The organism is Amycolatopsis sp. NPDC051373 (assembly GCF_040689465.1).
In the GTDB taxonomy this organism is placed as follows: Bacteria; Actinomycetota; Actinomycetes; order Mycobacteriales; family Pseudonocardiaceae; genus Amycolatopsis.
In genome coordinates this window covers 133575-188531 of sequence record NZ_JBFBAE010000021.1, presented here as the reverse complement: position 1 = coordinate 188531, position 54957 = coordinate 133575, and the positions used below count along the sequence as shown (strand labels likewise).

Below are 54957 nucleotides of genomic sequence, written 5' to 3'. Positions count from 1 at the left end.
GCCGCCCCCCCCCGCGGTGTTTGCAAAGGGGGGGGTTTTTTGGGCGCTTTGGGCCGGGTACGGCCCCCCCTTTATCCCCCGGGCGCCCCTTCCCGGCTTCAGGACTCCGAAACCAGCGCCAGGTAGACGTCGACCTGCGCGACGAAGTCCGTGAGGTCCACGCCGAGCAGCTCGGCGGCGCGGCCGATGCGGTAGCGCAGGGTGTTCACGTGGATGTGCAGGGTTTTCGCCGCGCGCGTGGGGGAGCCGGAGCACTCGAGGAACACGCGCACGGTGCGCACGAGGTCGGAGTGCTGCTCGGCGTCGTAGTCGAGCAGTGGCCCGAGCAGGCGCCGGCGCAACGCGGCGCGCAGGTCGGTGGACGTGCCGGCGAGCAGGAGCTGGTGCACGCCGAGCGCGGCGGCGGGCACGACCACCACGTCGCCTTCCCGGTCCGCCGCAAGGGAAAGCGCGTGGCGCGCCACCTCGAACGCGCCGCGTGATTCCGCCGCGGGCACGGCATCGCTGACACCGGCGAGGATCCGCGTCGCGCGCAGCAGGGGTTCCACTGTGGACAGAGCGGTCACCGCGTCGTCGGCCCAGCCGGCAGGCCACGAGCCGTCGTCGGCGACGAGGGCGAGCGCCTCGGTGTGGTCGCGGCTGCCGGTCGGTGTGACGGCTTTCCCGGTGGTGGCCAGGAGTTCGGCGAGGACGTCGTCGGCCTCGGCGCTGTCCTCGGTCCGCAGGGCGACCGCGCGGACGTTCCCGCCGAGCGGCGCCGGCGACGGACGCGACCGCGCGCGAGCCAACCCGACGAGCCCGGCCAATTCCTCGGCGAGTTCGGTCTGCGCGGTGCTCAGCGGTCCGTCCACGGCGAGCAGCCACGGCACCGCGTGGCGGCTCTCCACCGGCAGCACGGTCAGGCCGCCGGCCGCCGTCGGCCGGGCGCGGGCGGCGGCGAACTGGCGCACGGGCTCGGCCGCCGACACCGGCAGCGGCCCCGTGCCGGCCACCACGCGGGGCACGCCCGAGAGGACCCAGCACGCCGTGCCGAGCTCCTCGGCCGCGCGGGCCAGCAGGTGTTCCAGCGGCGCGTCCTCCGCCGCGGCGGTGAGCAAGCGTTTGCGCGCTCCATCGGCGGCGGCCGCGAGGGCGAGTACCACGCGCTCGGTGACCACGGCGAACGACAGGTCCGGCGGTACCTCCAGCAGCGGGACGCCGTGGCGCGCGCACGTGTCGATGAGGTCTTCCGGGATGCCACCGGCGTCGGCGCCCGACGCGGCCAACGCGGCGGCGCCCCCGGCCGCGAGCGCCGCCACGAACGGCTCGGCGTCACCCGGCGCGCGCCACCACAGCAGCCCGGACAGCACGAGCTCACCCGCCGTCAGGTAGCGGCCCGGGTCGGGCAGCTCGGTCACGTAGATCCGCGTGACGGCGCGGTCGAGCAGGTCCTCGGCAGTGCTCGGGTGCGGGCGCAGGCCGGGCAGGCCCAGCAGGGTTCTCACGGTCGTCATCAGGCTTGTAGGAAAGCACAAACGGGTGGTCTTCCGCTGGGACGGCTTTCATGGCGGGGCACCGTTGCCGCGCGGGCGCGTTCGGCGTGTACTGGGACATCAGCCCGTGGGGAGGAGCTCGAGCGTGGATTTCCTGCGACCCGCCGACCTGGCCGAGGCGCTGGCCGTGAAGGCCGAACGGCCCGACGCGGTACCGATCGCCGGTGGCACGGACGTGATGGTGGAGCTGAACTTCGACCACCGCCGCCCGGCCGCGCTGCTCGATCTCACCGGCGTCGCGGAGCTGGCGGAGTGGTCCACTTCGGACGGGACCGTCCGGCTCGGCGCGGCCGTGTCTTATTCGCGCGTGATCACCGAGCTGGGTGAACCTTTGCCCGCGTTGGCGATGGCCTCGCGCACGGTCGGTTCGCCGCAGATCCGCAACCGCGGCACGGTCGGCGGCAACCTCGGCGCCGCGTCACCGGCCGGCGACACGCACCCGGTGCTGCTCGCGCTCGGCGCGCGCGTGGAGGTCGCGTCCGTCCGGGGCACGCGCGTGCTGCCGGCGGAGGAGTTCTACCTCGGCGTGAAGCGCAACGCGCTGGAGCCCGACGAGCTGATCACCGCCGTCCACCTGCCCGCGCACGCGGGTCCGCAGCAGTTCGCGAAGGTCGGCACGCGCAACGCGATGGTGATCGCCGTCTGCTCCTTCGCGGTGAACCTGCGGCCTTCGCAGCGCCAGGTGGGCGCCTCCGTCGGGTCCGCCGCACCCACCCCGCGCCGGGCCCGCGCGGCCGAGGAGTTCCTGGCCGCCGAGCTGCCGTGGGACGCGCCCACGGCGTTGGCGGACTCGCTCAAACGGCGCTTCGCCGAGCTCGTCGCCGAGGCCGCCGCACCGATCGACGACGTCCGCGGCAGCGCGGACTACCGAAAACACGCCCTGGCCGTGCTCGCTCGGCGCACGCTGACCTGGGCCTGGGACGAACACCGGGGGAGTGAGCGCACGTGCGCGTGAACGTGACCGTCAACGGCGAGGCCCGCGAGGCCGACGACGTGTGGGAAGGCGAGAGCCTGCTCTACGTGCTGCGCGAGCGGCTCGGCCTGCCGGGCTCGAAAAACGCCTGTGAGCAGGGCGAATGCGGATCCTGCACGGTGTACCTCGACGACGTGCCGGTGTGCTCGTGCCTTGTGGCGGCCGGCCAGGTCGAGGGCCACTCGGTCCGGACCGTCGAGGGCTTGGCCGACGGCGACAAGCTGGATCCCGTGCAGCAGTCCTTCGTGGACAACGGCGCCGTGCAGTGCGGTTTCTGCACGCCCGGTCTCGTTGTCGCGGCCCACGACCTGCTCAACCGCGTGGCGCAGCCCAGCGACGAGGAGATCCGCGAGGCGCTGGCCGGGAACCTGTGCCGGTGCACGGGGTACGAGAAGATCCTCGACGCCGTCCGCGCCGCCGCTGTCGTGAAGGGCGGCGCCGTGAAGGGTGGTGTCGCATGAGGACGGTCGTCGAGAACGCCGCGATCGCCACCGTCAGCGGCCCCGAATACGGCTCGGGGTACGTGCTCCTGGACAACGGCGTGATCGCCGAAGTCGGCGAAGGCACCTTCACCGGCGACGCCGAGGAGCACGTCGACGCGTCCGGCTGCCTCGTGACGCCCGGCCTGGTCAACACCCACCACCACCTCTACCAATGGGCCACGCGCGGGATGGCGGCCGACCACACGCTGTTCGAGTGGCTGGTCGCGCTCTACCCCGTGTGGAGCCGCCTCGACGCGGAGATCACGCACGCCGCCGGCACCGCCGGGATGGCGCGGCTCGCGCTGACCGGCTGCACGACCGTGGCCGACCACCACTACGTCTTCCCGCGCGACGGCGGCGACCAGGTCGAGGCGCTCGTCGCGGCCCGCCAGCGCGTCGGCGTGCGGCTGCACCTCGTGCGCGGCTCGATGGACCGCGGCGAGTCCGACGGCGGGCTGCCGCCGGACAACCTCGTCGAGGGCACCGACGCCGCGCTGGTCGGCACGGAGGCGGTCATCGACCGGTTCCACGACTCGTCGCCCGACGCACGCCTGCGGATCGCGGTCGGCCCGTGCTCACCGTTCTCCGTCACCGAGCGGCTGATGACCGGCGCGGCGGACCTGGCGCGCCGCAAGGGCGTGCGGCTCCACACGCACCTGGCCGAGACGCTCGACGAGGAACGCCAGTGCCTCGCCGAGGTCGGCTGCACGCCGGCCGAGTACGCGGACAAGCTCGGCTGGCTGGCGGGCGACGTCTGGCTCGCGCACACCATCCACCTCTCGCTCGACGCGATCCGCCGCTTCGGCGCCACCGGCACGGGCTCGGCGCACTGCCCGACGTCCAACGGCCGGCTCGGCGCGGGCATCGCCCCGGTGCGGGACCTCCTGGACGCCGGTGCGCCCGTGGGCCTCGGGGTCGACGGCGCCGCGTCCAACGAGTCCGGCGGCCTCGGAGAGGAGCTGCACCAGGCGCTGCTGCAGGCTCGGCAACGCGGCGGGCCGACCTCGCTGACCACCCGGGAAGCGCTGTGGCTCGCCACGTTGGGCGGCGCGCGCTGCCTCGGCCGCGACGCCGAGCTGGGCTCGATCGAGGCCGGCAAGCTCGGTGACCTCGCCGTGTGGGACCTGTCGGGGCTCGAGTACGCGGGCATCACCGACCCGGTCGCCGCGCTCGTGCTGGGCGCGACCCCACCGTTGGCGCGACTGCTCGTGGGCGGCCGGACCGTGGTGGAGCACGGCGCGCTGCATGAGGAGGACGAGTCCGCGATCGCCCGCGACCTGGCCGCCGCGAGCGCCCGGCTGCGGGAGGACCGATGACGACCACCACCACTTCGCAGGCCACCGGCACCACCAACGGCGTCGGGGCCGATGCGCCGAGGCCCGACGGCACGGTGAAGGTGCGCGGCGAGTTCGCGTACTCCTCGGACCTGTGGCACGAGGACATGCTGTGGGGCGCGACCCTGCGCAGCCCCCACCCGTACGCGCGGATCACCGGGATCGACCTCACGCAAGCGCTTGCGGTGCAAGGGGTTTACGCCGTGCTGACCCATGAGGACGTGCCCGGCGTCAACCGCTACGGGCTGGAGCACGCCGACCAGCCGGTGCTGGCCGACGACGTCGTGCGCTACCAGGGGGAGCCCGTGGCGCTCGTCGCCGCCGACCACCCGGAGACGGCGCGGCGGGCGATGAAGCGGATCAAGGTGACGTACGAACAGCTGTCGCCCGTCACCAGTTCCGAGGCGGCGGTGCGCGGAGAGGGCCCGTCGTTGCACCCGGACGGCAACGTGGTGCGCCACGTGCGGATCCGCCGTGGCTCCGAGGACGTGCGGGCCGACGTCGTGGTGTCCGGGGTGTACGAGGTCGGCATGCAGGACCAGGCCTTCCTCGGCCCGGAGTCGGGGCTCGCGGTGCCCGACACTGTCGGTGGCGTGGACCTGTACGTCGCGACGCAGTGGCTGCACGTCGACCAGCAGCAGATCGTCGCCGCGCTCGGCCTGCCGGTCGAGAAGGTGCGGCTGACGCTCGGCGGCGTCGGCGGGGCCTTCGGCGGCCGCGAGGACCTGTCGATGCAGGTGCACGCGTGCCTGCTCGCGCTGCACACCGGCAAGCCGGTGAAGATGGTCTACAACCGCGAGGAATCCTTCTACGGCCACGTGCACCGGCATCCGGCGAAGATGTACTACGAGCACGGCGCCACCTCCGACGGCCGGCTCATGTACGTCCGCGCGCGCCTGTTCCTCGACGGCGGCGCGTACGCGTCGTCAACCGGCGCGGTGGTGGCCAACGCGGCGACGCTCGGCGTCGGACCGTACACAGTGGACAACGTGGCGGTGGACTGCTGGGGCGCCTACACGAACAACCCGCCGTGCGGCGCGATGCGCGGCTTCGGCGCGGTGCAGGCGGCTTTCGGGTACGAGTCGCAGATGGACAAGCTGGCCGCCGCGTGCGGCCTCGACCCGGTCGAGCTGCGCATCCGCAACGCGATGACCGAGGGTGCCGTGATGCCGACGGGCCAGGTCGTGGACTCGGCCGCGTCCGTCGCCGAGCTGCTGGAACGCTTGCGCGCCAGGCCGTTGCCCGCTTCGCGCTCGTTCGACCTCCGCCACCTGCCCGGCGGCGTCTCCAACACCACGCACGGCGAAGGCGTGGTGCGGGGTGTCGGGTATGCCGTGGGGATCAAGAACGTCTGCTTCTCCGAGGGCTTCGACGACTACTCCACCGCGCGCGTGCGCCTGCAACTCGTCGGCGGCGAGCCGGCGGCCACTGTGCACACCGCGGCGTGCGAGGTCGGGCAGGGGCTCGTGACGATCATGCAGCAGATCGTGCGCACGGAGCTCGGCGTGGAGCAGGTGACCGTGCTGCCCATGGACACCTCCATCGGCAACGGCGGCTCCACGTCGGCGTCCCGCCAGAGCTACGTGACCGGCGGCGCCGTGCAGGCCGCTTCCGCTGCTGTGCGCTCCCGCCTCATGGCCCACGCCGGCCTGCCTGTTTCCACGCGGGTAGCCGGCGGCAAGCTCGTCGCGTCCGACGGCGTGGTGCTGGCGGATCTCGCGTCGGTGCTGGGGTCCTCGACGTTCGACGAAACGGTCGAATGGCGCCACCGCCCGACTTATCCGCTCGACCCTGTCACCGGCCAGGGTGTCGCCCACGTGCAATACGGCTTCGCCGCCCACCGCGCCGTGGTCGACGTGGACGTGGAGCTGGGCCTGGTGAAGGTCGTCGCGCTCGACTGCGCCCAGGACGTCGGCCGCGCCCTCAACCCGCAAGCCGTCCTCGGCCAGATCCAGGGTGGCTCCGCCCAAGGCCTCGGCCTCGCCGTCATGGAGGAAATCCAGGTCGACGCCGGCCGCGTCCGCAACCCCTCCTTCACCGACTACCTCATCCCCACCGTCCTCGACATGCCCCCGATGTCCATCGACGTTCTCGAACGCCCCGACCCCCACGCCCCCTACGGCCTCCGCGGCGTCGGCGAACCCCCCACCATCTCCTCCACCCCGGCCATCGTCGCCGCCATCCGCGCCGCGACGGGCCTGGCGCTCACCCGGGTGCCGGTCCGGCCGGAACACCTGACGGGAACCTGAGGATCATCGACCTCCCGCGGCACGGCGTGGTCGCCGGGCTCGCTGACCGTGGACCCGTCGGCGTTGATCTCGGGTATTCCTCGCTGGCGGTTTTCGAGCAGGCCGCCGCGGCGCTGCGGGCCGCGCTCGGGGCCAAGATTGCCGGTTCCGAGCCGGAGAACGCGGTCCGTGCCGTGGTGTCCGGTTGGTGAATGGCGGGCTGGCGGGCGACGCGGCGCAGTGGTTGAGTCGACGCGGAACGTCCGATGTGGATCAGACGGGGGAGCGCGCATGCCGGACCGCGGACACGACCGCCTTTTCAACCCGCTCACCACAAAAGGCACGGCGTTCACCCACGACGAGCGGCGCCGACTCGGCCTGCTCGGCCTCCTCCCCCTCGCCGAGAAGACGATCGGCGAGCAGGTGGCGCACACCTACCAGGAGTTCGCGCGCCAGCCCGCCGATCTGGACAAGCACGTGTTCCTGCGTGAGTTGCAGGACCGCAACGAGACGCTCTTCTACCGGCTGCTCGCCGAGCACCTGGAGGAAACCCTCCCGATCGTCTACACGCCCACCGTCGGTGAGGCGTGCCAGCGCTTCAGCGAGATCTACCGCCGCCCGCGGGGCCTGTACGTGGCCTACCCCGACCGGGAGCACCTGCGCGAAGTGCTGCGGAACCGGCCCCGCGAAGAGGTCGACGTCATCGTGGTCACCGACGGCCAGCGCATTCTCGGGCTGGGCGACCAGGGCATCGGCGGCATGGGCATCCCCATCGGGAAGCTGTCGCTGTACACGCTTATCGGCGGCATCGACCCGGCGCGCACGTTGCCGATCATGCTCGACGTGGGCACCGACAACGTCGAGAGCCTCGAAGACCCGCAGTACCTGGGCTGGCGCCACCGGCGCATCGGCGACGACGAGTACTACGCGTTCGTCGACGACTTCGTCACGGCGGTGCGCGAAGAGCTGCCCGAGGTGCTGCTGCAGTGGGAGGACTTCGCCACCGCGCACGCCCAGCCGATCCTCAAGCGCTACCGCGACCGCCTGCTCACCTTCAACGACGACATCCAGGGCACCGCCGCCGTCGCGGTCGGGGCGCTGCACGGCGCGGCGAAGGTGGCCGGGCGGCCGTTGTCCCAGCAGCAGGTCGTGATGCTCGGCGCGGGCTCGGCCGGTATCGGCGTGCTGGAGATGATCCGCCAGGAGATGGTGGCGCAGGGCCTGTCCGACGCCGAAGCGGCCGAGCGGATCTGGGTCGTCGACATCGCGGGCCTGCTCACCGACGACCGCACCGACCTGTCGGAAGGCCAGCGCCGCTTCGCGCAGCCGGCCGCCAAAACCCAAGGCTGGACCGGCGCCGGGCTGGCCGACGTCGTGCACAACGTCGACGTCGGCGTGCTGCTGGGACTCTCGACGGCGGTGGGCGCGTTCACCGAGGAGATCGTGCGCGAGCTGGCCGCCAAGACCGACCGGCCGATCATCTTCCCGCTCTCCAACCCCACCAGCCGGGCCGAGGCGACTCCGCGGGAGCTGGACGAGTGGACCGACGGCCGCGCCCTCGTCGCCACGGGCTCGCCGTTCGCACCGGTGGCGCGCGACGGCAAGCAGCATCGCGTCGCGCAGTGCAACAACGTCTACATCTTCCCGGCCATCGGCCTGGCCGTCACGGCCGTCGGCGCCACGCGCGTGACCGACGCGATGATGCGCGTCGCCGCGAAGACACTCGGCGAAGCGTCACCCGCGCTCAACGACCCGGACGAACCACTTCTGCCGGCGTGGGAAGACGTGCCGGAGGTCGCCACGCGGATCGCCACGGCCGTGGCCGAGCAAGCCGTGCAGGACGGCGTCGCCGCGGCGAACGACGACCTCGCCGAAACGGTCCGCCGGGCCCGCTGGACGCCCGACTACCGCTGACGATCCGATAAGTTCGGCACGTGGGCGTTGCCGAGCTCCTGGCCGAGATCGCGACCGACGGCGACTACACCCCGCTTCCCCTGCGCAACTTCAGGGCGGAGGCCTCGCCGCGGTAGGCGAGGCGCTGGCGTCGCCTTCGTTGCGGGAGGCGGCGCTGGCCGTGCTCGCCACGCTGGGCGAACCGTTCGACCCAGCTTTGCTGCCGGCGGAGCAGCCGCTGCCCCTGAACGCGTGCGAGTTCTGGTACGCCCTGCCGACGACTGACCAGGCGGCGGTGCTGGACGCGTTCGGCCTGTCGGCCCCGGTGCCGGTGACGATGCGCATGGGCCGGCTGGCTTGGTGGTACCAACGGCTGAACTGGGGGCAGGACCACGGCCGGTGCTCGGTGGTCTACGTCAGCCCGGTGCTGAACGGCTGGACCCTGGTGTTCGGCGAGCCGGCGGAGGACTTTCACGGCACGCTTGCCGACGGCGTCGAAGACCCTTACGACGTCAAGCAGATGTGGGCTGATGAGGCCGCCCACCGGATCGTGCGGAGGGACCGGTGCGCCGCGCTCAGCCGGCGGTTCGGCGCGACGCACCTGTATCTGAGGAGCCACGGCGACTCGACGACGTCGTGGTTCATCGCGGAGCACGGGACCGTCATCCGCTGGTACGACCTGATGGTGCCGGAGGAGCAGATCGGGCCGCCGCATCCGGGCGAGGCGGGTTTCAGGTTGCCGCACGAGGACAATCCGTGGCCCGACGGTTCCTTCGACGACAACGTCCGGTCGTACGTGGGAAAGGAACTGTCGCTGAAGTTCCACGATCGCTACCGGCAGCTGCAAGCCGAGTACAACTTGCCCGACAAGTGCGACGCCGACGACATCGCGGCCCGGCTGTCCGTCGATCCCCGGGACCTCGGCCCCACCACCGTGGTCCAGGGCCACGGGGTCCTCGCCCGCACCGGCTGCCCGGACTGACACCCCCTACCGCCGATGCCCGTCGTCGTCGAGGTCCGTCAGCAGCCGGCGGGCGACGTCGACCACGGCGGCGCCCGCCACGGCCATCGGATCCGGCGAACGCATCGACCGCGCCAGCACGAACGCGCCCTCCAGGCTGGTGATCAACGCGATCGTCAGCACCCGCCCCTGCTCCGCCGGCAGCCCGAACGCCGCGAACCCAGCCGTCCCCGCGTCGATCCACGCGGTGAACACGTCGGCCGTCGCCTGGCGCAGGGGTTCGCTCGTTGTCGCGACTTCCAAAGCCACCGTGGCGATCGGGCAGCCCTCGACGTAGTCCGTCTCCATCAGCGTGGTAACCCCGGAGGCGAAGAACGCCTCGATGCCCGCCACCAGGTCCGGCGCCGGCGAGATGAACACGTCGAACAGCTGCGCGTACTCCATCCCCGACGTGCGGATGACCTCTTCGGCGAGCTGTTCCTTGCCACCGGGGAAGAAGTGGTACAGCGAGCCGAAGGGCGCGCTGGCCTTCTCGACGATCTGCTTCACGCCCGTGCCGGTGTAGCCACCGCGGCGGAAGAGCTCCGCGCCCGCGGCCAGGATGCGGTCCTTCGTGCCTGTCACGGCACCGAGGATAGCTCCGGGGCGGTAGAGCGTTCTATCAACCGTTCGCCGAACACGAGGTTCAGCACCACGGCCGTGAGGCAGCCCGCGCTGATGCCGGAGTTCAGCACCACCTGCAGCGCCGCCGGAAATCCCGAGTAGAAACCCGGCACCGCGATGGGAATCAGGCCCACGCCCAGCGACGCGGCCACGATCGCGACGTTGCCGGGATGCTCGAACGACGCCTTCGCCAGCGTCCGCACGCCGCTCACCGCCACGCTGCCGAACAGCACCAGCCCGGCCCCGCCGAGTACCGGCTGCGGCACGAGCGCCACGATTCCGCCCGTCACCGGCAGCGCGCCGAGCACCACCAGAACCACACCGCCGGCCGCGACCACGTACCGGCTGACCATCCGTGTCAGTGACACGAGCCCGATGTTCTGCGCGAAGGCGTGCACGCGAACCCGCCGAACACGGTGCTCACGGCGGTGGCGAGCCCGTCGGCGCGCAGGCCGTCGGCCAGGGTCCGGCTCGTGGTCGGCCGTCCGACGATCTCGCCGAGCGCCAGCAGGTCGGCCGTGCTCTCGGCCATCACCACGAGCATCACGATGAGCATCGAGACGATCGCCGCGATGTCGAACACCGGCGCGCCGAAGTGGAACGGCGTGGCGATGCCGAACACGGGCGCCTGCTCGAGTGTCGACGTGTCGACTTCGCCCAGCGGCCACGCCAGCAACGTTCCGGCGACCAGGCCCAACAGCAGCGCGATCCGGCTCCAGAAACCCTTGAGGAACCGCGTGAACACCAGCACCGCGATCAACGTGACGCCCGCCAGCAGCAGTCCGCTCGGCCGCGCCGCCGGCTGTTGCGCGGAAATCCACTGCACGGCCACAGGCAGCAGCGAGACGCCGATGAGCGTGATGACGGTGCCCGTTACCACCGGTGGGAAGAACCGCGTGAGCTTCGAGAAGAACGGCGCGGCCAGCACCACGAACACACCGCCGACGAGCGTCGCGCCGTAGACGACGCCCAGCGCGTTGCCGGCGTGCTGCTGCGCGATCGACAGAATCGGCGCGACGGACGCGAACGTGACGCCGTTGACCAGCGGCAGCCGCGCGCCGAAGCGCCACACGCCGAGCGTCTGCAGGAGCGTGGCGAGGCCGGCGGTGAACAGGGACGCGCTGATGAGCAGGCTCAGCTGCCCGGGCGAGAGCCCGACGGCCGCGCCGATCACCAGCGGCGGGGCCACCACGCCGGCGTACATCGCCGCCACGTGCTGGATTCCGCCGAGCACGAGCTGTGGCCACTTCGGGCGCACATCGACGGGATGACGGGTAGCTCGTTCTGACATGTGCTCTCCCGGTGGGGATTCGGGGCTAGAGCACGGCGTCGGTCCAGGCCGGGCCGGGCTCTTCGGCTTCGTCGCGGACCGCGGTGCCTTCGATGAGGCCATACGGGCGGTCGGCGGCGTAGAACACCTCGCCTGAGTTCTCGAGGCCGAAGGGGCTCAGATCGACGAGGAAATGGTGCTTGTTCGGCAGGGAAAGCCGGACCTCGGCGACCTCGGGCCGTGCGAGCAGCACGGCCTCACCCATCGTGTACAGGGTCTGCTGCAACGACAGGCTGTGCTTCGTGGCGAACGCCTGAAGCAGCGTTCGCCGGATCTCCTGGTGGTTCTTCGCCCAATCAATGTCGGTGGCCGCCGGGTCGCCGTCGTAGCGCCAGCGTGCGGTGACAGCGGTGGCGAGAATGCGGTCGTCGGTCTCCGCGAGCGTCGTGTACTCGTCGCGTGGGAAGCCGTGGAACTCCGAGCCACCGGACTTGAGCACGGTCAGACCGTCCACACCGGACACCACCCACGCGCGGTCGGCGTGCACGGTCGCGGTGGTGATGCGGTTTTCGCCGCTGGAGCGGCTGAACGCGTGGTCGTGCGGCCGGCCGTCGACGGGGATGCGTTCCCAGGCGTGCTCGGCGACGGTGATGCGCGCGCCGGTGATCGCCTCCTGCGTGGCCACGAAGTGCCGGCCCAGGCGCAGCGCGAAGTCCTCGATCTCGCCGACGTCTTGCTGCTTGGCGAACGCGTAGACGGTGTTCTTCTGCGCGTCGGTGGTCAGCACGGCGCTGTTGTCGCCGGTCAGGTGCGTCGCGGCGAGGTCGCCGCGCAGGGCCGTGGACACGGTGAGGTCGCGCAGGTGGTGCACCGGACCGTCGCGGCGGACGGTGACCAGGCGGACCTCTGCCTTGCCGTACTGGTTGGGGCCCAAGGAGATTCCCACAGTCAGCTCCCTTTCAGCTGCCACGGTAGGTCGAGTAGGCGAACGGGCTCAGCAGCACCGGCACGTGGTGGTGCGAGGCGCCGTCGGTGATGCGGAACGCGATGGTGACGTCAGGGAAGAACGCTTCGGGCCCGAGGTAGGCGCCGGTGTCGAAGACCAGGCGGTAGACGCCGGGTTCGAGGGTCTCGGGGCCGAGGTCGCGGACGCGGCCGTCGTCGTCGGTGACGCCCTCGGCGAGCGGCCTGCCGTCGGCGCGTTCGAAGCGCACGGCGATGCCGGCGGCGGGTTTGCCCGCTGCCGTATCGAGGACGTGCGTCGTCACCAAGCTCATGCGTCAATCGCTTTCCGCAGGCGCAGCGCGGCGATCTTCGCCAGCTCCGCGCCCGCCACGTCGAGTTCGGTCTCGGGGTCGTTGCCCAGCCGCGACCGCAGGTTCGCGAGCAGTTCGGTGCCGGTGCGGCCGCCGGCGCACACGAGGAACACGTGGCCGAAGTGGGCTTCGTACTCGGCGTTGGCGGCGGCGAACTCGTCGGCGTTGTCCACACCGGACTGTTCGGAGCGCGACCACTCGGCGTCGGCGCCCTCGCTCGTCGGCTTCTCCCCGATCCGCGGGTGGGCGGCGATGGCGGCGCTCACGTCGTCGCGGTGCAGGGGAGTGGCTTTTTCAGCGGTGGTCAGGAGCGCGTCGAAGTCCGCGTACGGCCGGCCGGCGAGCACCGCGTCGACCCAGCGCGGCACGGCCAGGCAGGCCGTGAGCGCGGGCCGCAAGTCGGCGGCGTCGGCGGTGTTGAACTCGGCGAGTGCGAGTGGCACGGGATCTCCTCGCTGCGGGGGAGCTGGTGCCTGCCGACGGTACGGCGCCCCCGCGTCGCCGTCAACATTTTGTTGAACGTGCTGGTCAGTCCACTTCCCGGTTGAGGTAGTTGTAGACCGTGAAGCGCGTGACGCCCAGCGCCTCGGCCACCGCGGACACTGATTTCCGAAGGCTGAACGCGCCGCGTTCGCGCAGGAGCCGCACCGCCCGCTGCTTGTCCGGGCGGTCGAGGTCGCCGAGCTTCGCGCCCAGCTCGCGCTCGACGTCGGCGATGAGCCGGGCCAGCGCGGTGTTGAGCTCGACGGGCGGGGTCGGCCCGGGTTCGTCCGTGCGGCGCAGCTGGACCGTGACGCGCGTAGCGCCGCCTTCGAGGGCGGCTCGCGCGATGGCCGGCAACGAGTTCATCAGCTGGTCGGCCGGGCCGCGCGCGAGTGTGCCGAGTGGACCGAAGTCGGTGTCGAGTCCGGCGTCGCGCGCCGCGTCGCGAGCGCGCACGGCGTGCTCCGGCGGGGCGCCCTCGCCCTGGAAGGGTTCGCTGGTGAACTCGGCTTCTAGCTCCACCTGGTGACCGTAACGTGGAGGGCGAGGCGTTGACGAGGCGAGAGCGTCGTGGTTAATCTCGGTTGGCGAAAGAGTCTTTCCGTACTGTGAAACAAACCGTCGGTCTCGTCGACGGGAGAAGGAGTGTGCCCGCAGATGGATCTCGTGGTGCGCGCCGCACGTGCGGTGACGGCGGCCGGTGAGGGCCCCGCGACGCTGGGGGTCGACGGCGGCCGGATTGTCGTGCTGGAGCGGGGAATCGTCGACCTGCCGGGTGCTCGCGTCGTCGAGCTCTCGGCCGACGAGGTGCTGCTGCCGGGACTCGTGGACACCCACGTGCACGTGAACGACCCCGGCCGTGCCGAGTGGGAGGGCTTCGAGACCGCGACGCGCGCGGCCGCGGCAGGCGGGGTCACGACGATCGTCGACATGCCGCTCAACAGCCTGCCGCCGACGGTCGACGTCGCCGCGCTGGAGGTGAAGCGCAAGGCGGCTTCCGGGCGCACGCACGTGGACGTCGGCTTCTGGGGCGGCGCGATCCCCGGCAACATCAGCGATCTGCGTCCGCTGTACGACGCGGGGGTGTTCGGGTTCAAGTCTTTCCTGCTGCACTCGGGCGTCGACGAGTTCCCACCGCTCGACGCCGCGGGCCTGGAGGCGGCGCTTCGTGAGCTGACCTCGTTCGACGCGCTGATGATCGTGCACGCCGAGGACTCCGAGGCGATCGACGCCGCGCCGGACCCGCACGGCGAGAAGTACACCGACTTCCTCGGCTCGCGCCCGCGCGGCGCCGAGAACCTGGCCATCACGCACGTGATCGAGGCGGCCCGGCGCACCGGCGCCCGCGCGCACGTGCTGCACCTGTCCTCTTCGGACGCTCTGCCGCTGATCGCGACCGCCCGCCGCGAGGGCGTGGTGCTGTCGGTGGAGACTTGCCCGCACTACCTGAGTTTCGTGGCGGAGGAGATCCGCGACGGCGCCACGCAGTTCAAGTGCTGCCCGCCGATCCGGGAGGCGGCCAACCGGGAACTGCTGTGGCAGGGCCTCGCCGACGGCGTCATCGACACGATCGTGAGCGACCACTCGCCCTGCACGCCGGAGCTGAAACGCCTCGACACCGGCGATTTCGGCCTCGCGTGGGGCGGGATCTCCAGCCTGCAGCTGGGTTTGCCGGCGGTGTGGACGCAGGCGCGCCAACGCGGGTTCGGCCTCGCGGACGTGGTGCGGTGGATGGCAGAGCGCCCGGCGGCGCAGGTGGGGATGACGCGCAAGGGCCACCTCGCCGTGGGCTACGACGCGGACTTCTCCGTGTTCGCGCCGGACGAGGCGTTCGTCGTCGATGTCGCCGCGCTGAAGCACCGCAACCCGGTGAGCGCGTACGACCAGCGGCCGCTGGCAGGCGTGGTGCGCGGTACGTGGCTGCGGGGTTCGCCGGTGACCGGTGACGAGCCGCGGGGAGAGCTGTTGACCAGGGGGAACTGCTAGAGATGGAGGACCACGTGTCGCACGACCGTCCCGAGTGGACAGCCCAGCCGGACCTCGCTTCCCGCGTGTTCGGGGGCACGGTGATGTGGGCGAGCGACGAGCTGTTCGCCGAGAAGGAGAACCTCGTCAACCCGTGGCGCCCCGCGCACCGGGCCGAGACGTTCGGTCCGAAGGGCCAGGTCTACGACGGCTGGGAGACGCGCCGGCACCGCGAACCGGGTGACGACCAGGCCGTGCTGCGCCTCGGTGTCGCCGGTGTGGTGTCGGGCGTGGTGGTGGACACGGCGTTCTTCAAAGGCAACTACCCGCCGTTCGTGTCGGTGGAAGCGGTGTCGATGCCCGGTTACCCGAGCGCGGCCGAACTGTCCGAAGTGGACTGGGAGAAGCTGGTCGACCACAAGCCGGTGTTGGGTGACTCGGAGAACTTCTTCAAGGTGGCTTCCTCGAGGCGGTTCACCCACGTCCGCCTCACCCAGCACCCGGACGGCGGCGTGGCCCGCCTGCGCGTGCACGGCTCGCCGGTGCCCGACCCGGCGCTGCTGGACCCGCGCTCGCTCGATCTCGCCGCGCTGGCCAACGGCGGCGTCGTCACAGGCTGCAGCAACATGTTCTACTCGTCGCCCAGCAACCTGTTCACACCCGGGCTGGCCGCGCACCAGGCCGAGGGCTGGGAAACCGCGCGCCGCCGCGACGACGGCAACGACTGGGTGACCGTGCGCCTCGCCGGCGCCGGAATCGTCCGCTTCGCCGAGGTCGACACGAGCAACCTCAAGGGCAACGCACCGGGCTGGGCCGCGATCTCCGGCCGCCTCGACGACGGCGACTGGGTTTCTTTGCTTCCCCGCACTCGCCTGCAGCCGGACACCCGCCACCGCTTCGCCCTCGAAGACGGCCCGCAGATCAGCGAGGCCCGCCTCGATATCTACCCGGACGGCGGCCTCGCCCGCCTGCGCCTCTACGGCGAACTAACCAAACGCGGCCGCGAAGCCGTCACGACACGCTTCACCGAAACGACCGCGTGAGGTTCTAGGAGTTCGCGCCGGGCCGGTTCAGGTAGATCGAGGCGCACGACAGCAGCGTGCCGACGGCGAAGATCGCGCCGAGCCACCACGGTCCGCCGGTCACGACGTTCCAGATGAACCCCGCCGCCATCAACACGGCGGCCAGGGCGTTGCGCATCTGCAGCGGGGTCGGTTTGGCCATGCCGCCACCTTCTCACGGGCCTGACCAGCCCCTCGAGGCAGGACCGGCCATGATCGGGCGACTTGGCGGAGTGTGGCGCCCCGGCTGCGGACCGCGACGGGCGGCGCGGCTTGCGCGGCCGTACGCGGGCCGGGGTCGGGTCGGTCCGGCGACCGGCGAGGCTGCCGCCGAGCAGATCTCCGGCGCTCGGACCCGACGCGGTTTCACGAGGTGTCGCCTGCGCGCCGGCGTGGCGTGTTCGCGCAGGCCTGGGTGGCGCGGCTTGCGTGTCTGTTCTATGAGTTGTAGAACAGGTCAAAGAGCCTCACCGCGTTCCTCACCGCGGCTGTGCTGGTCGCGAGTGGCACCACCGCGGCCGCCGCCCTGCGCACCTTCCCGGAGCACCGATGATCCTCGACGTCGACCTCACCAGCGAGGTCCCGATCTACCAGCAGATCCACGACCGCGTGGTCGAGGCGATCGCGGCCGGCGAGCTCGCCGACGGCGACCCGTTGCCCTCGACGCGTCAGCTCGCCGTGGACCTCGGCATCAACTTCCACACCGTGAACAAGGCCTACGACCAGCTGCGGCGCGAGGGGCTGCTGCTGATCACCCGCAAAAGCGGCGCGGTGGTGCAGCGGGCCTCGACCGCGGATTTCGCGGCCGACTGGCAGGCGCGGCTGAAGACGCTGCTGGCCGAGGCGATCGCCCACGGGCTCACCGAACGAGAAGTCCTCGGCCACTGCGAGACGACGCTGCGGGCGTTCGAGGAGGTGCGCGCGTGATCGGGGTGATCGTGCTGCAGGACCTGCTGGCCCCGATGCTGTTGCTGGCCAGTGCGTGGGTGATGCCGTCGGTGGCGAAGCCGACGGTGCCGTTCGGGGTGCGCGTGCCGGCGGCGCGGGTGGCCGACCCGCTGATCGCCGAGCAGCGGCGGATCTACCGCTGGTGGGTGGGCGTGGCCGGGACCGCGCTGGTGGCCGCCGGGCTCATCGTGGGCGTGGTCGTGCAGAAGGTCCTGGTGCCGGTGCTCGTGGTCGTGGCGCTACTGGGGGTCGTCACGCCGGCGTATGTGCGGGCGCGGGCCGTGATCCGCTCGGCGAAGCGGCGCGAGGACTGGTTCCGGGGGCTGCGCCAGACGGTCAGCGCCGACACCTCCCGCGTCACGCGGCCGCCGTTCCCCTGGCTGTGGGCGGTCCCGGCGGTCCTGGTGCTCGCCGCGACCGTCGTGGTCGGCGTGGTGCGTTACCCGGACCTGCCCGCGACGTTGACGCTGCACTACACCGCGTCCGGCACCCCCGACCGCACTGCCGCGAAGTCGGTGGGCAGCGCGTTCGGCCTGGTGTTCGTGCAGGCCGGGCTCACGGTGTTGTTCTCCGCGCTGGCCTACGTCGCCCCGCGGTTGCGGCCCGACCTCGATCCGGCGCGCCCGAAGGCCAGCGCCAGTCAGCACCGGCGCTTCACCGAGGCCATGCCGCGTCTGCTGCTGCTGTTCGGCGCGTGCGTCAACCTGACGATCGCCCTGGCGGCGGGCCAGATCTGGTCGGCTCCGGCGTCGGTCTCGGTGGTGCCGATCATCCTGCCGACGGTGGTGGGTGTCGCGGGCCTGCTGGTTTTCGCCGTCCGCTACGGCCAGGGCGGCAGCCGCCTGGAGACCGACGAAGAGCCGCCCCGCGACGCCGTCGAACGCGACGACGACCGCTTCTGGAAAGGCGGCCTGCTCTACGTCAACCGCGCCGACCACGCGGTGTTCGTGCCCAAGCGGTTCGGGCTCGGCTGGACGCTGAACTTCGGCAACCCCGTGGCGATCGGCGGGTTCGTGGTGCTGATCGCCGCGGTGGTCGTGGTGCCGTTGGCCGTCCGTTAAGGGGCGGCCTGGCGCCGCGAGCTGATCACGCCTGTGTTGAAGCCGGCCAAGTGCAGGCCGCCGGCGAAGCGCGCGTGCTCGATCTTCACGCAGCGGTTCATCACCACGTCGAGCCCGGCCTCGCGGCCGCGGTCGGCCACCTCCTCGTGCCACAGGCCCAGCTGCAGCCACAACGTGCGGGCGCCCGCCGCGATGACCTCCTCGGCCACCTGTGGCAGGTCGTCGTGTTTGCGGAACACGCTCACCAGGTCGATCTCACCCGGCACGTCGGCCAGCGTCGGGTATACGCGCTTGCCGAGCAGCGTGTCGAGGCGCGGGTTCACGAAGTTGACCTCGTACCGCGTGGACGAAGTCAGGTACGTCGCCACGAAGTAGCTCGGCCGCGCCGGGTTGGCCGACGCGCCGATCACCGTCACCGACCGCGTGCGGCCGAGGATGTGCCGCCGCTCCACGGCCGAAACGTCGTAGTTCACCGCCGTCGTCACTCCGCAACTCCCTTGCCGACCGCCGCCCGTTCCAGCGCCTGATCGAGGTCCCACAGGATGTCCTCGACGTCTTCCAACCCCACCGAAAGCCGGATCAGGTCCGGGCCGACGCCCGCGGCCGCCAGCTGGTCGTCCGACAGCTGCGCGTGCGTGGTCGACGCCGGGTGGATCACCAGCGTGCGCGCGTCGCCGACGTTCGCCAGGTGCGACAGCAGCTCCACCGACTCCACGAACTTCTCGCCCGAGGCCCGGCCGCCCTTCACCCCGAACGAGAACACCGCACCCGGCCCGGCCGGCAGGTACTTGCGCGCCAGCTCGTGGTCGGCGTGATCGGGCAGCCCGGCGTAGGAAACCCAGGCCACGCGCGGGTCGGCGTTCAGGAACTCCGCCACGGCCTTCGCGTTGGCCACGTGCGCGTCCATCCGCTGCGGCAGCGTCTCCACGCCCTGCAGCAGCAGGAACGCCGAGTGCGGCGAGAGCACCGCGCCGATGTCGCGCAACTGCTCCGCGCGCAGCCGCGTGCAGAACGCGTACTCGCCGAAGTTCTCCCAGTACTTGAGGCCGCCGTACGAGTCGACAGTCTCGGTCATGCGCGGGAACTTGCCGTTGCCCCAGTCGAAGCGGCCCGACTCCACGACCACACCGCCGAGCGTGGTGCCGTGGCCACCGAGGAACTTCGTGGCCGAATGGAGCACGATGTCCGCCCCGTGCTCGATCGGGCGGCACAGGTACGGCGTCGCCAGCGTCGCATCGACGACCAGCGGGATGTCGTGCGAGTGCGCGAGGTCCGCGAGCCCGGCCAGGTCGGCGATGGCGCCCGACGGGTTGCCGATCACCTCGGTGTAGATCAGCCGCGTCTTGTCGGTGACGGCCTTGGCGTAGTCCTCGATGCCGCCGTTGACGAACGTCGTCTCGACGCCAAAGCGCTTGAGCGTGCCGGTGAGCTGCGTGACGGTGCCGCCGTAGAGGCCGCTCGCGGACACGATGTGCTCACCCGCCTCGGCCAGCGCGGAGAAGGTGAGGAACTCCGCGGCCTGGCCGCTCGCCGTCGCCACGCCGCCGATGGCGCCCTCGAGGCTCGCGAGGCGCTCCTCGAACGCGGCCACGGTCGGGTTGCCGATGCGGCTGTAGATGTTCCCGTACTTCTGCAGCGCGAAAAGGTTGGCCGCGTCGGCCGCGTCTTCGAACACGAAGCTGGTGGTCTGGTAGATCGGCACGGCGCGCGCGCCGGTGGCGGGGTCGGGCGTGCCACCGGCGTGCAGGGCGCGGGTGCGGAAGCCCCAGGTGCGTTCACTCATCAGCCGTCACGCTACCGAGCGGGGGCGCCGCGGGCCATCCCTCCCGAACCGTGATCGTCGCGCTTTCGGAGGACCCCGGGTCGTTCTTCCTGGTGATGCCGCGCGGTGATGGAACGCTTACCGTTCGTGGTGATCTTCGACTCGGGGCCGGATGTGCGCAAGGTGCTGATCATCGTCGCGATGCTTCTCGCAGCCGGGTGTTCGAGCGGTGGCACCGCTTCGTCGCCGAACAGCGGCCTTAAGGCGCACACCGCCTCCGGCACCTCGAGGGGCACGGAAAACGGCGCGGTGCACCAGTTCCAGGGCGTGCCGTACGCGCAGCCGCCGGTGGGCGCTCTGCGCTGGGCCTCGCCCCGGCCGCCGCAGCCGTGGCAGGGCACACGGGCCGCCGACAAGCCGGGAAACCGCTGTCCGCAGGCGGCCCTAGCCGCCGAGAGCCGCACGCAGCCGTTCGTCGCGCTCCTCGGGTGTCTGCCTCGGGCAGCTGACGCACTTCGGGTTGCCGACCTCGTAGATCAGGCAGCACGACGCCCGTTTCACGGCCTGCGTCCGGCCGACGCTGACGTATCGCGGCGCGGGCAGGCCGAGGCCGGTGGACGCCACGACGTCGGCCGCCAGCTGCGGCGCCGAAGCCCACAGCAGGCGGTTGGCGATCGAGTCCGTCGCGATGGCGCCCAGTGCTTGTGAACGGGCGCCGGTGACCTGGGCGACGGTGGTGATGGCCGTGTTCAGTGCGGCGCCGAGTGCCGGGCCGAGCGGCCCGCTCAGCGCCCGCGTCGAGCGGGAGCCCAGGAAGCGCCCGTCCGGCACGATGTCGAGCTCGACGGCGTCCAGCGAAGGATCCAGCACGGCGCCACCGGCGGCCAGCGATTCCATCGTCGGCGCGACGAGCACGGACGACAGCGAGTACCACCAGATCGTGCCGATCACCTCGGGCGCCGCGCAGCCGTACAGCTTCGCCGCGCCGCCGATGCGAGCGCGCACCCACGTCGCGTCGGCCAGCAGCGCGGCCGGCGTCACGGCTGCCTCCGCCACACGCTCACCCCCACCGCGAGCGTCACGCCTCGGCCCTCGGCGGCGTCGAGGCGTTCGCGACGCCCGTCGCGGTCGAGGTGGAAACCGGCGGGACCCATCGCGACCACGTCGTGCACCTGGCGCGCGGTGAACGGCGCCGTGTGCACCACGTCCACTCGCGACACCCGGGTGAACAGCGAGCCCAGCGCCGTTTCGAGCCGCTCTTCCTTGCGCTCGTCCACGGACAGCACGAGGTCGCCCAGCTCGGCGAGGTGTCCGGGCAGCGGCCCGGCCACCACGAGCACGCCGCCGGGTTCGAGCACGCGGTGGAACTCGGCGGGGTTGCGCGGGGAGAACACGTCGAGCACCACGGAAGCCACGCCGTCGCCGACCGGCCACGGCTCCCACAGGTTCCACACCACGGCGCCGAGCCGTTCGTGCGCTCGGGCGGCCCGGCGCAGCGCGACGGCGGAAACGTCGAGCGCGAGCCCGGTCGCCTCGGGCGCGGCGTCGAGCACGCGCGCGAGGTAGTAACCGGGGCCGGCGCCCGCGTCGATCACGAGGCCCGTGGCGGCCGGCGCGGCGACGCGCGCGAGCTCGTCGGCCAGCGGTGCGTACGCGCCGGAATTCAGGAGCGCCGAACGCGCCTCGACCATCGGCACGGTGTCCGCGGTGCCGGAGGGGATGCGTGCGTGCAAAAGGTTGACGTACCCCTGGCGCGCCAAGTCGAACGAGTGACCGTCTTCGCAACGCACCGTGCGGCCCGCTAACCCGACCGGGGCAAGGCACACCGAACACCGGAGTGCGTCCACGACCCGCCGTGGCAGTGGGTCATTTCCGGGTCCGGCCGACGTCATGCGGCTATTCGACCATGACGTTTCGCAACCGGACACCCCACCCCGCGTGGCGGGAAACCTTCCTGTAACAAGCGCGACGGGGTAGTTCACGCCCGCGAAACCTTCGGCGCCGCCCCGTGAAACACCCGGAACCAAGACTTCCGGGTCATCTACCCAGGGCACGGGAGGACGATTGTGCTGAACGCAGGAGACACCGCGTGGGTGCTGGCCGGCGCCGCGCTGGTCATGCTCATGACACCGGGACTGGCGTTCTTCTACGGCGGCATGGTCCGCGCGAAGAGCGTTTTGAACATGCTGATGATGAACTTCATCGCGCTGGCCGTGGTGGGGGTGCTGTGGGTTCTCTTCGGCTTCTCCATGTCCTTCGGCAACGACGCTTTCGGCGGACTGGTCGGCAATTTCGACCTCGCCGGGCTGTCGGACACCTTCGGCAAGCTGGTCGGCTTCGCCGCGGCGGCCACGGACTCCGCGCCGGCCGTACCGTGGCCGGGCCCGGACGCCTTGCCGTTGCTGGCGTTCTGCATGTTCCAGCTGATGTTCGCGATCATCACGCCGGCGCTGATCTCCGGTGCGATCGCGGATCGCGCGAAGTTCTGGGGCTGGACGCTGTTCGTGGTGATCTGGGTGTCCGTCGTGTACTTCCCGGTGGCGCACTGGGTGTTCTCGTTCAACGGTTTCCTCGGTGAGAACTCCGTCGGCGGCTGGATCGCCAACAACCTGAAGGCGCTGGACTTCGCGGGTGGCACGGCGGTCCACATCAACGCGGGCGCGGCGGGTCTGGCCCTCGCGATCGTGCTCGGCAAGCGCAAGGGCTGGCCGAAGGACACCGGACGGCCGCACAACGTGCCGTTCGTGCTGCTGGGTGCCTCGCTGCTGTGGTTCGGCTGGTACGGCTTCAACGCCGGCTCCTCGCTGGCCGCCAACGACCTCGCGGCCGTCGCGTTCACCAACACGACCGTGGCCACCGCGGCCGCCGTGCTCGGCTGGCTGCTGGTGGAGCAGCTGAAGTTCGGCAAGCCGACCACGCTGGGTGCCGCGTCCGGCGCCGTCGCGGGTCTGGTCGCGATCACCCCGGCGTGTGGTTTCGTGAGCCCGCTCGGCTCGATCGCGATCGGCGTCATCGCCGGTGTGCTGTGCGCGCTGGCCGTGTCGCTGAAGTACCGCTTCGGGTTCGACGACTCGCTCGACGTAGTGGGCGTCCACCTCGTCGGCGGCATCGTGGGCACCCTGCTCATCGGCTTCTTCGCCACCACGAGCGTCAACTCCCTCGGCGCCGACGGGCTCTTCTACGGCGGCGGCTTCGCCCAGCTGGGCAAGCAGGCGGCCGCGGCGGGCGCGGTGTTCGGGTACTCCTTCATTCTGACGGCCATCATCGGCTTCGTCATCAAGAAGGCGGGCGGCTTCCGCGTCAGCACGGAGGACGAGGTGAGCGGCATCGACGAGGCGCAGCACGCGGAGAGCGCCTACGACTTCACCGGCATGGGCGGCGGGCTCGGCCAGCCGACCACGATCCCGGTCAAGTCCGCCACCGCCCCTGCGAAGTTCGAGGAGACCAAGGCATGAAGCTCATCACCGCGATCGTCAAGCCGTTCACGCTCGACGACATCCGCTCCGGGCTGGAGCAGCTGGGCGTGCTCGGCATGACCGTGAGCGAGGTCCAGGGCTACGGCAGGCAGAAGGGCCACACCGAGGTCTACCGCGGCGCCGAGTACTCCGTGGACTTCGTGGCGAAGCTGAAGATCGAGGTCGTGACGGACGACGCGAACGTCGAGAAGGTCCTCGACGCCATCACTTCCGCCGCGCACACGGGCAAGATCGGCGACGGCAAGGTGTGGGTGACACCGGTCGAGACCGTGATCCGGGTGCGCACCGGCGAGCGCGGAGCGGATGCGCTCTAGGTGAGCACTCACGGGGGTGAACTGGTCCGGGCTCGAGAGCAGTTGCTCACGGGCCGCCACGGTCCGGCCGCGCTGCGGGCGGCCTTGGTGGATCTGTACGAATTCTGGCTCGCGAAGGGCGCCACGGCGGCCGGCGTGGACACCGCTGATCCCGGTGTCGCGCTGGTCGCCGTCGGCGGCCTGGGGCGGCGTGAGCTGGTGCCGTTCTCCGATCTGGACTTGGTGCTGGTGCACAACGGGAACCCGCGCGTCGGCGAACTCGCCGACGCGTTGTGGTATCCGCTGTGGGACGCGAAGCTCGGGCTCGACCATTCGGTGCGTACGCCGGGTGAAGCGCTGAAGGTCGCCTCAGAGGACCTACGGACCCAGCTGGGCTTGCTGGACGCGCGCCACCTCGCCGGAGACGCCGAGCTGACCGCGCGCCTCGCGTCCGCCGCGCGCGACCAGTGGCGGCGCACGGCCCGCAAGCGGCTCGACGAGCTGGCCGACTCCGTCCGCACCCGGTGGCGGCGCAGCGGCGAGATCGCGCAGTCGGCGGAGCCGGATCTCAAGCACGGCCGCGGGGGCCTGCGGGATTTCGGGGTGCTGGAGGCGTTGGCGCTGGCGCAGCTCACGGCGCGCCCGGGCGAGGAGCTGCTGGCGGCCAAGGCGTTGCTGCTCGACGTGCGCACGGAGCTGCGTCGGGAGCTTCGCCGGGAACGGGACGTGTTGAGCGCGCCGGAGGCCGAAGTCGTCGCCGCCGAGCTGGGTCTGGCGGACCGGTTCGCCTTGGCGCGCAAGCTTTCCGGGGCGGGGCGGACGATCTCCTACGCGGTGGACGTCGCGCTGCGGTCCACTGTGGAACCTTCCCGGCCGCGGTTCGGCCGTCGGCCTTCGCGGACCCCCCTGGCCGAGGGCGTGGTGCTGCACGGCGACGAGGTGTCGCTGGCCCGCGACGCCGTGCCCGCGAAGGACCCGGCTTTGCTGTTGCGCGTCGCCGCTGCTTCGGCGCGCACGGGCAAACCCATCGCGCACGGCACTTTGCGCACGCTGGCGGACTCCGCGCCCGAGCTGCGCGCGCCGTGGCCGGACGAGGCGCGCAACGCTCTGGTGGAGCTCCTCGGCGCGGGGGAGGGCCTGGTCGACGCGGTCGAGGCGCTGGATCGCACCGGCTTGTGGGCCCGGCTGTTCCCGGAGTGGGGCGCGGTCCGCGACCTCCCGCCGCGTTCGCCCGTGCACCAGTGGACGGTGGACCGGCACCTCGTGCAGGCGTGCGTCGAGGCCTCCCGCCTGACCACCACGGTCGCGCGCCCCGACCTGCTGCTGATCGGCGCGCTCCTGCACGACATCGGCAAAGGCCGCGACGCCGACCATTCCGAGCTTGGCGCCGACATCGCCGCGCAAGTGGCCGCGCGCCTCGGTTTGCCTTCTGCCGACGTGCAAACGGTGGCCGCGATGGTCCGGCACCACCTCCTGCTCCCGCACACCGCCACCCGCCGCGACATCGCCGACCCCGCCACGGTCTCCCGCGTCGTCAAAACCCTGGACGGCGACGTCGTGCTGCTGGACCTGCTCCACGCCCTGACGCGCGCCGACTCGCTGGCCACCGGTCCGGGCGTCTGGACGGATTGGAAGGACCGCTTGCTCGCCGACTTGGTCGCCGCCGGCGAGGAAGCCTTGCACGGCACGGGTTTCACCGCACCGGATCCCCTGGACAGTTCGCAACGCGAGCTCATGGCCGAAGCCGTCCGGTCGGGGATCGGCGAGGTCCGCATCACCGCCCACGGCAAGGTCGTCACGGTGACTCTCGCCGTCCCGTCGCGCGCTGAGCTCCTCGCACCCGCCGCGGGCGTCCTGGCGCTCAACTCGCTGGAAGTCCATGCTGCCGTCCTGCGCGACCGCGTCGGCGTCTTCACCGCCTCACCCAAGTTCGGCTCCCTGCCCGACTCGACACTGCTGCGCGAACAGTTCTCCCGCGCCGTCGCCGGCACCCTGCCCCTGACGCAACGCCTCGCCGCCAAGGAACGCGATTACGCCACCATGGCGTCGTCCGTGGTCGCCCCCAAGGTCCTCTGGTTCGACGACGAAACCAGCGGCCCCAACACCGTGGTCCTCGAACTGCGCGCCACCGACCGTATCGGCCTGCTCTTCCGCGTCGCCCGCGCCCTGAGCCGCTCGGGCGCCTCCGTGCACTGGGCCAAAGCCACCACCCTGGGCGGCGCCGTCGTGGACTCCTTCGCCGTCAGCCCGTCGACGGGCCCCATCGATTCACCTTGGCGCGCCAAAGTCGAGGACGCTGTTCTGGCAGCTGCTTCCTGAAGCCGGTGGCGGGCTACGGTTCCCCCGTGGCCCGCCCCCTCCTCTTCCTCGACGTCGACGGCCCCCTCATCCCGTTCGGCGCCGCGGACTACCCGCTCTTCCCCCCGTTACCCGGCCCGGCGGACCACCCGCTCCTGGCCCGCCTCGACCCCGCCCACGGCGCGCGTCTCGCCGCGCTGCCGTGTGAGCTCGTTTGGGCCACGACGTGGTTCACCGATGCCAACGACGTCATCGCCCCGCGCCTCGGCCTGCCGCCCCTACCCGTCGTCAACGACCCGGCCGGCTCCGAGATCGACAGCCTGCACTGGAAAACCCGCCCGCTGCTGACCTTCGCCGCCGGCCGCCCCTTCGCTTGGGCCGACGACGAAATCTCGCCCACCGACCGCACCTGGGTGTCGACGCACCACCCCGGCACCGCACTGCTGCACCGCGTCGACCCCCACACAGGCCTGACCGACGCCGACTTCACCACCCTCACCGCGTGGTTCGCAGCCCTCGCCCCAAGCTCCTGACTGCCCTCCCTCTCAAACCCCCACCCACACGCGGCACCCACTCAACCGCCAACCGAAACGCCCACCCACCTCACCACCCACCCAAGCCACACCCACCCACCCCACCGCCGCCCACCCGCGCGACGAACCCTGCACCCAAACCACACCCACTCTCACAACCGCCGCTCACCTACGCGACGAACTCTGCACCCAGCCCCTCCCCGGCACCCCGATCCGAAGCCTCTTTGCGGCCGGCGGCGTGTTGTCAAGGCACGTTTTCCCGCCTTGACAACACGTCACCGGCCGTCAACACAATCCAGCTTCGGGGTGCACACCCCACGCAACACGCCCCGCGAGGACCCGAGAACCCGGACCCAGAACAACCCCCTTAACCGTCCCCACCTGCAAACACCCCACCCCACCCATCACACGATCGGGGTGTCGCGCTAGCGAAGGCGGGCCCCGGTGGCAATATGGCGCGGGTCTGGAGCAGCTGTGCGGAGGGCGGGGGCGTGGGGTGCTGGGGTCCGAGCAGAACCTACCGAGACTTTCGTTGCCACCCACCGTGGTCGCAGCGCACCTGCGATCGTGTGCGGAAGAACTGGCCGGCTCCCTCCGCACCGACGGCGAAACAGCAACCCTCGGCGAACTGACGGAAGTCGTCACCCAGCTGGTCGCCGGCCAACACGCCCTCGCGCACGCCCTGGCCGGTCTCGCGCGGCGCGTGGACGTGCGCAACGGGGCACTGGCGGCCGCGCCGTCCGTGGACGTCGAGGTGGTCACCGAGGTGCTCCAGGCGGCGGCGTGCGCGGTGGGCTGTTCGGCCGAAGCGCTGGCCGAGGCCGAGCCGTCGTTCGAATGCGTGAGCGAATCCGCGGGGCCGGACACCCGTTTGTAGCAGTCACACCACACCGCGCCTGCGAAGCCCTCGTCCGTGCGAAGGCGACCAGACGGCGACGTCGAACGCGAACAGGCCGAAGGCGTCACCGGGTTGCTGAAAGCCCTCCATCGGAGGACTGTGGTGGCCACGGCCCGCGCCGCAGCCGAGAAGGCCGCGAGCGCCCGTTCCCGAACCGAACGCGCGGCGAAGAATCGCGGCTTGAGTAGTTCTACGCAACTCCGGTTGGGGGTCTTCACACTGCCCCGCCGGTCGGCGCCCCGGCAGACTTCTCCCCAACGCAAGGCGGAACGCGTTCGCCCGGTACTGGGGGTCTGGCGAGCGGGGGACGGGGTACCCGCCTCGCGTGCACGCGGCGGAAGGCTCCCGGGGAGGTGAGCCCTTCCGCCAAGGTTCCGGGGCCGGCCGTGGGGAGCGGCCGCGTCCCGGAACCCCTGGGGAATTCAGGAATCCGCCATCCGCACCATCAGATCGGCAGCCATGCGCAACAGCTGTTGTTCCGTCGGGCTCAACACGCGCTCCATCGCCGCCGCCAGCCACTGCTCCCGCGAAATCGAGTAGTCCCGCAGCACCACCCGCCCAGCGGGCGTGATGTCGAGCAACGACCGCCGCCCGTCCGACGGGTCCGCGGCGCGTGTGATCAACCCGCGAGACGTCAGCGAAGCCAGTACCCGCGTCAGTGACTGCGGATGCATCCGCTCGGCCTCCGCCAGCTCGCTCGGTGTGTGCGTGCCCGCGCGGTAGAGCCGCGACAGCACGGCCAGCACCGTCGGACCCGGCGACGGCGAGTCCGCCTCCGAGCGCATGCGCCAGTTGAGCCGCCCGACTCCCTCCCGGACGTGGCGGGCCAGCTCGGCCAGCTCGTCGGCACGGCGGGTGTCGGCTTCGGTCTGCATACCGCCACATTAGGCGGTTTCCCCGCGCACGAGCCGCGCGTACCGGCCGTCGAGCGCCAGCAGCTCCTCGTGCGTGCCGCGCTCCACGATCCGGCCGGCGTCGAGCACCACGATCTGGTCCGCGTTCTCCACAGTGGACAGCCGGTGCGCGATGGTCAGCGTCGTGCGGCCCGCGGCGAGCCGGTCGAGCTCCGCCTGCACCGACCGTTCGGTGCGGTTGTCGAGTGCGCTCGTGGCCTCGTCGAGGATCAGCACGGGCGGGTTGCGCAGCAGGATCCGCGCGATCGCCATCCGCTGCTTTTCCCCGCCGGAGAACCGGTAGCCGCGCTGCCCCACCACGGTGTCGTAGCCCTCGGGCAGCTTCGCGAGCGTGTCGTGGATGTGCGCGGCCTTCGCGGCCTCCTCGATCTCGGCGTCGGTGGCGTCCGGCTTCGCGAAGCGCAGGTTCTCCCGCACCGAAGCGTGGAACAGGTACGTCTCCTGTGACACGAACCCGACCCCCGCCGCCAGCGACGCGAGCGTGACGTCCCGGACGTCGGTGCCGTCGACGGTCACTCGGCCTTCCGTCACCTCGTACAGCCGCGCCACGAGGTACGCGAGCGTGGTCTTGCCCGAGCCCGTCGAGCCGACCAGCGCCGTGGTCGTCCCCGGCGCCACGTCGAGGTCGACGTCGCGCAGGGTCCACGCGCCGTCGTCGTCGTAGCGGAACGACACCGACCGCATCGATACCGCCCCCTCGCGCACGGCCAGCTCCCGCGCCCCCGGGCGGTCGTCGATCTCCACACGCAGGTCAAGCACCTCGAAGATCCGCCCGAACAGCGCCTTCGCCGCGCCCACGCTCTGGCTCACCGTCTGCATCGCCGTGGCCGGCCCGAGCAGCCGGTTGAGCATGCTCGTGAACGCCACCACGGTGCCCAGCGATACCGGCGCCGAACCGCCCGCCAGCTCCAGCCCGGCGACCCAGTACACAAGCGCCGGGATGATCGTCAGGCTCATCACCCGCGACGCCCGCTGCCAGCGCCCGGCCAGCGCCGCGCTGCGTTCGAGCGCCGCGACCTCGCGGGACTCCTCGGCGAAGCGCTCCCGCATCCGCCGTTCGTTGCCCATGGTCTTGGCCAGCAGCACGCCGGTGACCGACAGGGACTCCTCGACGATCGTCGTCAACCGTGCCATCCGCCGTGTCCGGCCGCGGGCGAGCTTGCGCTGCTTGCCACCCAGGCGCAGCGTGAACAGCAGGAACAGCGGCACGACCACGAGCGAGAGCAGCGCGAGCTGCCAGTCCATGATCAGGATCGCGACGGTGATCGCCAGCGCCGTGGTGCCGTTCTGCACGATCGAGGCCGCGGTGGTCGTGACCACGTTGTCCACGCCGCCGATGTCGTTGAAGACCCGCGACAGGATCTCGCCGGTCTTGGTGCGGGTGAAGAAGCCGAGCGACATGCGCTGAAGGTGGCCGTAAACCGACAAGCGCAGCTCGTTCATCACGCGCTGCCCGATCGTGTTCGACAGGCCGGTCGTCGCCACGCCGAGCGCGCCCGAGCCCAGTGCCGCGGCGATCATCCCCACTGCCAGCACGCTCACCAGCAGGGCGTCGCGGCGGGGGAGCGCGTCGTCGAGGATCGCCCGCAGCAGGAACGGCGAGGTGACCCCGAGACCGGCCTGCACCACCAGGAGCGCGAACAGCCCGGCCATCTGCGCCCGGTGTGGCCGGAACAGCGCGGCGATGCGGCTGAACGGCACTTTCTCGTCTTCGTCCGCCGCCGGTTCGGCCAGCGCCGGGCGCGGCGTCGTCGCTGAATTCATACGCAGATGTTTACCGATTCGCGCGACCGAGTCGAGCGATTTTCTTATGTTGACCTGGGACGATGATTCGAGTTATTACGCATGTGCGTACTAACCTTCTCTCGAAGGTTCGCGCACCCGCGAGGCGGCCGGGCCCGGACCGCTACCCTGGGAGGTTGCCGGGGTCGCCCAGCGATGCCCGGTACGCGAACGACGACCCAGCTGGAGCGTGCACACCCGTGTTCGACACCCTCTCCGATCGGCTCACCGCCGCCCTGCAGACGCTGTCTCGCAAGGGCCGGCTGTCCGACGCCGACATCGACGCCACCGCGCGCGAGATCCGCATCGCGCTGCTGGAGGCCGACGTCGCGCTGCCGGTGGTCAAGGAGTTCATCGCCCGGATCAAGGACCGGGCGAAGGGCGCCGAGGTCTCGCAGGCGCTCAACCCCGCGCAGCAGGTCATCAAGATCGTCAACGAGGAGCTCGTGGGCATCCTCGGCGGCGAGACGCGCCGGCTGAACCTCGCGAAGAACCCGCCGTCGGTGATCATGCTGGCGGGTCTGCAGGGTGCCGGTAAGACGACGCTCGCCGGCAAGCTCGCGATGTGGCTGAAGAAGCAGGGCCACGCGCCGATGCTGGTGGCCTGTGACCTCCAGCGCCCGAACGCTGTCACGCAGCTGCAGGTCGTCGGCGAGCGCGCGGGTGTCGTCACCTTCGCGCCGGAGCCGGGCAACGGCGTCGGCGACCCGGTGGACGTCGCCCGTCGCGCCATCGCGGAGGCCAAGCACGCGCAGCACGACATCGTGGTGGTCGACACCGCGGGCCGCCTGGGTGTCGACGAAGAGCTGATGAAGCAGGCCGCGGACATCCGCGACGCCGTGCAGCCCGACGAGATCCTGTTCGTCGTCGACGCGATGATCGGCCAGGATGCCGTGACCACGGCCCAGGCATTCCGCGACGGCGTCGGCTTCACCGGCGTGGTGCTCACGAAGCTCGACGGCGACGCCCGCGGTGGTGCCGCGCTGAGCGTGCGCGAGGTCACCGGCCAGCCGATCCTCTTCGCGTCCAACGGCGAGAAGCTCGAGGACTTCGACACCTTCCACCCCGACCGGATGGCCTCGCGCATCCTCGGGATGGGCGACGTGCTCACCCTCATCGAGCAGGCCGAGCAGCACTTCGATCAGGACCAGGCGGAGAAGGCCGCGGCGAAGCTGACCAGCGGGCAGCTGACGCTGGAGGACTTCCTCGAGCAGATGCTAGCCGTCCGCAAGATGGGGCCGATCGGCAACTTGCTCGGCATGCTGCCGGGCGCGGGCCAGATGAAGGACCAGCTGGCGCAGGTCGACGACAAGCACCTCGACAAGCTGCAGGCGATCATCCGCGGCATGACCCCGGCCGAGCGCGACGACCCGAAGATGATCAACGGCTCGCGCCGGCTGCGCATCGCCAACGGCTCGGGCGTCTCCGTCCGCGAGGTCAACGACCTGGTCAACCGCTTCTTCGAAGCCCGCAAGATGATGGCCCAGATGGCCGGGCGCTTCGGCTTCGGCGGCGGTGGCGGCAGCAAGACGCGCAAGGGCAAGAAGGGGAAGAAGGGCAAGGGGCGCGGCCCCACACAGCCCAAGGTCCGCGGCGGCTTCCCCGGCGGCATGCCGATGCTGCCCCCGGGTGGCATGCCGACCGGTGGCGGGATGCCCGACCTGTCGCAGCTCGGCGGCATGAACGACGTGCCGGGCTTCGACCCGACGAAGTTCAAGCTGCCGAAGGACCCCAAGAACAATTGAGCGCCGGACAATTGAGCGCCCTGCACGTCTCCGGCACCGTCCTGCCCGACGGCTCGCCGCGTGAGCTCTGGATCACCGACGGGCGCATCTCGTTCGAGCCCGTGCCCGGCGCGGAAACGCTGGCGACCGGCGGGTTCCTGGTGCCCGGCCTCGTCGACGCCCACTGCCACCCGGGCCTCGGCCCGCACGGGGCGGTGCCGGTCGAGGAAGCCGCCGAGCAGGCGGCCACCGACCGCGACGCGGGCACGCTGCTGATCCGCGACTGCGGTCTGCCACTCGACGTGCGGCCGCTGCAGGCGCGCGCCGACCTGCCCACGATCATCCGTTGCGGCCGTCACCTGGCCTTGTCGAAGCGCTACGTTCCCGGCTTCGCCATCGAGCTGGACGATGTGGCGCTGCTGCCCGAGGCCGTCGCGGAACAAGCGCGTGACGGCGACGGCTGGGTCAAGCTCGTCGGCGACTGGATCGACCGCGGCGAGGGTGATCTCGCGCCGCTGTGGCCCGACGACGTGCTGGCCGAGGCCGTCGGAGTCGCGCACGACCTCGGCGCCCGCGTGACCGCCCACGTCTTCGGCGAAGCCGCCCTGCCGGGGCTGATCAACGCGGGCATCGACTGCCTGGAGCACGGCACCGCGTTGAACCCCCACCAGCTGGCCGAGCTGGCCCGCCGTGACGTAGCGCTCGTGCCCACGCTGATCAACATCGAGAACTTCCCCGGCATCGCCGACCAGGCCACGAAGTACCCCACGTACGCGGCCCACATGCGGGCCCTGCACGCGGGCGTCGCCGACATGGTGTCCGCGGCCGTCGAGGCGGGCGTGCGCGTCTTCGCGGGCACCGACGCCGGCGGCATGGTCGCCCACGGCCTGATCGCCGACGAGGTCGAAGCGCTGCACCGCGCCGGCATGACACGCGAGCAGGCGCTCGCGAGCGCGTCCTGGGCCGCCCGCGAATGGCTCGGCCACCCCGGCATCTCCGACGGCGCCCCGGCCGACCTGATCGTGTACCCGGCCGACCCGCGTGAGGATCTCGCGGTGCTGCGCCACCCGTCGCACATCGTCCTGCGTGGCACGGTTTTCGGCTGAAACACCTCATTTTCCGGTGATCGCCCGAGTACTGTGCGAAGTCTTCTCGACGGTTAGGCTCGACCGGTGAGCCGAGCGATCTCCGGAGGCCGGGCGTGACCACTTCCCAGCCCCGGGAGCCGATTCCGGGTGCCACGCCGATCCGTCCGGAGGACCTGGTGAGCGCCCCGCGCGAGTTCCCGCCGCACCGGTGGGGCTTCGGGGCGTTCCTGCTCGTGGAGGCCGTGCTCATCGCGTCGGCCGCGTTCGTGAGCGCGTTGCTGGGCGATCCGCCGGCCGGGCAGCCGCTGCCGATCCGCACGGTGCTGCTGGGCACGATGCTGCCCGCGATGATCGCCGCGGGCGTCGCGCTGCTGGCCACGCTCGTGCGCGGCAACGGACCCAAGCTCGACCTGCGCCTGGAGTGGCGCTGGTCCGACGTGAAGATCGGGCTCAAGTTCGGCCTGCTCGGGCTGGTGCTCACGTCGTTGAGCGCCTGGGTGTGGACCGAGATCGTGGGCTCGGCCGACGCGACATCGGCGATCAGCGCGCTGGTGGACGACCGGAAGATGTCGGTGTCCGCGGCGATCGTGACGTTCGTCTACCTCTGGCTGCTCGGGCCGATCTGCGAGGAGATCATCTACCGCGGCCTGCTCTGGGGAGCGGTGGAGCGGCTGCAGTGGCGCAGCGAACGGTGGGGTCGCATGGCGGCTTTCCTGCTGTCCACGGCCGTGTTCGCCGCCAGCCACCTCGAACCGTTGCGGACCACGCTCCTGCTGGTCATCGCCGTGCCGATCGGCCTCGCGCGTTTCGCCACGGGCCGGCTGCCGGGCAGCGTGGTGGCGCACTCGATGAACAACTTCCTGCCCTCGGTCGCGATCCTGCTCGGCTCACTCGGGGTCAGCTCGTTCTGAGGTGCGTTCCGGGTCTGTTCCGAGGCCCTGCGCAGGCACTTCGAGCCATCTGGCAGAATGTTCGCTTGCCCGCTTCCGTCCGGACCCTCTCGCCGTTCGGGGGCTCCTGTTTCGGGCGCCTGTGATCGTGTCCCCACGCGGTCGACGAGCGCCCACCCTGCACCAGCACTGAGGAGTACCCACACCCGTGGCCGTCAAGATCAAGCTGCAGCGCCTCGGCAAGATCCGTGCGCCGTACTACCGCATCATCGTCGCCGACGCGCGCACCCGCCGGGACGGCAAGGCCATCGAGACGATCGGCAAGTACCACCCGAAGGAAGAGCCGAGCCTGATCGAGGTCGACACCGACCGCGCCCAGTACTGGCTGGGCGTCGGCGCCCTGCCGACCGAGCCGGTGCAGCGCATCCTCGAGATCACCGGCGACTGGCAGAAGTTCAAGGGCCTGCCGGGCGCCGAGGGCACCCTGAAGGTGGCCGAGCCGAAGCCGTCCAAGCAGGACCTGTTCAACGCGGCGCTGGCCGCTGCCGGCGAGGAGCCCTCCGCCGAGGCCACCACGCCGAAGAAGAAGTCCGCTCCCAAGAAGGCCGAGGCCGAGAAGGCCGAAGCCGCTGAGGGCGAGAAGTCCGAGTGAGTTTTCTCGCTGACTCCCTCGAGCACCTGGTGCGCGGGATCGTCGACAACCCGGACGAGGTCCGGGTCGAGCTGCTGACCACTCGCCGTGGCCGCACGCTCGAGGTGCACGTGCACCCCGACGACCTCGGCAAGGTGATCGGCCGGGGTGGTCGCACGGCGACCGCCCTGCGCACCGTGATGGGTGGCATCGGTGGCCGCGGCGTCCGTGTGGACGTCGTCGACACCGATCGCTGACCCGCGGCGGAACTCGGACGGTCAGGATGGACGTCGTAGTCGGCCGCATCGCCAAGGCACACGGCATCCGCGGCGAGCTCGCGGTGGACGTGCGCACGGACTCGCCCGAACAGCGGTTCGCCGTCGGTGCGGTCGTCACGACGCAGCTGCGTGACGGCAGCAAGAGGGATCTCACCATCACAGCCGCCCGCGAACACAGCGGGCGGCTGCTGGTGCGTTTCGAGGAGGTCCTCACGCGCGACGTCGCGGAGACCCTGCGCGGCGCGTTGCTGCTCATCGACACCGCCGCACTCCCGCCCACGGGCGACCCCGACGAGTTCTACGACCACGAGCTGGCCGGCCTCAGCGCCGAGCTGGCCGACGGCACAGTCGTGGGCAAGGTCGTCGAGGTCGTCCACTCGCCGGCGGGGGAGCTGTTGGAGCTCGACGTGGCCGGGCGCGAAGTGCTCGTGCCCTTCGTGCGCGCGATCGTCCCGACGGTCGACGTCGCGGGTGGGCGCGTGGTGCTGGATCCGCCCGAAGGCCTGCTGGACGAGGACTGACGTGATCCCGTTCCCCTCGCACCGGAGGTGGTGAGCGTGCGCATCGACGTCGTCACGATCTTCCCCGAGTACCTCGACCCGCTGCGCGCCGCGCTGCTGGGCCGGGCGATCGACCGCGGCCTCATCGAGATCGGCGTGCACGACCTGCGCGAGTGGACCCACGACGTCCACCGCGCGGTCGACGACGCGCCGTACGGCGGCGGCCCCGGCATGGTCATGAAGCCCCAGATCTGGGGCCCGGCGCTCGACGAGGTCTGCGGACAGCGGACCCGGCTCGTGGTCCCGACGCCGGCGGGCAAGCCGTTCACGCAGGAGTTGGCCCACGCGTACGCCGAGGAGAAGCACCTGGTCTTCGCCTGTGGTCGCTACGAGGGCATCGACCAGCGCGTGATCGACGACGCCGCGCGCCGCATGCCCGTGGACGAGGTGTCGATCGGCGACTATGTGCTGGTCGGCGGCGAGGCCGCGGTGCTGGTGATCGTGGAGGCCGTGGTCCGGTTGCTGCCTGGCGTGCTCGGCAACGCGCGGTCGGCGGCCGAGGACTCGTTCTCCGACGGGCTGCTCGAAGGCCCCAGCTATACGCGTCCGGAAGTGTGGCGCGACCTGGCGGTGCCCGACGTCCTGCGCTCCGGGAACCACGCACTCGTGGAGCGCTGGCGGCGCGATCAGGCGCTGGAACGCACGGCCCTGCGGCGCCCGGATCTTCTGGCCCGGTTGCCGGAGGGTAGTCTGAACAGCCGAGATCACGAGGTACTCGACCGGCTCGGCGAGGACCTCGGCTAGACCCCGTGCGAAGCGAGCACCAGCGCCTCTGCCATAATCGACAGGTTGGCGTGAGTGGACCGCCTCGTTCACGAGCCCGCCATCAGCCCCTGGTGTAGTTGCAGCAGCATTGCTGCGCGCCCGGGGAGAAGTACCCGAGTTACACGAATCGACGAGGACGGACCACCGATGAACACCCTGGACGCGCTGGACGCGCACTCCCTGCGTTCCGACATCCCGGACTTCCGCCCGGGCGACACGCTCAAGGTCCACGTCCGCGTCATCGAGGGCAACCGCGAGCGCAATCAGGTCTTCCAGGGCGTCGTGATCCGCCGTCAGGGCGGCGGCGTCCGCGAGACCTTCACCGTGCGCAAGGTTTCGTTCGGCGTGGGCGTCGAGCGCACCTTCCCGGTGCACTCGCCGAACCTGGCCGAGGTCGAGGTCTTCAAGCGCGGCGACGTGCGGCGCGCGAAGCTCTACTACCTGCGCGACCTGCGTGGCAAGAAGGCGAAGATCAAGGAGCGTCGCGAGAACCGCGAGACCACCTCTGCCTCCTGAGTGGCAAGGCGGTACCCGGTAGCCTGGCGACGTGGTCGACCCCGTGCCCCAGAACGCCGCTGAGGATGACCCCGACGGCTCGGAGGATTCTCGTTCCGAGGAGCGTCGGGGCTCCCACCGGCGGGGCAAGCCCCAGAAGAAGCGGTCGTTCTGGAAGGAACTGCCGATCCTGATCGCGATCGCCCTGGTGCTCACGATCCTGATCCAGGCCTTCCTGGCGAAGGTCTTCATGATCCCCTCGGGGTCCATGGAGGCCACGCTTCACGGCTGCCCCGGCTGTACGGGCGACCGGATTCTGGTCGACCGCGTCACCTACGACTTCACGGATCCCTCGCCGGGTGACGTGGTCGTGTTCAAGGGTCCGCCCGCGTGGACCGAGAACGAGATCGCGCCGCAGGAATCCAGCAACGTCATCGTCCGCGGCCTGCGAGGTCTCGGCTCGCTGGTGGGCTTCGCCCCGCCGGACGAACGCGACTTCGTGAAGCGCGTGATCGCCGTCGGCGGCCAGACCGTGCAGTGCTGCGATCCACAGAACCGCGTGATCGTCGACGGCAAGGCCCTCGACGAGCCGTACATCCACTGGGAGAACCCCGACCACGCGATGCAGGACTCGTTCGCGCCGGTCAAGGTGCCGCAGGGCACGCTGTGGGTGATGGGCGACAACCGCAACAACTCGGCCGACTCGCGTTACCAGGGCCAGGGCGGTGCCAACGGCGCCGTGCCCGTGAGCGACGTGATCGGCAAGGCCCGGATCATCGTCTTCCCGCCGGGTCGCTGGGGCGGGGTCTCGGACCACGATCCGCAGGCCGACGCCCAGCCGGTGGCCCTCGGTGCCCCGGCGTGGCAGGATGGCCTGCCGCTCGGTCTCGGGTTCGCCGCGGCCGTGCCCACGCTGTTCGTCGGCCGGCGAGTGAAGGCGGGCCTGCGCAAGGCGCGCCGTTAGGGTGCCCCGCCCGAGAAGGTTGGCAGTGACCGTTCCCGCTCCCCGAACCCCGGCCGAACCCCTGCGGCCGCCGCGCGCCGTCGTGCGCGGCGAGCTGTTCTGGGGTCTGCAGGGTGCTCTCGAACGCCGTGGCCTGGGCCCCGTCGCCGGGGTGGACGAGGCCGGCGCCGGTGCGTGCGCGGGCCCGCTCGTAGTGGCTTCCTGCGTGCTGCGCCCCGGCGACGGCGCGCGACTGCCGGAGCTCACCGACTCGAAGCTGCTCACTGCGAAGGCCCGCGACCGCGTCTACGACCTGGTCCTCAAGCGCGCCCTCGACTACGCGGTGATCGTGATCCCGTCCGAACAGGTCGACCTGCTCGGCATCCGGGTGATGAACCTGGAGGGGATGCGGCGCGCGGTCGCCGCTCTGCGCGACCATCCCGGTTATGTGCTCACCGACGGTTTCCCGGTGCCGGGCATCCCGGCGCCCAACGTCGCGGTCATCAAGGGAGACCGCAGCGTGGCGAGTATCGCCGCGGCGTCGGTGCTCGCGAAGGTGACGCGCGACCGCATCATGGCCGGCCTGCACGACGAGCTGCCGCACTACGGCTTCGACGTGCACAAGGGCTACAGCACCGCCGACCACCTACGGGCTCTCACCGAGCACGGCCCGAGCCCGGCGCACCGCTGGTCCTACACGAATGTGGCCACCGCGGCCCTCGCACACGGACTCACCCCACCACACCCGGTCGTGCTCACCTACGCTGCTCTGGAGAACGCGGCTTCGGAAGCCGCCGCGGAGGAGAATGGTTCTCGGGAAATCCCGAGCGCGCCGGTCCGTGCCCTGGCTCGCTCGGTGGGTAAGAATGAACGCTCCGCCGCCGGAGCAGCAAGACGAACGCGAGGAGGGGCGCGGATTTCATGAGCGCAGAGGATCTCGAGAAGTACGAGACCGAGATGGAGCTCTCGCTGTACCGCGAGTACCGCGACATCGTCGGCCAGTTCTCGTACGTGGTGGAGACCGAGCGGCGGTTCTACCTGGCCAACGCGGTCGACGTACAGGTACGCGACGGCGGCGGTGAGGTGTACTTCGAGGTCCGCATGTCGGACGCGTGGGTCTGGGACATGTACCGCCCGGCCCGCTTTGTGAAGCACGTCCGCGTCATCACGTTCAAGGACGTCAACGTGGAGGAACTCGACAAACCCGACCTGCGCCTTCCTGAGGACGGTCCCTTCTCGGGCTGAGGTCCCTCTCGTTTTCACCGGCCACCCGGGTTCGCCCGGGTGGCCGTTTTGTGTCTGCGGCTCTTAGCCCTCGGCACCGACATTTTCACGCCGCCTGCCCTCAGGCTTGCCTCGTTTATCCACAACCCCCCAGTTGTCCACAGCCCGACTTTTCGATGGTGGCGCCTTCCCCGGTCACTCTGCGACGGTTGATGGCACACGCACCGTGACAGCCGGCAAGGGCCCGGCGGCGGCGCGGCCGAGGGGGAGCGATGAACGACGGCCCGGACCCGGGCGCCCAGTGGCGCCGCGCGTTCGGCCGCTGGGGCGAAGACCTGGCGGCCCGGCACCTGCAGAACGCGGGCCTGGTGGTGCTCAGCCGCAACTGGCTCTGCCGGGAAGGCGAACTCGACCTCGTACTGGCCGACGGCGACAAGGTCGTCTTCTGCGAGGTCAAAACCCGCGCCACCAATGCCTACGGCTCCCCCGCGGAATCCGTGACGGCCGAAAAGATCACCCGCGTCCACCGGGCCGCCCAACGCTGGCTGCGCGCCCACCGCGTCGGCTGGTGCCGCACCCGCTACGACGTCGTGACCGTCTTCGCCCCCGCCGGGGCCCACCCCCAGGTCCGCCATATCGCGGGAGCCTTCTGATGCCCATCACTTCTGCCCACTGCGTTCCACCGCGGCCGAACCAGCACCGAGCCCACTCCGACGAACTTCGCGACTCACGTGGAGCCGGGATCCTCGCGAAGTTGCCCCGCGTTGCACTGGCCCGAAACCACCACCTCGCGCCGGCCCCGGCGCCTTGGGCGGCGGCTGTCGCCACGGAGCGCGTTTTGCCCACCGACAACGCGAACTGCCGGGTTCCGGCGCGGACGTGCGGTGTCGAGTCCGGCCCGGCAGTCCGCACGGCTGTCGCTGGGGGTGGCTTGATGGCCACCAAAACAGCCTGCGGCTCTGCGTCGCCACGGAACCGCCGGCTCGAGGCTGTCCCGGCGACCTGCGTGACTTCTGCGCGCGATGGGGTGCCCATCAAGGAAGACCGTTGCTTTGTGCTGCTGCGGATCTGTGGTGTCGAGTGCAGCCTGGTGGCTCGGAAGGCTGTTGCTGGGTATGGCTTGACGCCGATCGCGAATTCCCGGGTTGCCCTGCCACTGAATCGCCATGCCCAACCTGGCCAGGTGGCCCGCGTGCGTTCCGGGTGCGGCGTGGTGCCCATGGCAAGGGCTCACTGTCGTGCGCTGCCCAGTATCCGGCGTCGCCACACCGAGTCCCGCCTGGCGAGCCACGAAACCGTCGCGGAGGTGGCCTGATGCCGATCGCCAAAGCATGGAGCGTCGCGCTCCTCGGCATCGAAGGCCGGGTGATCGAGATCGAGGCCGACCTGGGCGGCGGGCTCAGCCGGGTGACTCTGGTCGGCCTGCCCGACGCCGGGCTGAGGGAAGCGAAAGACCGCGTGCGCTCAGCCGTCCGCAACTCCGGCCAGCCCTGGCCCGACGGTAAAGTCACGCTCGGCCTCTCGCCCGCCAACCTCCCCAAGGTCGGCTCCGGCTACGACCTCGGCATCGCCGCCGCAGTGCTCGCCGCGAACGGCGCAGTCCCGGCCACAAAACTCCTCCGCACCATCCTCCTCGGCGAACTGGCCCTCGACGGCCGCATCCGTCCCGTCCGCGGAGTACTGCCCGGACTGCTGGCTGCGCGGGCAGCGGGGTACGAGCGAGCGGTCGTCCCGTCGGAGTCGCTTTACGAAGCTGCGCTCGTCGACGGCCTCGAAGTCGCCGGCGTCTCGCGCCTGGCCGACCTCGTCGCGTGGCTCAAGGGCGAAGGTGAACTCGAGTCGAGTCCCGAACCCGTCGCAGCCGAACCACCGGAAGTACCGGACCTCGCCGACGTCGTCGGCCAACCGGAAGCCCGCTGGGCCCTGGAAGTTGCCGCCGCGGGCGGGCATCACCTGCTGCTCACCGGCCCACCGGGCGTCGGCAAGACGATGCTGGCCAAACGCCTGCCGGGCCTGCTCCCGGCGTTGTCCCAAGAGGAATCACTGCAGGTCACAGCCATCCACTCCATCGACGGCTCCCTGTCGAAGGCTGCGCCGCTGGTGACCGTGCCGCCGTTCGTCGCGCCGCACCACTCGATCACCGTCGCGGCGCTCGTCGGCGGTGGCAGCGGCATCGCGACGCCCGGCGCCATCAGCCGAGCCCACCGCGGCGTGCTGTTCCTGGACGAGGTTTGCGAGTTCAGCGGCCACCGCCTCGACTCACTGCGCACCGTCCTCGAAGAAGGCGAGGTCCGCATCGCCCGTGCCAAGGGCTCCGTCCGCTACCCGGCCCGCTTTCAGCTCATATTGGCCACCAACCCGTGCCCCTGCGCGCCGCCGCGTGAGACCGACTGCATCTGCTCGCCGATCGTCCGGCGCCGTTACCTCGGGCGGATCTCGGGACCACTGCTGGACCGCGTGGACCTCCGTGTGCGCCTGCGTCCGCTGACCGCCATCTCCGCGCACCAGTCCGCGGCGCCCGAATCGTCCGAGGCGGTCCGCGCCCGCGTCCTGGCCGCCCGCGACCGCGCGGCCCACCGCTGGCGCACGCACGGCTGGCGCGCCAACTCCGACGTCCCCGGCCCCACCCTCCGCCGCGAGTTCGCGCTGCCGTCGCCCACCACCGCCCTGCTCGACCGCGCCCTCGACCGTGGCCTCCTCACGGCCCGCGGTGCCGACCGTTGCCTTCGCATCGCCTGGACGCTCGCCGACCTGTCCGCCACGCCCCACCCGACGCCCGACCACGTCGCCGCCGCTCTCGACTTCCGCGAAAGGACCGCCGCATGACCCGCCCCCGAAGGGAATCCGCCGTGAAACGCCACCTGCGTCTCGTCCCGAATCCCCACAACCCGCCCGAACGCGATCCCGCCCGCGTCCGCGCCGTTCTCGTGCCGCGCCGGCTGTCGCTCGTGAGACTGAGAGGTGCGGCATGACGGCTCTGCCCACCGAACAGCCCGTCGCCACCGCCACGGATGAAGAACGCCTCGCCCGCGCCTACCTGCTGCGCGTAGCCGAGCCCCCGGCGCCGGCGTTGGTCGCGTTCGTGGGGGAGCGCGGCCCGGTCGAGGCCGCGGCCCGCGTCCGCAGCGGCGACTGCCCCGACAAGGTCCGTCGCGAAACCGCTGCCCGACGCGAAGTCGACCTGGCCGAGCAAGACCTGGAGACGGCCGCGAAATCCCAAGCCCGCCTGGTCGTGCCCGAGGACCACGAGTGGCCGGCGTGGCCGTTGCTCTCGCTGGCGGTCGCGAGCGGCCGCGGAGTCGAGAACGTCGCCGCCCCGCTCGCCCTCTGGGTCCGCGGCGGCGCGCACCTCGCGAAGGCAGCCGACCGCGCGGTCGCCGTCGTCGGCGCGCGCCTCGCGACGAACTACGGAGAACACAACTCCGCCGAGCTCGCCCACGGCCTCGCGACCCGCGAGGTCCCGGTCTTCTCCGGCGCCGCCCTGGGCATCGATGGCGCCGCTCACCGCGGTGCCCTCGGCGCCGGCGGCGTCACGGTCGCGGTACTGGGCTGTGCCGTCGACATCGGCTACCCGGCCGGCCACGTCGACCTGCTGAGGCGCATCGCCGACAACGGCGGCGCCGTCGTCAGCGAGTACGCCCCCGGCACCCCACCCGCGCGCCACCGCTTCCTCGTCCGCAACCGCCTCATCGCCGGCCTCACCGACGGCACCGTCGTCATCGAAGCCGGCATCCGCAGCGGCGCGCGCAATACCGCCACCACCGCGGGCGCCCTCGGCAAAGTCGTGATGGCGCTGCCGGGCCCCATCCAGTCCGCCAACTCCGCCGGCTGCCACGCCCTCATCCGCGACTGCAAGGCCACCCTCGTCACCTCCGTTGACGAAGTCGTCGACACCGTCGGACGGTTCGGCCCCGCCCCCGAACCGGAAAACCCTCGGCCGCGTCGCCCCACCGACGTCCTCGCTCCCGAAGCGCTCCGGGTCTACGAAGCACTCGTACCCCGCGCCGGCCGCTCAGCCGACCAGGTCGCCACCGAATCGGGCGTCCCGGTCGACCGCGTGCGAGCCCTGTTGCCCGAACTGGAAATCGACGGCTTCGCCGTCCGCGGCGACACCGGGTGGCGCCGCATCGTCCGCGCGGCACCGAAGTGAACGGCGCTTGTCGCCGCGCTCAGCCGCACGGAGAGCGGCTACGCGTGGCCACGGATCGGTCCGCAGTGAACGGCACCGAATTTCGGAGGTGGCCTCTGACCGCTAGCCGCCGGACGCCGCCGGACGCTGACACGCTCGGCCGCACGCCCGCACGGTATCCGCGCCGGTCCGCAGGACCTTGATCGGCGCCGGACAGGGCGTTCGGTCGCGTGCCATGGCACCCGCCGGCGCCCCACCACCGTTCGCACCTTGGTGAACGGCGCCGTCGCCGCGCTCACCCGCGCGGAGAGCGGCTACGCGTGGCCACGGATCGGTCCGCAGTGAACGGCACCGAATTTCGGAGGTGGCCTCTGACCGCTCGATGCCGGACGCCGCCGGACGCTGACACGCTCGGCCGCACGCCCGCACGCCCGCACGCCCGCACGGTATCCGCGCCGGTCCGTAGGACCTTGATCGGCGCCGGACAGGGCGTTCGGTCGCGGGCGCGGTAGCCGACCACCCGCTCGCACCTCGGTGAACGGCAACGACCGCGGTGCTCGGCCGGACCGCGTAAAGCCCAAGTGGCCGCGGAATGTGTATGCGGCACAGAGGAGAACGGCGTGGCGATGCTTGACCTCGGGCGGTGGTTCGCGCAGCGTGATCGGCATGTCGTCAGCGAGCGCCCGCCGGGACGCGGTCCCGCGCACCCCGGGGCACAGGAAAGGCCCGCAGCGGCCGGATCTGCGGGCGGTGCGCGAGGGGTTGCCCGGGCCGGAGCGTGCGGTGGTGGCCGAGTACGAACGGCATCTGACGCTGGAGCGCGGGCTGTCGCCGCACACGGTGCGGGCGTATGTGGGCGACGTGGTGTCGCTGCTGGGGTTCCTGACCGCGGCGGAGGACGACAGCCGCGGGCTCGCCGATCTCGACATCGGGCTGCTGCGCGCGTGGCTTGCCGGGCAGCGGGCCGACGGGGCGGGCCGGACGACCTTGGCGCGTCGGGCGGCGGCGGCGCGGACGTTCACGGCCTGGGCCCACCGGCAGGGCGCGCTGAAGGCGGACCCGGGCGGCCGGCTCGCGGCGCCGCGAGCGCACCGGACGTTGCCGGGCGTGCTGCGGGCCGATCAGGCGGACGAGCTGATGCAGGCGGCCGCGATGGGAGCCGAGCAGCGGGATCCGGTTGCGCTGCGTGACCGTGCGCTCGTCGAACTGCTGTACGCGAGTGGCATCCGGGTGTCGGAGTTGTGTGGTCTGGACGTCGGCGCGGTCGATTTCGGGCGGCGTGTCGTCTCGGTGATCGGGAAAGGGGACAAGGAGCGGACGGTGCCGTTCGGCGTTCCGGCGGCCGAAGCACTCACCGCGTGGCTCGACGCGGGGCGCCCGGAACTGGCCGGCCCGAAGTCGGAACAGGCCCTCTTCCTGGGGGTTCGTGGCAGCCGGCTCGATCCGCGCGCGGCGCGGCGCGTGGTGCACGAGGCAGTGGCCGCGGTACCCGGAGCACTCGACATGGGGCCACACGGACTACGCCACTCGGCCGCGACCCATCTGCTGGAGGGAGGTGCCGATCTCAGGAGCGTTCAGGAACTGCTCGGTCACGCTACGCTTGCCACGACCCAGCTCTACACTCACGTGACCGTCGATCGGCTGAAGGCGATCCATGACCGAGCACACCCACGGGCCTGACGAGGCCAGTGGCGGCTCGGCCGGAAAACTGGGGGCCGAACCACTGGCGCACGCGCATCCGCACGAGCACGGAGACCATACTGAGCCGCATGCCGAGAACGACCGTGCAATGACCTCCACGCCGCAAGTCACGGACGCCGGGGTGAGCACTGCCGGAGGCGAGGGCGCCGTCAGCGAGGACGGGCGCCCCGGTCATGACGTCGACGCGGGTATCCAGGCCTTGTGGCAGCAGTTCGCCGACAAGCCGGACCAGGTGTCGCGCGACCGGCTGGTGCTGCACTACGCGCCCCTGGTGAAGTACGTCGCCGGCCGCGTGGGCACGGGCCTGCCGACGCACGTCGACGTGGGCGATCTCGTTCAGTCCGGCATCTTCGGCCTCGTCGACGCGATCGAGAAGTTCGAGCCCGCGCGGGGGCTGCGGTTCGAGACCTACGCGATGCAGCGCATCCGCGGCGCGATCCTCGACGACCTGCGCTCCCAGGACTGGGTGCCCCGCGCCGTGCGCAGCAAGGCGAAGGAGGCCGAGCGCGCCCTCGAGCGCCTCGGCGCGCGCCTGCACCGCACCCCCACCGATGCCGAGTTGGCCACCGAGCTCAACATCGGCGTCGACGACCTGCGCGACTTCTACGGCCAGCTCCAGCTCACCAGCGTCGTCGCGCTGGAGGACCTCGTCGCGGCCGGCAAGGACAGCGGCTCTCTCGTCGACACGATCCCCGACGACGGCGCCGTCGACCCCGTCGCCGTCCTCGTCGACCAGGACAACCGCCGCCAGCTCGCGGAGGCCATCGCCCAGCTGACCGAGCGCGACAAGATCGTGGTCAGCCTCTACTACTTCGAAAGCCTCACGCTCGCCGAGATCGGCAAGGTCCTGGGCGTCACGGAGTCCCGGGTGAGCCAGCTCCACACCCGTGCCGTGATGCGGCTGCGCGCGAAGCTCACGGAGCAGCCCAGCACGTGAGCGCGGCCTGGTCAGTGCGGGTCGGCCCAGGGTTTCAGGCGGACTCGGCCCGGCGTGCCGACGAGCGCCAGCGGATCGATGTACTCCTCTCCTTTGCGGGCACCCCAGTGCAGGCACGTGGCAGTGGGACAGCCGGGGTGCCCGGCGGCCACGGTCCCCAGCGGCTGGCCGCGGTACACCTGGTCGCCGGTGACCACGGTCGGGGTGAGTGGCAGGTAGGTCGTGCGGAGGCCACCGTCGTGGTCCACCGCGACGACGCCGTGGCCCCCGATCTGACCCGCGAAGATCACGACACCCATGTCGGCCGCGAGAACCTGTTGTCCCGCGGCGGCTTCCAGATCGACGCCGCGGTGGCCGGGTCCGTAGGCCGTGGCGGGTGGTTCGAAGAACCGGGTGACTTTCGGCCGGGGCGTGAGCGGCCAGGCCAACCGTCCCGCTTGCGCGCCGACATTCGGCGAAGGCGGGACGTCCGCGAGTGCCCGTCCGGCCCACGCGCCGGGCAACACGGTGAGCAGCACCAGCGCGGTGGCCATCACGAGCCGGGTCCGCGCCGCGGCCCGGCGCAGCACGCCGAGCCAGCGCATCCACAACGGTGGGGCAGGGCGTCGATGTCGCCCCCGCCGAGGAGACCGATCAGGTGGAGCAGGTCGGGACACCCAGGGCATCCGCAGAACACCCAGCGCAACCGAAGACCGCTGGCCGCCTGAAGCCCGCAAGGCGCCTGAAGCGGCCAGAACACCCGGAGCGTCGAGCGCGGCGGAAGCGCCCACGTCGCCCGAAGCGCGCAGAACACGCGCCGGCCGCAAACCGCCACGCCACAGTGCAAAGCCCGGCCGCGGCATCGAGGAACGCATCGAGGAACACGAGGTCGTCGTCACGGGTTCGATCATGAGGCACCCGCGGACCGGCACCCTGCCAACAAGGTGAGTTGTCCACAGGCGGTCCGAGTTGTGGACAACTCCGCCGGGCGGGAGCGCTGCCGGTGGGGACGCCCCTGGTGGCAGGGGGTAGAATCTTTTCCGCAGCCCACTCGCTGGGCTGACTTCGCGTGCTCGTGCGCGCAGCCCCGGCCGGTTCCGCTTGAAACATCCGCGGAGGTCCGGACGGAGGAGTCGCACGGCGCCCGGCGGTCCCTGGGGTTCTCGGAAGTGAGAACCGCGGGGTCCGGATGCCGGCACGAGCACCAGGGCGAGCGGTCACCCGGGCCGCGAGCGACAAACCGAACGAGCACGTCCGCGGGCGCGAACCGCGGGGGTGCGCGACTATAGAGAAGGTGTGATTCCGGCAATGGCCGTCGTCACCATGAAGCAGCTGCTCGACAGCGGCGTGCACTTCGGGCACCAGACGCGTCGGTGGAACCCGAAGATGAAGCGCTACATCTTCACCGAGCGCAATGGCATCTACATCATCGACCTGCAGCAGACGCTGACGTACATCGACCGTGCGTTCGAGTTCATCAAGGAAACCGTCGCGCACGGCGGCACGATCATGTTCGTCGGCACGAAGAAGCAGGCCCAGGAAGCCATCGCCAACGAGGCCGCGCGCGTGGGCATGCCCTACGTGAACCAGCGCTGGCTCGGCGGCATGCTGACCAACTTCCAGACCGTGCACAAGCGCCTTCTGCGCCTCAAGGAGCTCGAGGCCCAGGAGCAGACCGGCGGCTTCGCGGGTCTCACCAAGCGCGAGATCCTCACGCTCACCCGTGAGAAGGACAAGCTCGAGAAGACCCTCGGCGGTATCCGCGACATGGCCAAGGTGCCCAGCGCGGTGTGGATCGTCGACACGAAGAAGGAGCACATCGCCGTCGGCGAGGCTCGCAAGCTGAACATCCCGGTCGTCGCGATCCTCGACACCAACTGCGACCCGGACGAGGTCGACTACCCGATTCCGGGCAACGACGACGCGATCCGCTCGGCCGCGCTGCTCACCAAGGTGGTGGCCGAGGCCGCCGCCGCCGGGCTGATGGCCCGTTCGAGCCGAGGTGGCGCGTCGGCCGACGCGAAGCCGGAGCCGGGCGTGGCGTCGGACGAGCCGCTGGCCGAGTGGGAGAAGGAGCTGCTCGCCGGCTCGGAGACCGCTGCCGCGGACGCCACCGAGGCGGTTGCCGCGACGGAGGCGGCCACCGAGGCCGCCGCCACCGAGGCGACCCCCGAAGCCGTGACCGAGCAGGCCCCGGCCAACTCCTGATCCACCGTGTCCGGGCGGCCCGCGCAGGGCCGCCCGGGCGCTGATCACCTCACACGTACCTGAAACGGACGGATTCAACACGATGGCGAACTACACCGCCGCTGACGTGAAGCGCCTGCGCGAGATGACCGGCGCCGGCATGATGGACTGCAAGAAGGCCCTCGAAGAGAACGAAGGCGACTTCGAGAAGGCTGTCGAGTTCCTGCGCATCAAGGGTGCCAAGGACGTCGGCAAGCGCGCCGAGCGCGCCACCGCCGAGGGCCTCGTCACGGGCGAGGGCGGCGTGCTCATCGAGCTCGACTCCGAGACCGACTTCGTCGCCAAGAACGACGACTTCCAGCAGCTCGCCGCGAAGATCGTCGAGGTTGCGAAGACCCTCAAGACCAGCGACGTCGAGGCCCTCAAGGCCGCCGACCTCGACGGCAAGCCCGTGATCGACACCGTGCAGGAGCTCTCGGCCCGCATCGGCGAAAAGCTCGAGCTGCGCCGCGTGGTGTCGTTCGAGGGGCAGACCGCCACCTACCTGCACCGCCGCGGCTCGGACCTGCCGCCGGCCGTGGGCGTGCTCGTCGAGTTCACCGGTGACGACGCCGACGCTGCCCGCGGTGCCGCCATGCAGGTCGCCGCGCTGCGCGCGAAGTACCTGACCCGCGAGGAGGTGCCGGCCGAGATCGTCGAGAACGAGCGCCGCATCGCCGAGCAGACCGCCCGCGAAGAGGGCAAGCCGGAGCAGGCCCTCACGAAGATCATCGAGGGCAAGGTCACCGCGTACTACAAGGACAACGTCCTGCTCGAGCAGCCGTCGGTCAAGGACAACAAGAAGACCGTGAAGGCTCTGCTCGACGAGGCCGGCGTGACCGTGACCCGGTTCGCCCGGTTCGAGGTCGGCCAGGCCTGAGCGAGGTACTGGGTCTAAGTTCTGCGACTGTGCCCCGTCTCCGCGGTGCGGGGACGGGGCACAGTCGGGTCCGGCCGAGGATGCTCCCTCACGAAGGGGTCCGCGGCGAGTGAACACGGGAGGCGACACACAAATGGGTGACCGGGTCGACGGTGGCTACCGAAGGGTGCTGCTGAAACTGGGCGGCGAGATGTTCGGTGGCGGCTCGATCGGGGTCGATCCCGACGTTGTCCACTCCGTCGCGCGGCAGATCGCCGCGGTCGCGCGCACCGGCGTGCAGGTGGCGGTGGTGATCGGCGGGGGTAACTATTTCCGCGGCGCGGAGCTGTCCCAGCGCGGGATGGACCGTGACCGCGCCGACTACATGGCCATGCTGGGCACCGTGATGAACTGCCTGGCCCTGCAGGACTTCCTGGAGAAGGAAGGACTGCCCACGCGCGTGCAGACCGCCATCACGATGGGCCAGGTCGCCGAGCCGTACATCCCGCGTCGCGCTGAGCGGCACCTGGAGAAGGGCCGCGTGGTCATCTTCGGCGCCGGGGTCGGCATGCCGTACTTCTCCACCGACACCGCCGCCGCGCAGCGCGCGCTGGAGCTCGGCTGCGAAGCCGTGCTCATGGCCAAGGCCGTGGACGGTGTCTACACCGCCGACCCGAAGACCGACCCGAGCGCCACGATGTTCCACGAGATCAGCCACCGCGAGGTGCTCGAGCGCGGCCTCAAGGTCGCCGACGCCACCGCGTTCAGCCTCTGCATGGACAACAACATGCCGATCATCGTCTTCAACCTGCTCACCGAGGGGAACATCGCTCGTGCGGTGAGTGGTGAGAGGATTGGGACGCTGGTCAACACCCCCGCCGACGGGGCGTCGGCCTAGACCTGCTGGGATCAGCACAGGTTCGACAATCACAACACCGGGAGTAGCCGTGATCGACGAGACCCTCCTCGACGCCGAGGAGAAGATGGAAAAAGCGGTGTCCGTCGCGAAGGACGACCTGACGTCGGTGCGGACCGGCCGGGCCACCCCGTCGATGTTCTCGCGCATCGTCGTCGAGTACTACGGCGCGATGACCCCGCTCAACCAGCTGGCGAGTGTCAACGTGCCCGAGGCGCGCATGGCGCTGATCAAGCCCTACGACCAGACGCAGCTCGGTGCCATCGAGAAGGCCATCCGCGAGTCCGACCTCGGCGTGAACCCGAGCAACGACGGCAATGTGATCCGCATCGTCATCCCGCAGCTCACCGAAGAGCGGCGCAAGGAGATGGTGAAGGTCGCGAAGAGCAAGGGCGAGGACGCCCGCGTCTCGATCCGCAGCATCCGCCGCAAGTCGAAGGAAGAGCTCGACCGGATCGCCAAGGACGGCGAAGCGGGTGAGGACGAGGTCGCGCGCGCCGAGAAGGAGCTGCAGAATCTCACCGACACCTACGTGCACCAGGTCGACGAGCTGGTGAAGCACAAGGAAGCCGAGCTGCTCGAGGTCTGATGAGCCAGGTGAGCGAGGAACGAGAAGAGCGGGTGGAGCACACCCCGCAGCCGGAGCCGGCTGACCAGCCCGAACCGGGTGGACAGCCGGAACCCGCTGCACAGCCGGAGCCGGCCAAGAAGGACTCCCGGGCCGGGCGAAACCTGCCCGCGGCCATCGGCGTGGGCGTGCTGCTCGGCGCGGCCATCATCGTTTCCTTGCTCACTGTCCGCTTCATCTTCATCGGGGTCATCGCGATCGCGATCGGGGTCGGCACCTTCGAGTTCGCCGGCGTGCTCAAGCGCGTCGCGAACATCAAGGTCGCGATGATCCCTGTGCTCGTCGGCGGCCAGGCGATGATCTGGCTGGCCTGGCCGTTCGGGCGCGCGGGCGCGCTCACGGCCTTCGTCATCACGGTGCTCGCCTGCCTGCTCTGGCGGCTGCCCGGCGGCGCCGACGGCTACCTGCGCGACATCTCGGCGTCGGTGTTCGCGAGCGCGTACCTGCCGCTGTTCGGCGCGTTCGCCGCGATGCTCGTGCCGCCCGAGGACGGTGTCGGCCGGGTCCTCACGTTCCTCATCGCCGTAGTCGCCTCCGACACCGGCGGCTACATCGCCGGCGTGCTCGGCGGCAAGCATCCGATGGCACCGACGATCAGCCCGAAGAAGTCCTGGGAGGGCTTCGCCGGGTCGATGGTCGCCGGCATCGTCGCCGGCATCCTCACGATCAGCCTCATGCTCCACGGCCACACCTGGCAGGGCGCGGTCTTCGGCGCGGCCATCGTGCTCACCGCGACGCTCGGCGACCTCGTCGAGTCGCTGATCAAGCGCGACCTCGGCATCAAGGACATGGGCACGCTCCTGCCGGGCCACGGTGGCATCATGGACCGCCTCGACTCGCTGCTGCCCTCGGCCGTCGTCTCCTGGCTGCTGCTGTCGGCGTTCGTCCCCGCGTGACGCGCCTGACCCCCTGATCGACCCGATCCGCGGACCTGCGCTGGGAGCTTCGGCCTCCCAGGGGTAGCGAACGGTTCGTGGACCACCGAAGCGTCGGTGCGTTTCACTCGAGGTCATGACCGCGTCGACCCCAGCTTCGACCCGCGAACGTTCCCCGGCCCGGCTCGCGCTCGCCGCGGTGTGCCTCGGGTTCGTGATGATCACGCTCGACGCGACCATCGTGAACCTCGCGCTGCCCGCCATCGGCGCCGAGTTCGGCGAACGGTCGACGGCCGCGCTGCAGTGGGTGGTCGACTCCTACACCGTCGCGCTCGCCGCGTTCCTGCTCACCTGGGGCGAGGCGGGGGACCGGTGGGGCTCGCGGCGCGTTTTCGAGATCGGCGTCGCGGTGTTCGTGCTCGCCTCGATCGCTTGTGCCGCAGCGGATTCCTTGCCGTGGCTCGTCGCCGCCCGCGCGGTGCAGGGGGCCGGCGCGGCGGCGCTGCTGCCGTCGTCGCTGGCGTTGATCGTGCACCAGTTCCCCGAAGCCGGCGCCCGGGCCCGCGCGTTGGGCGTGTGGGGCGGCATGAGCGGCGTCGGGCTCGCGGCGGGGCCGATGCTCGGCGGCCTCGCGGTCGGGCTGGCCGACTGGCGGCTCGTCTTCGCGGTGAACGTCCCCGTCGGGTTGATCGCGATCGCGTTGACCCGCCGGTACGTCACCGAAACCACGCCGCGCCGGCAAACCCGCATTGACGGCGTCGGGCAGGTCCTCGGCACGGCCGCGCTGGCGTGCGTGGTTGCCGGGCTCATCGAGGCGGGCCACGCGGGCTGGGCGGACGCGACCACGCTGGTGCTCGTCGGAGCCGGCGTCGTGGCCGGGATCGCGTTCGTGGTCGCGGAAAAGGCGATCGCCGCGCCCGTGCTGCCGCTGGGTGTGCTGCGCGTACGGGCCTTCGCCGTAGCGACGGCGATCGGCGGCCTGTTCAACTTCTGCCTCTACGGCACGCTGTTCTGCCTCGCCCTGTTCCTGCAACGCGTGTGGCACCTCAGTGCGCTCGTCGCCGGGCTCGCCCTCGTGCCGCTCACGCTCGCGGTGGGGCTCAACGCGTTCGTCAGCGGCCGGCTCACGCACCGGTTCGGCTCACGCCTGCCGATCGTCGTCGGCAGTCTCACGGCGCTGGTCGGCGCGGCGGGGATGGCGGTGCTGCCGGACGAGCGCTCGCCGGTGCTGCTGGTGGTGTTCTCGCTGATCTTCGGGTTCTGCTCGCTCGCGATGCCCGCGATGACGTCGCTGGCCATGAACGCGTTGCCCGGCAAGGCAGGCATCGCCGCGGGCGTGCTCAACGCGGCGCGCCAGACCGGTGGCGCAGTGGGCGTCGCGCTCGTCGGCGGGCTGCTGCCGGGCACGGCGATGTGGATCGTCGCCGGGGGTTACGCCGCGATCGCGGCGCTGACGGGGTTGCTGCGGCCTCGGTCTTCGTAAAGCTCAATCTTCGTAAAGCTCAGTCGTCGTAAGGGTCGTCGACCTCGGCGCGGCCGACGTCGTCGAGCGTGCGCGAGTGGTCGATCACCGCGAACACCGCGCCGTCCGGGTCGGCGAGGATCGCCATGCGGCCGAAGGGCGTGTCGTACGGCTGGATCACCACGTCTCCGCCGAGCATCAGCGCCTGGCCCGCCGTCGCGTCGCAGCCGCGCGCCGGGTCGACCTCGAAGTAGACGAGCCAGTGCGGGGGAGTGTCGCGGCTGTATTCCTGGCCCATCACGTAGCGGTAGAGCACGGGCGTGTGTTCGATGAGGTATTCCGCGTAGTCGACGCTCTCGCCGTCGCCGATCTGGTGGCTCGCGTAGTTGAAGAGCTTGGTGTAGAAGTGATCGGCCGCCGCGCCGTCGTGCGCGTTGAGGTCGGCGCCGCTGAACGTGTTCGGGATGCCGGTCATGAACCGCCAGTCCTGCGGCGCCTCCCAGAAGACCACGGGCGCACCCGCCGCGTCGATCGCGTGCAGGATGCTGCCGCGGTCGGCGATCGCGACCGGTCCGAGGGTCACCTGTCCGCCGAGGTGCTCCACCCACTCGGCCGCGCTCGCGGTGTGCGGCACGGAGACGTGCAGCGTCCAGCCTGGCTCGCTCTGCGCCCCGGCTTGGTAGAGGCCACCCGTCGGCTCGCCGGCGAGCGACGAGATCCAGTAGCGGCCGGTGGGCGCGGCGGGGTCGCGGCGCACGTCGTACCGCCAGCCGAACAAGCCCGTGTAGAACTGTTGCGACACCGCTTCGTCGCGGCAGGCGACCTCGATCCAGCACGGGAGGCCGGCCGGAATCGGACTTGAACTGGCCGAACCGACGGTCATCGCGGCCTCCTCCTGGTGAGTAGGAAAGTCTATGCGGTGCCGGTGATTTTTTCGCCATGAGCCCCGGAATCCGGAACTGGGCCGCGGCCGCCGACGTTGGAGGAGTTCGTGCGTCTCTTCTCCCGCTCCTCGCGCCTGTCCCGCGCGACGGAGGTCTTGCCGAGCCCCAACATCTGGTACTACCAGCAGGCTTACGAGGTGGAGAACCGCGCGCAGGACGTCGACGGCGAGATCTGGCGTGTCCTGCGCGAGGAGTGCGACTGGACCGGCCGCGACGTTCTCGACCTCGGTTGTGGTGACGGATTCCACTTGCCGCGCTTCGCCCGCGAAGCGCGCTCGGTGCTCGGCGTCGAGCCGTACGCACCGCTGGCGCGCGACGCGGCGAAGCGCGTGCGGGAACTGCCGAACGTGTCGGTGCGGGAAGGCCGCGCGCAGCGGCTGCCGGTCGACGACGCGAGCGTCGACGTGGTCCACGCGCGCACGGCGTACTTCTTCGGCCCCGGCTGCGAGCCGGGGCTGCGTGAAGCGGAACGAGTGCTGCGGCCCGGCGGGTCGATCCTGATCGTGGACCTCGACGCGACGAGCGAGCCGTACGGCGGCTGGCTTCGGGCGGACATCCCGCACTACGACCCCGTAGAGGTCGAGAAGTTCTTCGAAGGCGAGGGCTTCAGCCTCCGGCGCGTGGCGACGCGCTGGTTGTTCGCCGACCACGCCGCCATGGAGTCAGTGCTGAAGATCGAGTTCAGCGCGCAGGTCGCCGCGCGGGCCGTGGCCGACGTGCACAAGCGCACGGTCAGCACGGCCGGCGGGGCCGGGGTGACGCTGCCGGTGGGCTACCGCGTGCACACGCGGGTCAAGCCCACCGGCCTCGTCCTGCCGGGTCACTCGGCTTCTTCCGGCGACTCGTCGGTGTCCTCGACCTCGCCGAGGATCGAGTAGACCGAGCGTCGGGCCTCGTTGAGCACGTCGACCACCCGAGCCTGCTGGTTCGGGCTGCCGGCGCGCATCACCTGCACGACCGCCGCCGCGAGCGTGGCGCCCGCCTTGCGAAGGTCGACCTCGACGGGGTCGACGTCCTCGGCGAAGTGCTCCCACGGCGGGGTGCCGGTCTGCTGCTCCGCGGCCGCGCGGCCCTCGTCGGTGAGCTCGAACAGCTTCTTGCCGTTCTCGTCCTTGCTCACGACCAGGCCTTCGTCGGCCAGCATCTGCAGCGTCGGGTAGATCGAGCCGGGACTGGGCTTCCAGAAGCCGCCACTGCGCTCGCCGATCTCGCGGATGATCTCGTAACCGTGCCGCGGCTGTTCCGCGAGCAGGGTCAGGATCGCCGCGCGGACGTCACCGCGCCGGCCGCGACGCGGGCCGCCGTGGCCTCGCCGTCCGCCGGGACCGTGGCCTCGCCGGCCGCGACCCATCGGGCCGCCGGGGCCGAATCCGAAGTCGCCGAACTCGCGGCCGAACGGGCCGAAAGCGGGACGACCGTGTTCTCCGTGTTGGTGCGCGCCTCGCGCACCGGGGTGAGGGTGCCTCATGTCGATGTTCCTTGTCGTTGGCCCCGCCTCCGGCGGGGCGTGCGAGATCGCCTTTGAGCCGGCGTCTCGATCAGGCAGGTGCGATCGGCCCCCGGCCGCTCCGACCCGC

General features: G+C 71.1%; 55 protein-coding genes and 2 pseudogenes. 40 read left to right on the top strand and 17 right to left on the bottom strand.

What is annotated here, in order from left to right:
• Positions 1-98: 98 nt before the first annotated feature.
• Positions 99-1493 carry a helix-turn-helix domain-containing protein gene (locus AB0383_RS33915; RefSeq protein WP_364182921.1) on the bottom strand — a complete coding sequence of 465 codons (1395 nt, stop codon included), beginning with the start codon at positions 1491-1493 and terminating at the stop codon, positions 99-101.
• Positions 1494-1617: 124 nt separating this feature from the next.
• Here AB0383_RS33915 and AB0383_RS33910 point away from each other — a divergent pair, with 124 nt between their 5' ends.
• The 7 genes from AB0383_RS33910 to AB0383_RS33880 all read left to right on the top strand — a co-directional run bounded on the left by AB0383_RS33910 (position 1618) and on the right by AB0383_RS33880 (position 9424).
• Positions 1618-2487 (top strand): xanthine dehydrogenase family protein subunit M, encoded by an 870-nt coding sequence (locus AB0383_RS33910; protein WP_364182919.1) that lies wholly within the window; start codon positions 1618-1620, stop codon positions 2485-2487.
• The gene (locus tag AB0383_RS33905) at positions 2478-2966 is read left to right on the top strand and encodes a (2Fe-2S)-binding protein (RefSeq protein WP_364182916.1); all 489 of its coding nucleotides are present in this window, start codon (positions 2478-2480) and stop codon (positions 2964-2966) included. The genes AB0383_RS33910 and AB0383_RS33905 overlap by 10 nt, the downstream gene beginning before the upstream one ends.
• Positions 2963-4303 carry an 8-oxoguanine deaminase gene (locus tag AB0383_RS33900; RefSeq protein ID WP_364182914.1) on the top strand — a complete coding sequence of 447 codons (1341 nt, stop codon included), beginning with the start codon at positions 2963-2965 and terminating at the stop codon, positions 4301-4303. Before AB0383_RS33905 ends, AB0383_RS33900 begins: the two co-directional genes overlap by 4 nt.
• Positions 4300-6570, top strand: a complete 2271-nt coding sequence (pucD, locus tag AB0383_RS33895; RefSeq protein ID WP_364182912.1) for a xanthine dehydrogenase subunit D — start codon at positions 4300-4302, stop codon at positions 6568-6570. Before AB0383_RS33900 ends, pucD begins: the two co-directional genes overlap by 4 nt.
• A 26-nt stretch (positions 6571-6596) precedes the next feature.
• A complete protein-coding gene (locus AB0383_RS33890; protein ID WP_364182910.1) occupies positions 6597-6761 on the top strand; it encodes a hypothetical protein in 165 nt (54 codons plus the stop codon).
• Positions 6762-6840: 79 nt separating this feature from the next.
• Positions 6841-8463 (top strand): NAD-dependent malic enzyme, encoded by a 1623-nt coding sequence (locus AB0383_RS33885; protein WP_364182907.1) that lies wholly within the window; start codon positions 6841-6843, stop codon positions 8461-8463.
• A gap of 139 nt (positions 8464-8602) precedes the next feature.
• On the top strand, positions 8603-9424 hold the full coding sequence (locus tag AB0383_RS33880; RefSeq protein WP_364182904.1) for a hypothetical protein: 822 nt from the start codon (positions 8603-8605) through the stop codon (positions 9422-9424).
• Positions 9425-9430: 6 nt separating this feature from the next.
• On the opposite strand, the gene AB0383_RS33875 is transcribed toward AB0383_RS33880, so the two are convergent.
• The 6 genes and pseudogenes from AB0383_RS33875 to AB0383_RS33850 all read right to left on the bottom strand — a co-directional run bounded on the left by AB0383_RS33875 (position 9431) and on the right by AB0383_RS33850 (position 13657).
• The gene (locus AB0383_RS33875) at positions 9431-10027 is read right to left on the bottom strand and encodes a TetR/AcrR family transcriptional regulator (protein WP_364182901.1); all 597 of its coding nucleotides are present in this window, start codon (positions 10025-10027) and stop codon (positions 9431-9433) included.
• Positions 10024-11357, bottom strand: a pseudogene (locus tag AB0383_RS33870) (nucleobase:cation symporter-2 family protein). The gene AB0383_RS33875 and the pseudogene AB0383_RS33870 overlap by 4 nt, the downstream one beginning before the upstream one ends.
• A 25-nt stretch (positions 11358-11382) precedes the next feature.
• A complete protein-coding gene (pucL, locus tag AB0383_RS33865) occupies positions 11383-12282 on the bottom strand; it encodes a factor-independent urate hydroxylase (protein ID WP_364182898.1) in 900 nt (299 codons plus the stop codon).
• 13 nt (positions 12283-12295) lie between these two features.
• Positions 12296-12613: a hydroxyisourate hydrolase gene (uraH, locus tag AB0383_RS33860; protein WP_366189469.1), complete on the bottom strand. Its 318-nt coding sequence runs from the start codon at positions 12611-12613 to the stop codon at positions 12296-12298.
• The gene (gene uraD / locus AB0383_RS33855; protein ID WP_366189468.1) at positions 12610-13095 is read right to left on the bottom strand and encodes a 2-oxo-4-hydroxy-4-carboxy-5-ureidoimidazoline decarboxylase; all 486 of its coding nucleotides are present in this window, start codon (positions 13093-13095) and stop codon (positions 12610-12612) included. The genes uraH and uraD overlap by 4 nt, the downstream gene beginning before the upstream one ends.
• Before the next feature lie 85 nt (positions 13096-13180).
• Positions 13181-13657, bottom strand: a complete 477-nt coding sequence (locus AB0383_RS33850; RefSeq protein ID WP_364182889.1) for a helix-turn-helix domain-containing protein — start codon at positions 13655-13657, stop codon at positions 13181-13183.
• Positions 13658-13792: 135 nt separating this feature from the next.
• Here AB0383_RS33850 and allB point away from each other — a divergent pair, with 135 nt between their 5' ends.
• Complete coding sequence (gene allB / locus AB0383_RS33845; RefSeq protein ID WP_364182887.1) at positions 13793-15121, top strand: allantoinase AllB; 1329 nt, start codon at positions 13793-13795, stop codon at positions 15119-15121.
• 2 nt (positions 15122-15123) lie between these two features.
• Positions 15124-16143, top strand: coding sequence for an allantoicase (gene alc, locus AB0383_RS33840; protein WP_366189467.1), 1020 nt, complete (start codon positions 15124-15126; stop codon positions 16141-16143).
• Between the two features lie 4 nt (positions 16144-16147).
• Here the strand turns inward: alc and AB0383_RS33835 are convergent, their stop codons facing one another.
• Entirely contained in the window at positions 16148-16324 is a 177-nt protein-coding gene (locus tag AB0383_RS33835) for a hypothetical protein (protein ID WP_220237786.1), read from the bottom strand.
• Positions 16325-16710: 386 nt separating this feature from the next.
• Between AB0383_RS33835 and AB0383_RS33830 the strand changes: the two genes are divergently transcribed.
• Together AB0383_RS33830 and AB0383_RS33825 are read left to right on the top strand one after the other, a co-directional pair.
• Positions 16711-17088, top strand: a complete 378-nt coding sequence (locus AB0383_RS33830) for a GntR family transcriptional regulator (protein ID WP_364182881.1) — start codon at positions 16711-16713, stop codon at positions 17086-17088.
• On the top strand, positions 17085-18170 hold the full coding sequence (locus AB0383_RS33825) for a DUF5808 domain-containing protein (protein WP_366189466.1): 1086 nt from the start codon (positions 17085-17087) through the stop codon (positions 18168-18170). Before AB0383_RS33830 ends, AB0383_RS33825 begins: the two co-directional genes overlap by 4 nt.
• Here AB0383_RS33825 and AB0383_RS33820 read toward each other — a convergent pair.
• Complete coding sequence (locus tag AB0383_RS33820; protein ID WP_366189472.1) at positions 18167-18643, bottom strand: CoA-binding protein; 477 nt, start codon at positions 18641-18643, stop codon at positions 18167-18169. The two genes, AB0383_RS33825 and AB0383_RS33820, sit on opposite strands and share 4 nt — an antisense overlap.
• Before the next feature lie 8 nt (positions 18644-18651).
• On the bottom strand, positions 18652-19953 hold the full coding sequence (locus AB0383_RS33815) for an O-acetylhomoserine aminocarboxypropyltransferase/cysteine synthase family protein (RefSeq protein WP_364182876.1): 1302 nt from the start codon (positions 19951-19953) through the stop codon (positions 18652-18654).
• A 108-nt stretch (positions 19954-20061) separates the two neighbouring features.
• Here AB0383_RS33815 and AB0383_RS33810 point away from each other — a divergent pair.
• Positions 20062-20337, top strand: a pseudogene (locus AB0383_RS33810) (carboxylesterase family protein); the annotation flags it as partial.
• 39 nt (positions 20338-20376) lie between these two features.
• On the opposite strand, the gene AB0383_RS33805 reads toward AB0383_RS33810, so the two are convergent.
• Together AB0383_RS33805 and AB0383_RS33800 are read right to left on the bottom strand one after the other, a co-directional pair.
• Positions 20377-20988: a (2Fe-2S)-binding protein gene (locus AB0383_RS33805; RefSeq protein WP_366189465.1), complete on the bottom strand. Its 612-nt coding sequence runs from the start codon at positions 20986-20988 to the stop codon at positions 20377-20379.
• A complete protein-coding gene (locus AB0383_RS33800) occupies positions 20970-21824 on the bottom strand; it encodes a putative RNA methyltransferase (RefSeq protein ID WP_366189464.1) in 855 nt (284 codons plus the stop codon). The genes AB0383_RS33805 and AB0383_RS33800 overlap by 19 nt, the downstream gene beginning before the upstream one ends.
• Positions 21825-21998: 174 nt before the next feature.
• On the opposite strand from AB0383_RS33800, the gene AB0383_RS33795 reads away from it, so the two are divergent.
• From AB0383_RS33795 to AB0383_RS33775, 5 genes are all read left to right on the top strand, one after another.
• Complete coding sequence (locus AB0383_RS33795; RefSeq protein ID WP_364182867.1) at positions 21999-23387, top strand: ammonium transporter; 1389 nt, start codon at positions 21999-22001, stop codon at positions 23385-23387.
• On the top strand, positions 23384-23722 hold the full coding sequence (locus AB0383_RS33790) for a P-II family nitrogen regulator (protein ID WP_220237793.1): 339 nt from the start codon (positions 23384-23386) through the stop codon (positions 23720-23722). The genes AB0383_RS33795 and AB0383_RS33790 overlap by 4 nt, the downstream gene beginning before the upstream one ends.
• Positions 23723-26020: a [protein-PII] uridylyltransferase gene (locus AB0383_RS33785; protein WP_366189463.1), complete on the top strand. Its 2298-nt coding sequence runs from the start codon at positions 23723-23725 to the stop codon at positions 26018-26020.
• A gap of 26 nt (positions 26021-26046) precedes the next feature.
• Positions 26047-26532 carry a hypothetical protein gene (locus AB0383_RS33780; RefSeq protein WP_366189462.1) on the top strand — a complete coding sequence of 162 codons (486 nt, stop codon included), beginning with the start codon at positions 26047-26049 and terminating at the stop codon, positions 26530-26532.
• A gap of 496 nt (positions 26533-27028) precedes the next feature.
• Positions 27029-27409 (top strand): hypothetical protein, encoded by a 381-nt coding sequence (locus tag AB0383_RS33775; RefSeq protein ID WP_364182857.1) that lies wholly within the window; start codon positions 27029-27031, stop codon positions 27407-27409.
• 443 nt (positions 27410-27852) lie between these two features.
• Here the strand turns inward: AB0383_RS33775 and AB0383_RS33770 are convergent, their stop codons facing one another.
• Complete coding sequence (locus AB0383_RS33770; protein WP_364182854.1) at positions 27853-28305, bottom strand: MarR family transcriptional regulator; 453 nt, start codon at positions 28303-28305, stop codon at positions 27853-27855.
• Positions 28306-28314: 9 nt separating this feature from the next.
• Positions 28315-30108, bottom strand: a complete 1794-nt coding sequence (locus tag AB0383_RS33765; protein ID WP_366189461.1) for an ABC transporter ATP-binding protein — start codon at positions 30106-30108, stop codon at positions 28315-28317.
• A gap of 218 nt (positions 30109-30326) precedes the next feature.
• Here AB0383_RS33765 and ffh point away from each other — a divergent pair, with 218 nt between their 5' ends.
• The 16 genes from ffh (at position 30327) to AB0383_RS33685 (ending at position 45491) form a co-directional block, all read left to right on the top strand.
• Positions 30327-31871: a signal recognition particle protein gene (ffh, locus tag AB0383_RS33760; protein WP_364182848.1), complete on the top strand. Its 1545-nt coding sequence runs from the start codon at positions 30327-30329 to the stop codon at positions 31869-31871.
• Between the two features lie 11 nt (positions 31872-31882).
• Positions 31883-32956 carry an amidohydrolase family protein gene (locus AB0383_RS33755; protein WP_364183171.1) on the top strand — a complete coding sequence of 358 codons (1074 nt, stop codon included), beginning with the start codon at positions 31883-31885 and terminating at the stop codon, positions 32954-32956.
• Positions 32957-33051: 95 nt separating this feature from the next.
• Complete coding sequence (locus AB0383_RS33750) at positions 33052-33849, top strand: type II CAAX endopeptidase family protein (RefSeq protein ID WP_364182845.1); 798 nt, start codon at positions 33052-33054, stop codon at positions 33847-33849.
• Positions 33850-34036: 187 nt separating this feature from the next.
• Positions 34037-34480: a 30S ribosomal protein S16 gene (rpsP, locus tag AB0383_RS33745; protein ID WP_220237800.1), complete on the top strand. Its 444-nt coding sequence runs from the start codon at positions 34037-34039 to the stop codon at positions 34478-34480.
• Complete coding sequence (locus tag AB0383_RS33740) at positions 34477-34716, top strand: RNA-binding protein (protein WP_003103110.1); 240 nt, start codon at positions 34477-34479, stop codon at positions 34714-34716. The genes rpsP and AB0383_RS33740 overlap by 4 nt, the downstream gene beginning before the upstream one ends.
• 26 nt (positions 34717-34742) lie before the next feature.
• Positions 34743-35258, top strand: coding sequence for a ribosome maturation factor RimM (gene rimM, locus AB0383_RS33735; protein ID WP_364182842.1), 516 nt, complete (start codon positions 34743-34745; stop codon positions 35256-35258).
• A 36-nt stretch (positions 35259-35294) separates the two neighbouring features.
• Entirely contained in the window at positions 35295-36041 is a 747-nt protein-coding gene (trmD, locus tag AB0383_RS33730) for a tRNA (guanosine(37)-N1)-methyltransferase TrmD (protein WP_366189460.1), read from the top strand.
• Between the two features lie 168 nt (positions 36042-36209).
• A complete protein-coding gene (rplS, locus tag AB0383_RS33725) occupies positions 36210-36578 on the top strand; it encodes a 50S ribosomal protein L19 (RefSeq protein ID WP_220237803.1) in 369 nt (122 codons plus the stop codon).
• Positions 36579-36609: 31 nt separating this feature from the next.
• Complete coding sequence (gene lepB, locus AB0383_RS33720; RefSeq protein ID WP_366189459.1) at positions 36610-37521, top strand: signal peptidase I; 912 nt, start codon at positions 36610-36612, stop codon at positions 37519-37521.
• Between the two features lie 25 nt (positions 37522-37546).
• Positions 37547-38425 carry a ribonuclease HII gene (locus AB0383_RS33715; RefSeq protein ID WP_366189458.1) on the top strand — a complete coding sequence of 293 codons (879 nt, stop codon included), beginning with the start codon at positions 37547-37549 and terminating at the stop codon, positions 38423-38425.
• A complete protein-coding gene (locus AB0383_RS33710; RefSeq protein ID WP_003096226.1) occupies positions 38422-38745 on the top strand; it encodes a DUF2469 domain-containing protein in 324 nt (107 codons plus the stop codon). Before AB0383_RS33715 ends, AB0383_RS33710 begins: the two co-directional genes overlap by 4 nt.
• Positions 38746-38996: 251 nt before the next feature.
• On the top strand, positions 38997-39377 hold the full coding sequence (locus tag AB0383_RS33705) for a YraN family protein (protein WP_364182829.1): 381 nt from the start codon (positions 38997-38999) through the stop codon (positions 39375-39377).
• Positions 39378-40038: 661 nt separating this feature from the next.
• Complete coding sequence (locus AB0383_RS33700) at positions 40039-41550, top strand: YifB family Mg chelatase-like AAA ATPase (protein ID WP_366189457.1); 1512 nt, start codon at positions 40039-40041, stop codon at positions 41548-41550.
• 142 nt (positions 41551-41692) lie between these two features.
• The gene (gene dprA / locus AB0383_RS33695; protein ID WP_364182826.1) at positions 41693-42874 is read left to right on the top strand and encodes a DNA-processing protein DprA; all 1182 of its coding nucleotides are present in this window, start codon (positions 41693-41695) and stop codon (positions 42872-42874) included.
• Positions 42875-43636: 762 nt separating this feature from the next.
• Positions 43637-44533 carry a tyrosine recombinase XerC gene (locus AB0383_RS33690; protein WP_364183169.1) on the top strand — a complete coding sequence of 299 codons (897 nt, stop codon included), beginning with the start codon at positions 43637-43639 and terminating at the stop codon, positions 44531-44533.
• 109 nt (positions 44534-44642) lie between these two features.
• Positions 44643-45491 (top strand): FliA/WhiG family RNA polymerase sigma factor, encoded by an 849-nt coding sequence (locus AB0383_RS33685; protein WP_364182824.1) that lies wholly within the window; start codon positions 44643-44645, stop codon positions 45489-45491.
• Between the two features lie 11 nt (positions 45492-45502).
• On the opposite strand, the gene AB0383_RS33680 is transcribed toward AB0383_RS33685, so the two are convergent.
• Positions 45503-46075: a M23 family metallopeptidase gene (locus tag AB0383_RS33680; protein ID WP_366189456.1), complete on the bottom strand. Its 573-nt coding sequence runs from the start codon at positions 46073-46075 to the stop codon at positions 45503-45505.
• 703 nt (positions 46076-46778) lie between these two features.
• Here AB0383_RS33680 and rpsB point away from each other — a divergent pair.
• The 6 genes from rpsB to AB0383_RS33650 all read left to right on the top strand — a co-directional run bounded on the left by rpsB (position 46779) and on the right by AB0383_RS33650 (position 52457).
• On the top strand, positions 46779-47678 hold the full coding sequence (gene rpsB / locus AB0383_RS33675; RefSeq protein WP_366189455.1) for a 30S ribosomal protein S2: 900 nt from the start codon (positions 46779-46781) through the stop codon (positions 47676-47678).
• Positions 47679-47760: 82 nt separating this feature from the next.
• Positions 47761-48576, top strand: a complete 816-nt coding sequence (tsf, locus tag AB0383_RS33670) for a translation elongation factor Ts (protein ID WP_364182816.1) — start codon at positions 47761-47763, stop codon at positions 48574-48576.
• Between the two features lie 133 nt (positions 48577-48709).
• On the top strand, positions 48710-49453 hold the full coding sequence (gene pyrH, locus AB0383_RS33665) for a UMP kinase (RefSeq protein ID WP_220237812.1): 744 nt from the start codon (positions 48710-48712) through the stop codon (positions 49451-49453).
• Between the two features lie 49 nt (positions 49454-49502).
• Positions 49503-50060 carry a ribosome recycling factor gene (gene frr / locus AB0383_RS33660; protein WP_285969478.1) on the top strand — a complete coding sequence of 186 codons (558 nt, stop codon included), beginning with the start codon at positions 49503-49505 and terminating at the stop codon, positions 50058-50060.
• Entirely contained in the window at positions 50060-50995 is a 936-nt protein-coding gene (locus AB0383_RS33655) for a phosphatidate cytidylyltransferase (protein WP_364182809.1), read from the top strand. Before frr ends, AB0383_RS33655 begins: the two co-directional genes overlap by 1 nt.
• A 115-nt stretch (positions 50996-51110) precedes the next feature.
• Positions 51111-52457 carry a DHA2 family efflux MFS transporter permease subunit gene (locus AB0383_RS33650; RefSeq protein ID WP_364182806.1) on the top strand — a complete coding sequence of 449 codons (1347 nt, stop codon included), beginning with the start codon at positions 51111-51113 and terminating at the stop codon, positions 52455-52457.
• A gap of 19 nt (positions 52458-52476) precedes the next feature.
• Here AB0383_RS33650 and AB0383_RS33645 read toward each other — a convergent pair whose 3' ends face one another.
• A complete protein-coding gene (locus tag AB0383_RS33645; RefSeq protein ID WP_366189454.1) occupies positions 52477-53319 on the bottom strand; it encodes a VOC family protein in 843 nt (280 codons plus the stop codon).
• Between the two features lie 108 nt (positions 53320-53427).
• Between AB0383_RS33645 and AB0383_RS33640 the strand changes: the two genes are divergently transcribed.
• The gene (locus tag AB0383_RS33640) at positions 53428-54258 is read left to right on the top strand and encodes a class I SAM-dependent methyltransferase (RefSeq protein ID WP_364182801.1); all 831 of its coding nucleotides are present in this window, start codon (positions 53428-53430) and stop codon (positions 54256-54258) included.
• Here the strand turns inward: AB0383_RS33640 and AB0383_RS33635 are convergent.
• Positions 54201-54848, bottom strand: a complete 648-nt coding sequence (locus AB0383_RS33635) for a PadR family transcriptional regulator (RefSeq protein ID WP_364182798.1) — start codon at positions 54846-54848, stop codon at positions 54201-54203. The two genes, AB0383_RS33640 and AB0383_RS33635, sit on opposite strands and share 58 nt — an antisense overlap.
• Between the last annotated feature and the right edge of the window lie 109 nt (positions 54849-54957).

Coding starts and splice junctions, on each gene's coding strand:
- AB0383_RS33705 (WP_364182829.1), top strand. CDS start 38,997: ATGAACGACGGCCCGGACCCGGGCGCCCAGTGGCGCCGCGCGTTCGGC.
- AB0383_RS33685 (WP_364182824.1), top strand. CDS start 44,643: ATGACCTCCACGCCGCAAGTCACGGACGCCGGGGTGAGCACTGCCGGA.
- allB (WP_364182887.1), top strand. CDS start 13,793: ATGGATCTCGTGGTGCGCGCCGCACGTGCGGTGACGGCGGCCGGTGAG.
- AB0383_RS33915 (WP_364182921.1), bottom strand. CDS start 1,493: ATGACGACCGTGAGAACCCTGCTGGGCCTGCCCGGCCTGCGCCCGCAC.
- alc (WP_366189467.1), top strand. CDS start 15,124: ATGGAGGACCACGTGTCGCACGACCGTCCCGAGTGGACAGCCCAGCCG.
- AB0383_RS33790 (WP_220237793.1), top strand. CDS start 23,384: ATGAAGCTCATCACCGCGATCGTCAAGCCGTTCACGCTCGACGACATC.
- AB0383_RS33635 (WP_364182798.1), bottom strand. CDS start 54,848: ATGAGGCACCCTCACCCCGGTGCGCGAGGCGCGCACCAACACGGAGAA.
- rpsB (WP_366189455.1), top strand. CDS start 46,779: ATGGCCGTCGTCACCATGAAGCAGCTGCTCGACAGCGGCGTGCACTTC.
- AB0383_RS33900 (WP_364182914.1), top strand. CDS start 2,963: ATGAGGACGGTCGTCGAGAACGCCGCGATCGCCACCGTCAGCGGCCCC.
- AB0383_RS33800 (WP_366189464.1), bottom strand. CDS start 21,824: ATGACGTCGGCCGGACCCGGAAATGACCCACTGCCACGGCGGGTCGTG.
- AB0383_RS33815 (WP_364182876.1), bottom strand. CDS start 19,953: ATGAGTGAACGCACCTGGGGCTTCCGCACCCGCGCCCTGCACGCCGGT.
- AB0383_RS33680 (WP_366189456.1), bottom strand. CDS start 46,075: ATGCGCTGGCTCGGCGTGCTGCGCCGGGCCGCGGCGCGGACCCGGCTC.
- dprA (WP_364182826.1), top strand. CDS start 41,693: ATGACGGCTCTGCCCACCGAACAGCCCGTCGCCACCGCCACGGATGAA.
- AB0383_RS33655 (WP_364182809.1), top strand. CDS start 50,060: ATGAGCCAGGTGAGCGAGGAACGAGAAGAGCGGGTGGAGCACACCCCG.
- AB0383_RS33710 (WP_003096226.1), top strand. CDS start 38,422: ATGAGCGCAGAGGATCTCGAGAAGTACGAGACCGAGATGGAGCTCTCG.
- rimM (WP_364182842.1), top strand. CDS start 34,743: ATGGACGTCGTAGTCGGCCGCATCGCCAAGGCACACGGCATCCGCGGC.
- AB0383_RS33645 (WP_366189454.1), bottom strand. CDS start 53,319: ATGACCGTCGGTTCGGCCAGTTCAAGTCCGATTCCGGCCGGCCTCCCG.
- uraH (WP_366189469.1), bottom strand. CDS start 12,613: ATGAGCTTGGTGACGACGCACGTCCTCGATACGGCAGCGGGCAAACCC.
- AB0383_RS33765 (WP_366189461.1), bottom strand. CDS start 30,108: ATGAATTCAGCGACGACGCCGCGCCCGGCGCTGGCCGAACCGGCGGCG.
- AB0383_RS33885 (WP_364182907.1), top strand. CDS start 6,841: ATGCCGGACCGCGGACACGACCGCCTTTTCAACCCGCTCACCACAAAA.
- AB0383_RS33835 (WP_220237786.1), bottom strand. CDS start 16,324: ATGGCCAAACCGACCCCGCTGCAGATGCGCAACGCCCTGGCCGCCGTG.
- AB0383_RS33700 (WP_366189457.1), top strand. CDS start 40,039: ATGCCGATCGCCAAAGCATGGAGCGTCGCGCTCCTCGGCATCGAAGGC.
- pyrH (WP_220237812.1), top strand. CDS start 48,710: ATGGGTGACCGGGTCGACGGTGGCTACCGAAGGGTGCTGCTGAAACTG.
- AB0383_RS33650 (WP_364182806.1), top strand. CDS start 51,111: ATGACCGCGTCGACCCCAGCTTCGACCCGCGAACGTTCCCCGGCCCGG.
- tsf (WP_364182816.1), top strand. CDS start 47,761: ATGGCGAACTACACCGCCGCTGACGTGAAGCGCCTGCGCGAGATGACC.
- AB0383_RS33770 (WP_364182854.1), bottom strand. CDS start 28,305: ATGCAGACCGAAGCCGACACCCGCCGTGCCGACGAGCTGGCCGAGCTG.
- AB0383_RS33830 (WP_364182881.1), top strand. CDS start 16,711: ATGATCCTCGACGTCGACCTCACCAGCGAGGTCCCGATCTACCAGCAG.
- rplS (WP_220237803.1), top strand. CDS start 36,210: ATGAACACCCTGGACGCGCTGGACGCGCACTCCCTGCGTTCCGACATC.
- pucD (WP_364182912.1), top strand. CDS start 4,300: ATGACGACCACCACCACTTCGCAGGCCACCGGCACCACCAACGGCGTC.